The sequence below is a fragment of the Gallibacterium genomosp. 1 genome, from assembly GCF_000771875.1.
Lineage (GTDB): Bacteria > Pseudomonadota > Gammaproteobacteria > Enterobacterales > Pasteurellaceae > Gallibacterium.
The window spans coordinates 1-57,671 of the sequence record NZ_JPXX01000025.1 but is presented as its reverse complement, the minus strand read 5'-3'; the positions used below and the strand labels follow the sequence as shown (position 1 = coordinate 57,671).

General features: G+C 37.7%; 59 protein-coding genes and 1 pseudogene (1 of these 60 running past the window's edge). 49 read left to right on the top strand and 11 right to left on the bottom strand.

What is annotated here, in order from left to right:
• The 13 genes from nrdD to mog all read left to right on the top strand — a co-directional run.
• A protein-coding gene (gene nrdD / locus JP36_RS09210; RefSeq protein WP_234702180.1) for an anaerobic ribonucleoside-triphosphate reductase crosses the window boundary here: on the top strand, window positions 1–1,962 show its 3' portion. It extends 219 nt beyond the left edge of the window; 1,962 of the gene's 2,181 nt are visible here — the last part of the coding sequence; its start codon lies off the left edge, out of view; the stop codon is at window positions 1,960–1,962.
• 9 nt (window positions 1,963–1,971) lie between these two features.
• Complete coding sequence (nrdG, locus tag JP36_RS09205) at window positions 1,972–2,439, top strand: anaerobic ribonucleoside-triphosphate reductase-activating protein (protein WP_039174083.1); 468 nt, start codon at window positions 1,972–1,974, stop codon at window positions 2,437–2,439.
• A 173-nt stretch (window positions 2,440–2,612) separates the two neighbouring features.
• A complete protein-coding gene (locus JP36_RS09200; RefSeq protein WP_039174082.1) occupies window positions 2,613–4,109 on the top strand; it encodes a carbon starvation protein A in 1,497 nt (498 codons plus the stop codon).
• Between the two features lie 65 nt (window positions 4,110–4,174).
• The gene (locus tag JP36_RS09195; RefSeq protein ID WP_039136548.1) at window positions 4,175–4,516 is read left to right on the top strand and encodes a SirB2 family protein; all 342 of its coding nucleotides are present in this window, start codon (window positions 4,175–4,177) and stop codon (window positions 4,514–4,516) included.
• Between the two features lie 4 nt (window positions 4,517–4,520).
• A complete protein-coding gene (locus tag JP36_RS09190) occupies window positions 4,521–5,321 on the top strand; it encodes a TatD family hydrolase (RefSeq protein WP_039174078.1) in 801 nt (266 codons plus the stop codon).
• Between the two features lie 75 nt (window positions 5,322–5,396).
• A complete protein-coding gene (epmA, locus tag JP36_RS09185) occupies window positions 5,397–6,374 on the top strand; it encodes an elongation factor P--(R)-beta-lysine ligase (protein ID WP_039136442.1) in 978 nt (325 codons plus the stop codon).
• Between the two features lie 14 nt (window positions 6,375–6,388).
• Entirely contained in the window at window positions 6,389–6,748 is a 360-nt protein-coding gene (locus tag JP36_RS09180; RefSeq protein WP_039174075.1) for a YcfL family protein, read from the top strand.
• Between the two features lie 9 nt (window positions 6,749–6,757).
• Window positions 6,758–7,459 (top strand): phosphotransferase, encoded by a 702-nt coding sequence (locus tag JP36_RS09175; protein ID WP_234702179.1) that lies wholly within the window; start codon window positions 6,758–6,760, stop codon window positions 7,457–7,459.
• A 7-nt stretch (window positions 7,460–7,466) separates the two neighbouring features.
• Window positions 7,467–8,498 (top strand): beta-N-acetylhexosaminidase, encoded by a 1,032-nt coding sequence (gene nagZ, locus JP36_RS09170; protein ID WP_039174072.1) that lies wholly within the window; start codon window positions 7,467–7,469, stop codon window positions 8,496–8,498.
• Entirely contained in the window at window positions 8,498–9,661 is a 1,164-nt protein-coding gene (gene rlmC / locus JP36_RS09165; protein WP_081964371.1) for a 23S rRNA (uracil(747)-C(5))-methyltransferase RlmC, read from the top strand. Before nagZ ends, rlmC begins: the two co-directional genes overlap by 1 nt.
• 22 nt (window positions 9,662–9,683) lie before the next feature.
• Window positions 9,684–10,022, top strand: a complete 339-nt coding sequence (glnB, locus tag JP36_RS09160) for a nitrogen regulatory protein P-II (protein WP_013746768.1) — start codon at window positions 9,684–9,686, stop codon at window positions 10,020–10,022.
• Entirely contained in the window at window positions 10,022–10,492 is a 471-nt protein-coding gene (locus JP36_RS09155) for a DMT family transporter (RefSeq protein WP_039174067.1), read from the top strand. Before glnB ends, JP36_RS09155 begins: the two co-directional genes overlap by 1 nt.
• Before the next feature lie 3 nt (window positions 10,493–10,495).
• Complete coding sequence (gene mog / locus JP36_RS09150; protein ID WP_039174065.1) at window positions 10,496–11,065, top strand: molybdopterin adenylyltransferase; 570 nt, start codon at window positions 10,496–10,498, stop codon at window positions 11,063–11,065.
• A 71-nt stretch (window positions 11,066–11,136) separates the two neighbouring features.
• Here the strand turns inward: mog and fur are convergent, their stop codons facing one another.
• The 4 genes from fur to JP36_RS09130 all read right to left on the bottom strand — a co-directional run bounded on the left by fur (window position 11,137) and on the right by JP36_RS09130 (window position 13,456).
• Entirely contained in the window at window positions 11,137–11,580 is a 444-nt protein-coding gene (fur, locus tag JP36_RS09145) for a ferric iron uptake transcriptional regulator (protein WP_039094609.1), read from the bottom strand.
• A gap of 168 nt (window positions 11,581–11,748) precedes the next feature.
• Window positions 11,749–12,273, bottom strand: a complete 525-nt coding sequence (gene fldA, locus JP36_RS09140) for a flavodoxin FldA (protein WP_039136432.1) — start codon at window positions 12,271–12,273, stop codon at window positions 11,749–11,751.
• 1 nt (window position 12,274) lies between these two features.
• Window positions 12,275–12,556: a LexA regulated protein gene (gene ybfE / locus JP36_RS09135; protein ID WP_013746773.1), complete on the bottom strand. Its 282-nt coding sequence runs from the start codon at window positions 12,554–12,556 to the stop codon at window positions 12,275–12,277.
• Between the two features lie 111 nt (window positions 12,557–12,667).
• Window positions 12,668–13,456 carry an alpha/beta fold hydrolase gene (locus JP36_RS09130; RefSeq protein ID WP_039174063.1) on the bottom strand — a complete coding sequence of 263 codons (789 nt, stop codon included), beginning with the start codon at window positions 13,454–13,456 and terminating at the stop codon, window positions 12,668–12,670.
• Between the two features lie 172 nt (window positions 13,457–13,628).
• On the opposite strand from JP36_RS09130, the gene seqA reads away from it, so the two are divergent.
• From seqA to JP36_RS09055, 16 genes are all read left to right on the top strand, one after another.
• Window positions 13,629–14,285, top strand: a complete 657-nt coding sequence (seqA, locus tag JP36_RS09125) for a replication initiation negative regulator SeqA (RefSeq protein ID WP_234702178.1) — start codon at window positions 13,629–13,631, stop codon at window positions 14,283–14,285.
• Window positions 14,285–15,739: an o-succinylbenzoate--CoA ligase gene (gene menE / locus JP36_RS09120; RefSeq protein ID WP_039174057.1), complete on the top strand. Its 1,455-nt coding sequence runs from the start codon at window positions 14,285–14,287 to the stop codon at window positions 15,737–15,739. The genes seqA and menE overlap by 1 nt, the downstream gene beginning before the upstream one ends.
• 1 nt (window position 15,740) lies before the next feature.
• Window positions 15,741–19,076 carry a mechanosensitive channel MscK gene (gene mscK, locus JP36_RS09115; protein WP_039174055.1) on the top strand — a complete coding sequence of 1,112 codons (3,336 nt, stop codon included), beginning with the start codon at window positions 15,741–15,743 and terminating at the stop codon, window positions 19,074–19,076.
• A gap of 23 nt (window positions 19,077–19,099) precedes the next feature.
• Window positions 19,100–20,188, top strand: a complete 1,089-nt coding sequence (aroC, locus tag JP36_RS09110; RefSeq protein ID WP_039174054.1) for a chorismate synthase — start codon at window positions 19,100–19,102, stop codon at window positions 20,186–20,188.
• The gene (gene mepA, locus JP36_RS09105) at window positions 20,178–21,023 is read left to right on the top strand and encodes a penicillin-insensitive murein endopeptidase (protein ID WP_039174051.1); all 846 of its coding nucleotides are present in this window, start codon (window positions 20,178–20,180) and stop codon (window positions 21,021–21,023) included. The genes aroC and mepA overlap by 11 nt, the downstream gene beginning before the upstream one ends.
• Window positions 21,024–21,045: 22 nt before the next feature.
• On the top strand, window positions 21,046–21,810 hold the full coding sequence (locus JP36_RS09100) for a TSUP family transporter (protein WP_039174048.1): 765 nt from the start codon (window positions 21,046–21,048) through the stop codon (window positions 21,808–21,810).
• Window positions 21,811–21,820: 10 nt separating this feature from the next.
• Complete coding sequence (lpxM, locus tag JP36_RS09095) at window positions 21,821–22,771, top strand: lauroyl-Kdo(2)-lipid IV(A) myristoyltransferase (protein WP_039174046.1); 951 nt, start codon at window positions 21,821–21,823, stop codon at window positions 22,769–22,771.
• A 107-nt stretch (window positions 22,772–22,878) separates the two neighbouring features.
• A complete protein-coding gene (gene apt, locus JP36_RS09090; protein ID WP_039174043.1) occupies window positions 22,879–23,424 on the top strand; it encodes an adenine phosphoribosyltransferase in 546 nt (181 codons plus the stop codon).
• Window positions 23,425–23,445: 21 nt separating this feature from the next.
• Window positions 23,446–25,611 (top strand): DNA polymerase III subunit gamma/tau, encoded by a 2,166-nt coding sequence (gene dnaX / locus JP36_RS09085; RefSeq protein WP_039174042.1) that lies wholly within the window; start codon window positions 23,446–23,448, stop codon window positions 25,609–25,611.
• A 72-nt stretch (window positions 25,612–25,683) separates the two neighbouring features.
• Complete coding sequence (locus JP36_RS09080; protein WP_039174040.1) at window positions 25,684–26,013, top strand: YbaB/EbfC family nucleoid-associated protein; 330 nt, start codon at window positions 25,684–25,686, stop codon at window positions 26,011–26,013.
• 72 nt (window positions 26,014–26,085) lie between these two features.
• Window positions 26,086–26,688: a recombination mediator RecR gene (gene recR / locus JP36_RS09075; RefSeq protein WP_013746785.1), complete on the top strand. Its 603-nt coding sequence runs from the start codon at window positions 26,086–26,088 to the stop codon at window positions 26,686–26,688.
• Window positions 26,689–26,786: 98 nt separating this feature from the next.
• Window positions 26,787–27,224 carry a DNA polymerase III subunit chi gene (locus JP36_RS09070; protein ID WP_039174039.1) on the top strand — a complete coding sequence of 146 codons (438 nt, stop codon included), beginning with the start codon at window positions 26,787–26,789 and terminating at the stop codon, window positions 27,222–27,224.
• Complete coding sequence (locus tag JP36_RS09065; RefSeq protein ID WP_039174037.1) at window positions 27,224–27,658, top strand: GNAT family N-acetyltransferase; 435 nt, start codon at window positions 27,224–27,226, stop codon at window positions 27,656–27,658. Before JP36_RS09070 ends, JP36_RS09065 begins: the two co-directional genes overlap by 1 nt.
• A 17-nt stretch (window positions 27,659–27,675) precedes the next feature.
• The gene (locus JP36_RS11550) at window positions 27,676–27,852 is read left to right on the top strand and encodes a hypothetical protein (RefSeq protein ID WP_018347122.1); all 177 of its coding nucleotides are present in this window, start codon (window positions 27,676–27,678) and stop codon (window positions 27,850–27,852) included.
• On the top strand, window positions 27,842–28,438 hold the full coding sequence (locus JP36_RS09060; protein WP_039174034.1) for a zeta toxin family protein: 597 nt from the start codon (window positions 27,842–27,844) through the stop codon (window positions 28,436–28,438). Before JP36_RS11550 ends, JP36_RS09060 begins: the two co-directional genes overlap by 11 nt.
• Window positions 28,439–28,458: 20 nt before the next feature.
• Complete coding sequence (locus JP36_RS09055; RefSeq protein WP_039174029.1) at window positions 28,459–31,323, top strand: valine--tRNA ligase; 2,865 nt, start codon at window positions 28,459–28,461, stop codon at window positions 31,321–31,323.
• A gap of 93 nt (window positions 31,324–31,416) precedes the next feature.
• On the opposite strand, the gene JP36_RS09050 is transcribed toward JP36_RS09055, so the two are convergent.
• Genes JP36_RS09050 through rluD form a run of 3 tightly spaced genes read right to left on the bottom strand, consistent with a single transcriptional unit; the run spans window position 31,417 to window position 35,187 of the window.
• Window positions 31,417–33,444 (bottom strand): LTA synthase family protein, encoded by a 2,028-nt coding sequence (locus JP36_RS09050; protein ID WP_052119485.1) that lies wholly within the window; start codon window positions 33,442–33,444, stop codon window positions 31,417–31,419.
• Between the two features lie 22 nt (window positions 33,445–33,466).
• A complete protein-coding gene (pgeF, locus tag JP36_RS09045; protein ID WP_039174027.1) occupies window positions 33,467–34,213 on the bottom strand; it encodes a peptidoglycan editing factor PgeF in 747 nt (248 codons plus the stop codon).
• A complete protein-coding gene (rluD, locus tag JP36_RS09040) occupies window positions 34,213–35,187 on the bottom strand; it encodes a 23S rRNA pseudouridine(1911/1915/1917) synthase RluD (protein ID WP_039174026.1) in 975 nt (324 codons plus the stop codon). The genes pgeF and rluD overlap by 1 nt, the downstream gene beginning before the upstream one ends.
• A gap of 181 nt (window positions 35,188–35,368) precedes the next feature.
• On the opposite strand from rluD, the gene JP36_RS09035 reads away from it, so the two are divergent.
• Window positions 35,369–36,166 carry an outer membrane protein assembly factor BamD gene (locus tag JP36_RS09035; protein WP_039174126.1) on the top strand — a complete coding sequence of 266 codons (798 nt, stop codon included), beginning with the start codon at window positions 35,369–35,371 and terminating at the stop codon, window positions 36,164–36,166.
• Between the two features lie 305 nt (window positions 36,167–36,471).
• On the opposite strand, the pseudogene JP36_RS09030 reads toward JP36_RS09035, so the two are convergent.
• The 3 genes and pseudogenes from JP36_RS09030 to JP36_RS09020 form a co-directional block, all read right to left on the bottom strand.
• Window positions 36,472–37,701: pseudogene (locus tag JP36_RS09030) on the bottom strand (peptide ABC transporter substrate-binding protein); the annotation flags it as partial.
• On the bottom strand, window positions 37,701–38,348 hold the full coding sequence (locus JP36_RS09025; protein WP_039174124.1) for a YchE family NAAT transporter: 648 nt from the start codon (window positions 38,346–38,348) through the stop codon (window positions 37,701–37,703). The gene JP36_RS09025 and the pseudogene JP36_RS09030, both read right to left, overlap by 1 nt.
• A 61-nt stretch (window positions 38,349–38,409) precedes the next feature.
• On the bottom strand, window positions 38,410–38,763 hold the full coding sequence (locus JP36_RS09020) for a RidA family protein (RefSeq protein ID WP_039174022.1): 354 nt from the start codon (window positions 38,761–38,763) through the stop codon (window positions 38,410–38,412).
• A 182-nt stretch (window positions 38,764–38,945) separates the two neighbouring features.
• Here JP36_RS09020 and JP36_RS09015 point away from each other — a divergent pair, with 182 nt between their 5' ends.
• From JP36_RS09015 to JP36_RS08970, 11 genes are all read left to right on the top strand, one after another.
• Complete coding sequence (locus JP36_RS09015; RefSeq protein ID WP_039174021.1) at window positions 38,946–39,659, top strand: YwiC-like family protein; 714 nt, start codon at window positions 38,946–38,948, stop codon at window positions 39,657–39,659.
• 84 nt (window positions 39,660–39,743) lie between these two features.
• Entirely contained in the window at window positions 39,744–41,654 is a 1,911-nt protein-coding gene (parE, locus tag JP36_RS09010; protein ID WP_039174019.1) for a DNA topoisomerase IV subunit B, read from the top strand.
• Between the two features lie 15 nt (window positions 41,655–41,669).
• The gene (gene parC / locus JP36_RS09005; protein ID WP_039174017.1) at window positions 41,670–43,943 is read left to right on the top strand and encodes a DNA topoisomerase IV subunit A; all 2,274 of its coding nucleotides are present in this window, start codon (window positions 41,670–41,672) and stop codon (window positions 43,941–43,943) included.
• A gap of 127 nt (window positions 43,944–44,070) precedes the next feature.
• A complete protein-coding gene (gene rpsO, locus JP36_RS09000) occupies window positions 44,071–44,340 on the top strand; it encodes a 30S ribosomal protein S15 (protein ID WP_021461325.1) in 270 nt (89 codons plus the stop codon).
• A 425-nt stretch (window positions 44,341–44,765) separates the two neighbouring features.
• On the top strand, window positions 44,766–45,044 hold the full coding sequence (locus JP36_RS11810; protein ID WP_234702177.1) for a hypothetical protein: 279 nt from the start codon (window positions 44,766–44,768) through the stop codon (window positions 45,042–45,044).
• 135 nt (window positions 45,045–45,179) lie between these two features.
• Window positions 45,180–45,695: a COX aromatic rich motif-containing protein gene (locus JP36_RS11805; RefSeq protein WP_231924134.1), complete on the top strand. Its 516-nt coding sequence runs from the start codon at window positions 45,180–45,182 to the stop codon at window positions 45,693–45,695.
• 25 nt (window positions 45,696–45,720) lie between these two features.
• Window positions 45,721–47,703, top strand: coding sequence for a cytochrome o ubiquinol oxidase subunit I (gene cyoB, locus JP36_RS08990; protein WP_039174014.1), 1,983 nt, complete (start codon window positions 45,721–45,723; stop codon window positions 47,701–47,703).
• On the top strand, window positions 47,703–48,311 hold the full coding sequence (locus tag JP36_RS08985; protein WP_039174012.1) for a cytochrome o ubiquinol oxidase subunit III: 609 nt from the start codon (window positions 47,703–47,705) through the stop codon (window positions 48,309–48,311). Before cyoB ends, JP36_RS08985 begins: the two co-directional genes overlap by 1 nt.
• On the top strand, window positions 48,308–48,640 hold the full coding sequence (gene cyoD / locus JP36_RS08980; protein ID WP_039174010.1) for a cytochrome o ubiquinol oxidase subunit IV: 333 nt from the start codon (window positions 48,308–48,310) through the stop codon (window positions 48,638–48,640). The genes JP36_RS08985 and cyoD overlap by 4 nt, the downstream gene beginning before the upstream one ends.
• Window positions 48,641–48,651: 11 nt before the next feature.
• On the top strand, window positions 48,652–49,539 hold the full coding sequence (gene cyoE, locus JP36_RS08975; RefSeq protein WP_039174008.1) for a heme o synthase: 888 nt from the start codon (window positions 48,652–48,654) through the stop codon (window positions 49,537–49,539).
• Window positions 49,540–49,658: 119 nt separating this feature from the next.
• Complete coding sequence (locus JP36_RS08970) at window positions 49,659–51,023, top strand: MFS transporter (protein WP_039174006.1); 1,365 nt, start codon at window positions 49,659–49,661, stop codon at window positions 51,021–51,023.
• A 461-nt stretch (window positions 51,024–51,484) separates the two neighbouring features.
• On the opposite strand, the gene JP36_RS08965 is transcribed toward JP36_RS08970, so the two are convergent.
• Complete coding sequence (locus JP36_RS08965; protein ID WP_039174003.1) at window positions 51,485–51,775, bottom strand: DUF5339 domain-containing protein; 291 nt, start codon at window positions 51,773–51,775, stop codon at window positions 51,485–51,487.
• Between the two features lie 457 nt (window positions 51,776–52,232).
• Here JP36_RS08965 and JP36_RS08960 point away from each other — a divergent pair, with 457 nt between their 5' ends.
• From JP36_RS08960 to tolA, 8 genes are all read left to right on the top strand, one after another.
• Window positions 52,233–53,783, top strand: coding sequence for a cytochrome ubiquinol oxidase subunit I (locus JP36_RS08960; protein ID WP_039174002.1), 1,551 nt, complete (start codon window positions 52,233–52,235; stop codon window positions 53,781–53,783).
• 15 nt (window positions 53,784–53,798) lie between these two features.
• Complete coding sequence (cydB, locus tag JP36_RS08955; protein ID WP_039174001.1) at window positions 53,799–54,935, top strand: cytochrome d ubiquinol oxidase subunit II; 1,137 nt, start codon at window positions 53,799–53,801, stop codon at window positions 54,933–54,935.
• Window positions 54,936–54,945: 10 nt separating this feature from the next.
• Window positions 54,946–55,044 (top strand): cytochrome bd oxidase small subunit, CydX/CbdX family, encoded by a 99-nt coding sequence (locus JP36_RS11385; protein ID WP_018346408.1) that lies wholly within the window; start codon window positions 54,946–54,948, stop codon window positions 55,042–55,044.
• 9 nt (window positions 55,045–55,053) lie between these two features.
• On the top strand, window positions 55,054–55,341 hold the full coding sequence (ybgE, locus tag JP36_RS08950; protein WP_039173996.1) for a cyd operon protein YbgE: 288 nt from the start codon (window positions 55,054–55,056) through the stop codon (window positions 55,339–55,341).
• Window positions 55,342–55,451: 110 nt separating this feature from the next.
• On the top strand, window positions 55,452–55,862 hold the full coding sequence (gene ybgC, locus JP36_RS08945; protein ID WP_039173994.1) for a tol-pal system-associated acyl-CoA thioesterase: 411 nt from the start codon (window positions 55,452–55,454) through the stop codon (window positions 55,860–55,862).
• A gap of 22 nt (window positions 55,863–55,884) precedes the next feature.
• Window positions 55,885–56,574: a protein TolQ gene (gene tolQ, locus JP36_RS08940; RefSeq protein WP_039136389.1), complete on the top strand. Its 690-nt coding sequence runs from the start codon at window positions 55,885–55,887 to the stop codon at window positions 56,572–56,574.
• Window positions 56,575–56,600: 26 nt separating this feature from the next.
• Window positions 56,601–57,023: a colicin uptake protein TolR gene (gene tolR / locus JP36_RS08935; RefSeq protein ID WP_013746816.1), complete on the top strand. Its 423-nt coding sequence runs from the start codon at window positions 56,601–56,603 to the stop codon at window positions 57,021–57,023.
• A 16-nt stretch (window positions 57,024–57,039) separates the two neighbouring features.
• Window positions 57,040–57,671, top strand: a 632-nt coding sequence (gene tolA / locus JP36_RS08930) for a cell envelope integrity protein TolA (RefSeq protein WP_039173989.1), incomplete at its 3' end; no start/stop codon positions are given.

The following is a 57,671-nucleotide window of genomic DNA, read 5'->3' as shown; positions in this document are numbered from 1 at the left end:
AATCAACAGATTGATATTGCTGATATTCAACAGCGGGTTGAAAACCATTTAATGCAAAGCCGGTATCCGCAAGTGGCGCGTGCTTATATTGAATATCGTCACGATAGAGATAAAGAACGTGAAAAGAGAAGCCGATTAACGCAAGAAATTGAAGGGCTGATTGAACAAAATAATGTGTTGCTAATAAATGAAAATGCTAATAAAGATGCAAAAGTGATTCCGACACAACGAGATTTATTGGCTGGTATTGTTGCACGTCATTATGCAAAAAGTTATTTGTTGCCAAAAGAGGTAGTACAAGCTCACGAACGTGGTGAAATTCATTACCACGATTTGGATTATGCACCGTTTTTCCCAATGTTTAACTGTATGTTGGTTGATTTGCAAGGTATGTTAACTAAAGGTTTTAAAATGGGCAATGCTGAAATTGAACCGCCTAAATCAATTACGACTGCAACAGCAGTTACAGCTCAGATTATAGCTCAAGTGGCGAGCCATATTTACGGTGGAACAACCATCGATCGCTTGGATGAAGTGTTAGCGCCTTATGTTGAAAAAAGTTACCAAAAACATCTGCATAATGCGGAAGTGTGGCATATTCCTGATCGGGAGGGGTATGCAAAAGCTTTAATTGAAAAAGAGTGTTTTGATGCATTTCAATCTTTGGAGTATGAAGTCAACACGTTGCATACCGCTAATGGACAAACTCCGTTTGTTACCTTCGGTTTCGGGTTGGGGACAAGTTGGCAGGCAAAATTAATTCAACGTTCGATTTTGCAGAATCGTATTTTTGGTTTAGGAAAAAATCACAAAACTGCTGTATTTCCGAAATTGGTTTTTACGATTAAACGCGGTTTAAATCAACAACCACAAGATCCGAATTATGATATTAAACAATTGGCATTGGAATGTGCATCTAAAAGAATGTATCCAGATATTCTTAATTATGATCAAGTGGTAAAAGTTACCGGTTCATTCAAAGCGCCTATGGGATGTCGTAGTTTCTTAGGGCGTTATGTTGAGAACGGTAAGGAAATTCACGCCGGACGTAATAATCTTGGTGTGGTGAGCATTAATTTACCGCGTATTGCGTTGGAGGCTCAACACGATGAACAACGTTTTTATCATATTTTAGATCAGCGTTTAGCGATAGCTAAACAAGCGTTATTAACTCGAATTGCACGATTGGAACAAACTAAAGCAAGAGTTGCACCGATTCTCTATATGGAAGGCGCTTGTGGGGTGAGATTGAAAGCGGATGATAATGTAGCTGATATTTTTAAACAAGGAAGAGCTTCAATTTCACTTGGTTATATCGGTATTCACGAAACAATTAATGCATTATACGGACAAGGACATATTTTTGATTCTGAAGTGTTACAGGAAAAAGGTGTGGCGATTGTCAGTTATCTTAGTGAGGTAACAAAAAAATGGCAGGCGGAAACCGGTTATGCTTTCAGTTTATATTCAACACCAAGTGAGAGCTTGTGTGATCGTTTTTGTCGTTTGGATAGCAAGCGGTTCGGTGTTGTTGAAGGAGTAACTGACAAGGGGTATTACACCAATAGCTTCCATTTGGATGTAGAGAAAAAAGTCAATCCTTACGATAAATTGGATTTTGAAATGGTGTATCTACCTTTGGCGAGTGGCGGTTTTATCTGCTATGGAGAGTATCCTAATTTGCAGCATAATCTAAAAGCACTGGAGGATGTCTGGGATTATAGTTATGATCGAGTACCTTATTATGGTACTAACACACCTATTGATGAGTGTTATGAATGTGGGTTTACCGGTGAATTCGAGTGTACCAGTAAAGGCTTTGTTTGTCCGAAATGCGGTAATCACGATAGCACTAAAGTGTCGGTTATTCGTCGGGTATGCGGTTATTTGGGTAGCCCAGATGCTAGACCATTTAATCCTGGAAAACAGGAAGAGGTGAAAAGACGGGTTAAACATTTATAAGGCTTGAAAATGAATTATTTACAATATTATCCTGTTGATGTCGTTAATGGTGAAGGAACGCGTTGCACGCTGTTCGTTGCCGGTTGCACTCACCAGTGTCGTGGCTGTTATAACCAAAAAAGTTGGTCATTTGATGCCGGTGTGCCTTTTACTGATGCAATGGAAGAGCAGATTATTCGAGATTTACAGGATACACGTGTTCGTCGTCAAGGTTTATCGCTTTCCGGTGGTGATCCATTGCATCCGAAAAACGTTGAAAGATTATTACCGTTAGTGAAACGAATAAAAACGGAGTGTAAAGGGAAAGATATTTGGTGTTGGACAGGATATCGTTTAAACGAATTAAATCAACAACAGCGAGAAATGTTACATTATATTGATGTTTTGATTGATGGTAAATTTATACAAGAACAGGCAGACCCAAGTTTAGTTTGGCGAGGTTCAGCTAATCAGATTATCTATCGCTTTAACATTTAGATTACTTTTTAGACTAAAATTTATACCTATTTTTAGTTATAGATGATAAAAATTTCATCATATAAAGCAGATTGTTGTGATATTAATCACATCTTTACAGAAATTTTTAACAATAAGTTAAGGCTTTTGCTAGAATTTGTCCGTTTTGAACAACTATTGTTAAAGGTGAAATTATGTTGTGGTTCATTATTGCAGTTGCTTTATTAATAGCTGGCTATTTTATTTATGGATCTATCGTAGAGAAAGTTTTTAAGATTAATCCTAAACGTGAAACGCCAGCACATTTAATGGCAGATGGTGTTGACTATGTTCCTATGTCTAAAGGCAAAATTTGGTTAATTCAATTATTAAATATTGCAGGGACTGGGCCAATTTTTGGACCAATACTTGGTGCATTATACGGGCCAGTAGCAATGTTATGGATTGTTTTTGGTTGTATTTTTGCTGGAGCAGTACACGATTATTTTAGTGGTATGTTGAGTGTGCGTAATGGTGGTGCTTCCGTGCCTAATTTAGCCGGTAAGTATTTAGGACAACCAGCCAAGCATTTTATGAATATCTTGGCACTGCTGTTGTTGGTATTAGTAGGGGTGGTATTTGTTACTTCACCTGCTAATTTATTGACTAACCTTACAGTTAATGAATTACCACGTTTCTTTGATGTTTCTTTTGATAAAAGTTCAACTTTAGCTATTTGGACATTAATTATTTTTGCCTACTATATTGTAGCCACACTTGTGCCGGTAGATAAAATTATTGGTCGAATCTACCCATTATTCGGTGCTTTATTGTTATTTATGTCTGCAGGAATGTTCATTGCATTATTAGTTGAAGGCAAACCTTTGTTCCATTCCTTTGGCGGAGATATATCATTAACGGATTTCTTTAAAAATCTTAATCCATCAGGTTTACCACTTTGGCCATTATTATTTGTAACTATTGCTTGCGGTGCAGTTTCAGGTTTCCACGCTACACAATCACCATTAATGGCGCGTTGTATGGAAAACGAAAAAGAAGGAAGGTTTGTATTCTATGGTGCGATGATCGGTGAGGGTATTATTGCTCTTATTTGGTGTGCAGTAGGTTTAACTTTCTATGATAGCCCTGAATTAATGAATGAAGCGATTAAAGCTGGAACACCGGCACAAGTAGTTTATGAATCAGCAACAACTATGCTAGGTATGTTTGGTGGTTTCTTAGCAGTACTTGGTGTAGTAGTGTTGCCAATTACTTCTGGGGATACTTCTTTCCGTGCAGCTCGATTAATTATCGCTGAATTTTTCAAAATGGATCAGCGCCATTTAGTTAAACGATTAATTATTGCTATTCCATTATTCGTTATAGGATTCATTATCTCTAAAGTAGATTTCCAAGTGATTTGGCGTTATTTTGGTTGGGCAAACCAAACTACGGCAATGGTGATGTTATGGACAGCTGGGGCATATCTCTATCGTTATAAGAAATTTCATTGGATTTGTACTATACCGGCTATATTTATGACAATGGTTTCGGCAACTTATTTAGCATATGCGAAAATTGGCTTTGGCTTAGATTATACTGTGGCAGTATGGTTAGGTGTTGCTATGACAGTAATAGCTGTTGTTGCTTTCTTCTTGTTATTAAAACCAATTGCTAATGGAGATCCCGATTCAGAGGTTACCTCTGCTTAATTATTGATTTTAATTAATTGATTATGCAAAATAGCCATCTACTTTTATAGATGGCTATTTTTGTTATGAAAACATTCATTTACCTACATTTATTTAGTGCTTGGTTAAGTTTAATTCTGTTCGTGATTCGTGGTGGCTTGCAATTACAGACAAAAGATTGGCGTCAATATAAATTGTTACGTGTTTTACCGCATATTATTGATACTGTTTTGCTATTGAGTGGTCTTTCTTTTCTACTCTTTTTTCAATTTCCATTAATGAATTGGTTAATAATTAAATTTATTGCTTTGGTGTTATATATTATTTTGGCAGCAAAAGCATTTAAACGACAAAATCCACAAAATAAATTCATTTTACCTGCATTAATTAGTTTTATTGTCGCGATGTTATTAGGCTATTTCCATTAATATTATGCCGTTTTTTGATACCCACACCCATTTAGATTATTTGGCACAAGATCTGAATCAATCATTATCGCAACTGGTGGCAGAAGCAAATGCGCAACAAGTTGAGAAAATGTTGGTTGTCGGCATTAATCGACAAAGTATTGATTTTTTGCCGACTTGGCTCAGTGGGCAACCGAATCTCTACTATGGTGTGGGATTGCACCCTCTTTTTATTGCTACCCATCAGCGTCAAGATTTGGATTATCTGGAACAACATTTGGCACAGCAAAATAACCAATGTATTGCGGTGGCGGAAATTGGCTTGGATCGTTATCCGGCAGACATTATCACGGAGCAAATGTGGCAGAAACAGTGCGAATTTTTTGATGCACAATTAAGTTTGGCAAACCGTTACCATTTGCCGGTGAATCTACATTCTCGCCGCGCACACGATCAGCTCTATACCTTTTTAAAGCGACATCAATTGCCGAAAGCCGGTATTGTTCACGGTTTTTCCGGCAGCTATGAACAGGCGAAACGATGTGTTGATCTCGGCTATAAAATTGGTGTCGGCGGTACTATTACTTATCCACGTGCGAATAAAACTCGACAGGCAATTGCCCGTTTGCCGTTATCCGCTTTGGTGCTTGAAACGGATAGCCCGGATATGCCAATAATGGGCTGGCAAGGGCAGCCGAATCATCCGGCACGTTTGCCGCTTATTTTTGCAGAATTATGCCAATTAAGATCAGAAAATCAGGAGAATATTGCAGAACAGCTTTGGCAAAGCAGCGTACAGTTGCTGTTGTCGGAAAAGCATAGTTAAGTATTATGAGCTAAATTGTTATTTATAGCTGAAGTCATTACAATAAACGGATTTTCTATTGATTAAGGAATTACTATGTCAGATATTGAGCAATCATTAAATTGGAAATCCACTTCATCCATTCAGAACCTGTTAAAACGAGCCAAAATTATTGCTGATATTCGACAATTTTTTGTTGATCGTGGTTTATTGGAAGTTGAAACCCCTATTTTAAGCGAGTTTTCGGTGACGGATGTTCATCTTTCTACCTTCCAAACAGAATTTACACCGCCTTTTGATCAGAAAAAAACGCTGCATTTAATTACCAGTCCTGAATACCATATGAAACGTTTATTAGCAGAGGGGAGCGGTCCGATTTTCCAAATCTGCAAAGTGTTTAGGAATGAAGAGGCGGGAAAACGCCATAATCCAGAATTTACTATGCTAGAGTGGTATCGTCCTTTTTTTGATATGTATCGTTTAATCAATGAAGTGGATGATTTGTTGCAACAAATTTTAGATTGCCCACCTGCGGAATCTTTGAGCTATCAGTTTGTATTTCAGGAATATGTTGGTATTGATCCGTTATCTGCTACCAAAGCAGAGTTAGTAGAAAAGGCAAAAGCACAAGGATTGATCAACGCAGATATGGAAGGAAGAGATACGTTGCTGCAATATTTATTCAGTGAAGTAGTCGAAAAAAATATTGGACAGGAACGCCCTATTGCGGTTTATCATTTCCCTTCAGCACAGGCGGCATTGGCACAAATCAGTTCGGAAGATCATCGTGTAGCGGAGCGTTTTGAGTTCTATTATAAAGGTTTGGAGTTAGCGAATGGTTTTCACGAATTGACAGATGCAAACGAACAAATGCACCGTTTTGAACAAGATAATCTGTTGCGTGAAAAATTGCATTTGCCACCGCAACAAATGGATAGCCGTTTTCTGGCAGCATTGAAATCTGGAATGCCATCTTGTTCCGGTGTAGCATTGGGGGTAGATCGCTTATTAATGATTGCGTTATCGACAAACAATATTGAAGATGTCATCTCTTTTTCAATAAAAAATGCATAATAGATGGAGGCAAAATGAGAACACTTTTTTTAATGTTGAGTGTATTGCTGGGATTAAATGCTTGTTCTTCACAGATGAAGTCACCGTTGCGTAGCAATCAACCGGTGATTAATATTGAAGCTGTGTTGACACCTTCATTGCAGGTGTCAGCAAATTCATCACAGCTCGAGATAAAAAATAGAGCTGATGAGTTAATTAAAGCTGCTTTCTTGCTGACTTGGTATGACAAAAATGGTGTTACTCAGCGTGCTAACTGGCAGCAGGAAGAGCGGTGGAATGTGTTAACTTTAGCCGCACAACAACAAAAAACGATCCAGTTACAAAAGCCGAATGAAAACAGTGTGAATTACCGTGTCTATTTTAAAGCCAATTAGATAAGAAAAATGAATTTACAAACACAGGGAATGACACAAGGCAGTGAAATTGTCATCATTGATGGGATTCGTTATGTCGCTCGTTATCAAACTCCTGAATTGTTGCTGCTTGGTGTAGATCGTGAACGAGAGGCTGCCGTTTTAAACTATTTGGCTTCTGTTGATAATAAGGCAATTATTTCCCCCACAATCATAGAACAACATTCATATCAACTGGTTGTGAACTATATTTGGGGGAAAACGGCAAAAAAATGGACGAAGCCTTTGTTAAAAAAGGTCGCAGTGGCATTAAAACAGTTACAACAGCAAACGGTTTTTGCAGCGTTGGGTGAAATTAATGTTATTGAACGTTGTACAGAGTTAGCTAAATATGCACCGAATTTAATTGCTCCATCAATACGATCAGACTTAACAGGGGTGAAAACATTGTGCCATTTTGATTTACATCTCGGTAATATTGTAAGAAACGGTCAAAAGTTAGCTTTTATTGATTGGGAGTATGCCGGTTCTGCTCATCCGTTTTGGGAGCTGGCGTTATTTTTGCAAGCTAATCGTTTAACTACAAGGCAAGAAAATTATTTTTTAAAACATTATTTTATCAATCATCCATTGGTCTCATTTCAGCAGTGGCAAGCACAAAAAAAGGCTTGTTTGCAATGGGCAGATTATTTGATCTCACTGTGGCTTATTTGTCATCAACAATTGAATTGAGGGTGTTATGTCTAAATTAATCATTGATTTACAAGGTAAATCAGTAGATGCGGAAGAGATTGAAATTCTTAATCATCCGCTAATTGCTGGCATTATTCTGTTTTCGCGTAACTTTGAAGATATTCAGCAGTTGTTGCATTTAATTAAAACAGTTCGACAAAAAGTAAAACGTCCTCTTCTGATTACGGTTGATCAGGAAGGAGGCAGAGTGCAACGTTTTCGTAAGGGGTTTACGCAATTACCAGCAATGCAGGCATTTAGTGCATTATTACCGAACGATGAACAACAATATTGGATACAGGAAAGTGCGTGGTTGATGGCATCCGAAATGATCGCAATGGATATTGATTTAAGTTTTGCACCGGTTTTGGATGTTGGACATCAATGTAAAGCAATTGGTGATCGCAGTTTCCATCAAGATTGGCATCAGTTATTGCCGTTAGCGGAATCCTTTTGTGATGGTATGCTACAGGCTGGAATGGCAACAACAGGAAAACATTTTCCTGGTCACGGACACGTTATTGCCGATTCGCATCTGGAAACACCAAGGGATGAACGCTCTTTTGCTCAGATTCAACAACAAGATTTGCAACCGTTTCAACAATTAATTGAAAGACAGAAACTGAATGCAATTATGCCAGCACATGTGATTTATACGAAGGCTGATGCACGTCCGGCGAGTGGCTCAAGTTTCTGGTTAAAAAAGGTACTAAGGCAACAGCTTGGTTTTAATGGTATTATTTTTTCTGATGATTTAGGAATGAAAGGTGCTGGTGTAATGGGCGGTTTTGTAGAGCGTAGCCAACAGGCTTTAGAGGCAGGCTGTGATATTTTACTATTATGTAATGAGCGTGCTGGGGTGATTGAAGTGCTGGATCAATTGTCATATCAGCCAACAGAACAAGAAAAAACAGCTTATTTACAATTAACTAAGAAAAAAACGTTTTCTTTATCTCAGTTACAAGCAAGTGAACGTTGGCTTAAAGCACACCATTTTTTATCCTCATTACAACAAAAATGGTTAGAGGTAAAAGGTTGATGCAATGTCTTTATTATGCACAAGGGCAATGCTGCTCTTGCACTTGGCTAGAACAAACCTATCAACAACAAATTAAGCGTAAACAACAGCATTTACAACAATGCCTATCCGAATTAGTGAGCGAAGAAACAATCTATTTTCCTCCACAGCAATCGACACAACAGGCGATGCGTAATCGGGCAAAAATGGTAGTTAGTGGCGCAGTGGAGAAACCGATATTAGGTATTTTATCCAATCCTAAAGATATGAACAGTGCAACTGATCTCACTGGTTGCCCACTTTATCCCACTGAATTTAAACAGATTTTCGCTCAATTAAAAGATTTTATTGCTAGAGCAGGGCTTGTGCCTTATAACGTGGCGAAGCGTAAAGGTGAGTTAAAATATTTATTGTTGACACAGAGTCAATTCAATCAACAGTTTATGTTGCGTTTTGTATTGCGTAGTGAAACAAAATTGCCTTTGATTCGTAGAGAATTGCCTTCATTACAACAAAAATTGCCACAGTTAGCCGTGATTAGTGCCAATATTCAACCGCAACATGCGGCTATTTTAGAGGGTGAAACAGAAATTTACTTCACAGAACAACAGGTGTTGGAAGAGCAATTCAATCAGATTTCCCTTTTTATTCGCCCACAGGGCTTTTTTCAAACTAATCCGCAAGTTGCTGCTGCTTTATATCACACTGCTCAACAATGGACACAAGCATTGCCGATTAAACAGATTTGGGATTTGTTCTGTGGGGTAGGCGGTTTTGGTTTGCATTGTGCGTTAGCTAGAAAAAAGGTTGAACCGGAGGTGTCATTAGTCGGTATTGAGATTTCAGAATCGGCAATCCGCTCTGCACGTTTAGCAGCTGAAAAAGCTGGATTATATAATGCGATATTTCAGGATCTTGATGCGAGTAAATTTCAAGCACATCAAGGTGATAAACCAGATTTAGTAATTATAAATCCGCCAAGACGAGGTATTGGTGAAAAATTAATACAATATTTAAATGAACTACAACCTCGTTTTTTACTATATTCCAGTTGTAATGTAACGACAATGCAGCAGGATTTACAACGCTTATCTGGTTATCATTTAAACAAAGTACAGTTATTTGATATGTTCCCACATACGGCACACTATGAGGTATTAGTGTTGTTGGAATTAACTAAATAAAATTTCGCCACAGGAGGTCAATGTGAAAAAGATAGAGGCAATTATTAAACCATTTAAATTGGATGATGTGCGTGAAGCATTATCGGATCTCGGAATTACCGGTATGACAGTGAGCGAGGTAAAGGGATTTGGTCGACAAAAAGGTCATACCGAGCTTTATCGTGGAGCGGAATATATGGTAGATTTTCTGCCTAAAGTGAAATTGGAAATTGTTGTAGTTGATGAGCAGGTTGAACAGTGCGTTGAGGCGATTATTGATAACGCTCAATCTGGAAAAATCGGTGATGGCAAAATTTTTGTGTATGATGTCGAACGGGTAATTCGTATTCGTACCGGAGAAGAAAACGAGGATGCAATTTAGTGGGAATAATTTATGTTGTATTTGCTTTAGTTGCTGGTGTTGGGCTTGCTTCTCAGGCGGCAATTAATAGTCAGCTCAGTAAAGTGGTTGCCGGTCAGCCGTTAATTGCGGCATTAATTTCTTTTGCTACAGGAGCATTAGCGTTGTTGGTGGTATGTTTGCTTAAGACAAATTTATGGGAAGGCTTGCAAAATCTTGCTGGGCAACCGTTTTGGAAATTTATTGGCGGGCCATTAGGTGCGTTAGTGGTGTTTACTACGATTTTTCTTGCTCCGAAAGTAGGCATTACCAATATGCTATTTTTTATCATTATTGGGCAGCTGATTGCGGCGATGATTATTGATCATTTTGGCTTAATTTATATGCCGGTGCGAGAGGTTACTGTCTGGAAAATGGTAGGTATGTTGGTGGTAATGGGAGGATTATTGCTATTCTTTTTCGGTGATAAGTGGTTTTCAATAAAAGGATAAATAATGACTCAGTTTAAAGTTGGATTAGTTTCTATTTCAGATCGTGCCTCGCAAGGTATTTATGAAGATAAAGGATTGCCTTCTTTGCAACAGTGGCTAGAGCAGGCATTAATAGCGCCTTTTACGGTAGAAAAACGTTTGATTCCTGATGAACAGTCGTTAATTGAACAAACATTAAAAGAGTTGGTGGATGAGTGTGGTTGTCATTTAGTGTTGACTACTGGTGGAACAGGGCCAGCAAAGCGAGATGTAACGCCTGATGCAACATTAGCAGTGGCTGATCGAGAAATGCCGGGTTTTGGAGAACAAATGCGACAGATTAGTTTGCAATTTGTGCCAACCGCTATTCTTTCGCGTCAAGTGGGGGTGATCCGTAAAGAAAGTTTAATTCTTAACCTGCCAGGGCAGCCGAAAGCAATTAAAGAAACGTTGGAAGGATTGAAAGACGAAAACGGTAAAGTGATTGTGAAAGGTATTTTTGCTGCTGTACCTTATTGTTTGGAGTTATTAAGTGGTATTTATATTGATACTCATAAAACAATTGTTGATAGTTTTAGACCAAAGAAAAAGTAGAGCAAAAAGTCGAAAATGAAAATGGTTGCTGGTAAGTTAAAAAATAAACAGCAACCATTTATTTATACTAATTATTTATTTTGATTTTTTTCTTCACAATTTTTAATGTCGGCACATTTACCATAGAGATATAGACTGTGTGAAAGTAATTTTATTCCGTTCTGCTCACTGATCTCTTTTTGTCTTCTCTCAATAAGATCATCATTAAATTCAAACACTTTGCCACAATCCATACAAATAATATGATCGTGGTGTTCCTGCGGAGCAAGCTCAAATACAGATTTATTTCCTTCAAAATTATGGCGAATAAGAATGTTGGCTTCGTCGAATTGATTTAAAACGCGGTATACGGTTGCTAATCCAATTTCTTCATCTTCTTCAAGCAACCATTTATAAACATCTTCAGCTGAGAAATGTTGTACCGGAGTACGTTGCATTAATGAGAGGATTTTTAAACGTGGTTCAGTAATTTTTAATCCCACTTTTTTTAATAACTTAATGTTTTCGTCTACAATATTTGTTGTCATACTCGCCTCTAATTAAATCAATGTCATAAATTTTTGTATATCTTAACTTTATGAATGATAAATGGATAACTGAAAATTTCTATTAAGAAGATAGAAATAATCCATTTCAGAAGTATGGATTATTTCGTTTTTGAATGCAAATGATAATTAAAGGGGTTAAGCAAGTTGATCTAAACACATTTCGCTATAAAGTTGTTTACACCATTTTTCAACGCGTTCATTGCTTAATTCCGGTTGGCGATCTTCATCAATACATAATCCGACAAAAGTTTTTTCATCGATCAGTGCTTTTGATGATTCAAAGTGATAACCTTCCGTAGGCCAATAACCGACAATTGTCGCACCGTGAGGTTCGATAATATCACGGACTGTTCCCATTGCATCACAGAAATAATCAGCATAATCTTCCTGATCACCGCAACCGAAAATAGCAACTAATTTATCTGTAAAATCTATTTCTTCCAAGGTTGGAAAGAAGTCATCCCAGTCACACTGCGCTTCACCGTAATACCACGTCGGGATTCCGATCATAATAAAATCGTAAGCTTCAATATCTTCTTTTGTGCTTTTGGCTATATCGTGAATATCAACGAGTTCGCTACCTAACTGTTTTTGGATCATTTTGGCAATATTTTCTGTATTACCAGTATCGCTACCATAAAATAAACCAATAAGTGCCATATTAATTCCTATTTTTGTCTAAATATGTTTGTAATATTTGTTCGATCAATTGTTGACGACTCATATTTGCCGTTTCTGCTAATTGTTCAAGTTGATTTACCATTGTTGTGTGTAATTTTAGTTCAACTCGTTTTAGACCCACAGCTTTATCGCGACGTAACTGATTTCGTTTATTAATGCGGATTTGTTGTTCGCGACTAAGCGGATTTGTGCGAGGTCTTCCGACTTTAGCAACGTGAGCAAATAAGTCTAATGTTATGCAATCTGCTTCTTGTTTTGCCATTATTATACTCACTGAAAACCATCTTTCAGACTACTTGAGATTGATAAGCTGTTTTGTGGCGTGCAATATATCACAGTTTCCAGCAAACTGAAAATATCACGCCATTTAAATTTATGACTTTTGTTGTAGATGTCTTTCAATTGCTCGAATCACATATTGTGGTTTATCGGCGTGTACCCAATGTGCAGCACCATTAATAGTAAATGCATTAGCATTAGGAAAAAGCTGCATAATTTTATCTCTGTATTGAGGTAATACATAATTGGAATTTCCACCACGAATAAATAGCGTAGGCAACGTGCATACATTATCGTTTTCAGACCAATCCATAAGTTGTTGATAACGTTTAAACAACACGTTGGTATTAAAACGGAATCTTTGAGGCTGTTTTGCATCAAATGATTTTAAGACAAACTGTAAAATTGCCGAGTTTTCAATATACTGTTCCATAATAACTTTTGCTTGTTGGCGTGTTTCCGATTGAGCTTCAGCAACAGCAAACAATGCTTGGAAGATAGTGCTGTGTTCGTTATGGGTATAAGTAACCGGTGCAATATCGAGTACAATTAAACTTTTTACATATTCAGGGTAAGTCAATGCAAATTGCATAGCGGTTTTGCCCCCCATTGAATGTCCGATAATAATGACTTTCTTCAGGCCAAGATGTTGCAGAGCTCGTAATAAATCATCAGCCATTAATGGATAATTCATCTCATCGTGATGAAAGCTTCTGCCGTGGTTACGTAAATCGATTCTTAATAAAGAATATTGTTGATCAAAAGCTTTAGCAATGATGCCCAAATTGTTCATATCACCAAAAAGTCCGTGAATAAAAACAAGAGTATCTGCTTGAGCATTTGCAGAGGGTTGATAATCGAAATTAAGTAATGGAGTGATCATAATAAATTTTATCTAAGGAAATGATGGTTGAAGATAAAATATTTCTTAATAAGGATCAAGTTTTAATCAGTTATGAAAAAATGGTTGATAAATTAAACATAATGCGGATTTTATTTTCGGCTTTGTCTTGTTATGACGTATAATAATGGTCATTTAGCAGAACTTGGAGCAAATGATGAAAACAATTAGTATTGATGACGAACTTTACCAATATATTGCCAGTAACACGCAAGCAATCGGTGAAGATGCCTCAACAATTTTACGTAGATTATTAAATTTTCCTCAAGTTCAAACAAAAAAAGAGCATATTTCATCGAATGTTGTGGAGATGGGTAATCAGAGTAATAATAGCCGTTCGGAAGGCGAAGCCACTGCGGAGAGAGAATTCAGTCTGACGACTTCTGAACAAACGCCTGTATTACCGAAACAGCCGAGCAAAGAGGTAATTGAGCATACGAATCGACAAATTCAAAAACTCATCAGTTCCGCAGAATTTCTGCACGAAGATAAACAGGTTAATCGTTTTTTAATGATTTTAAGTATGCTTTACCGTGCTAATCCGGAAGGCTTTTCGAGTGCAACAGAAGTGAGCCAAGGTCGTTCAAGAGTTTATTTTTCTTTGGAAGTAGCTGAGATCGAAGCTTCCGGTAGTAGCGTTAACCCTAAACAAATTCCGAAATCACCGTTTTGGGTGGCAACAAATAATAATACAGCTAGAAAATTAAATATGTTAGAGTCTGTTATGCGAGCAATGTATGTGCCTGAGCATTTAGTACAATTAGTGGCATTTCAGTTTACATCGCCACATATTGAAGAGGAAACAATTTGATGTTATGGCAACAATATGCCGAGCTAAAACCAGCAGAAATTGCATTAAAATTTAAATTAAAACAGCAAATTAAAAGCGGGAATAAAACCCGCTTTTCTATTGTTGAACATTATTTGACGTGGCGTGATTTATATCAATTGATTGAGCAATGGGCGGAGAATTGGCAAACACAAGGTATCAGTTTAGGTAAAGGTGTTGCATTAATTGGACGCTATCAACCTGAATTAGTGATTGCCTATTTAGTTGCATTACGTATGAGATGTCGCGTGTTAGTGATTAATCCGATGCTTCCGGCAGAAAAAATTATACAAATTTGTGAACAGTGCAATATGGATTATTTGCTAGATTGCACGCAACTAAATGTAAATAGCTTGGAAGTAGGTAAGTTACAACAGCTTGATTTTGGTTTAGCGGATGATGTAATTCAACAAAGGTTGGCGACAAAATGCCCATTGACTTTTACTTTAACTTCCGGTTCAACTGGGCTGCCGAAAGCTGTAGTTCATACAATATCTCATCATTTATCCAGTGCTGAAGGTATTTCACCGTTATTACAGATTGATGCGAGCAGTGAATGGCTGCTGTCATTGCCATTGTTTCACGTTTCCGGACAAGGCGTAATTTGGCGTTGGTTACAGAACGGTTGTTGTTTACGTTGTGTCGGTGACAATATCTACCAAGATTTATTACAGGTTACTCACAGCTCTTTGGTACCGACACAATTACAGCAGTTTCTTCAGTTTCTACAGGACGATAAAATTTCATCCTTTCGTTTAACTCATATTTTGTTGGGTGGGACGCATATTCCGGTGGCGTTGACTCAACAAGCAATCAACGCTGGTATTCACTGTTATTCTGGTTATGGAATGACGGAAGCTGCATCGACTGTATTTGCGAAAAAAAGTGATTCCAGTGCTGGTGTCGGTTATCTTTTACCGTTGCGAGAGTATCAATTGGTTGAAGGGGAAATTTGGGTGAGAGGTAAAACACTGGCGTTAGGTTATTGGCAAAAAAATGGTGAGATAAAAACATTACTAAATAAAGAGGGTTGGTTTGCAACGCGAGATAAAGGTTATCTGGGAAAAAATACGCAAGAATTATTTATTCAGGGACGGATTGATAATATGTTTATCTCAGGTGGAGAAAATATCCAACCTGAAGAGATTGAGTCTTTTATTTTGCAACAACCTGATGTAAAACAGGTTGTTGTTTTGCCGGTTGAAGATCAAACATATGGGCAGCGTCCGGTTGCTGTTATTGATTTTGTGGGAGGCTTTAGTTTTGATAAAGTGAATGGAGTTCAAGCTATTTTGCGAAAAAAATTAGAAAAATTTAAGCAACCTATCGCCTATTATCCATTTGAAAGAGTTATGCCATCGGCTGTAGGTATTAAAGTTTCCCGACATTTTTTGTCTCAACAATTATCATTATTTTTACAAAATTCAGAGGAATAATATGTGCAAACGTATTTTTGTTTTCGTGCTGTTTTTGGCGGCTTTATTTGCCTGTATTAATGTGCAGGCTCAAATTCCTTCCGCGAACGATATCCAGACGCAAATTGCAGCACAAAAAGCAAATCCTAACAGTAATGAAGCCACGCAACAACAATTACTAACTGCATTGAATGACAGTTTGGATTTATTGAAACAGTTGGATGAGCAGAAAAAACAGACAAACGAGCTGAACAGTCAGATTAAAACGGCAACAATAGAAATTCCTAAATTACAGGCAGAGTTACAAAAACTTAAAACAAATTCTAATAATGCAATCAATACCGATGATTTAGCAAAATTGTCGGAAGATAATCTACAAAAGAGAATGGAGCTCTCTTTTCAAAAAGTGGATGAGTTGCAAACTACACTAAATGAAATTGCCTCTAAATTAGTAAGCCAACAGACGTTGCCAGATCGAATTCAATCGATATTAAGGGATAATTTGGCAAAAACACAGACGATTAATAAAGCGTTAGCGGATAGTCAGCTCGATCCGATTTTTGTGAATAAATATCAAATTGAGCTAGCATTGATTGAAGCGCAGAATGACTATAATCAAACTTTATTGAAAGAGAGTTCTACGTTTAACTCTTGGTATGAATTACAGCGTGATCAAAAAACTTACTATTTACAGCAGGCGAAAAGTGAACAACAAGCATTGCAATCTGTACTCAATAACAAACGTTTAGATGCCTCTAAAAAACAATTAGCGCAATTAGAGAAATCTCAACAGACAAAGGATGACAATGTTAATCCATTGATTCAGAATGAGTTAAATCAGAATACGCAATTAAGTCAGCAGTTATTGAGTGAAACTCAAACTTCCAATCAATTGTCGCAAGAGAGTTTACGCATTAAAAATGTGTTGGATAACTTAACACAAACACAGCGTAGTATTGATGAACAGATTAGTGCATTGCAGGGGACTTTAGTCTTATCCCGTATTATTAATCAGCAAAAACAGAATTTACCGACCGATCAAACGATAGAAGGTTTGGGAAAGCGTATTGCTGATCTGCGTGTACAGATTTTTGATTTAACGCAAGCAAGAGATGCTATTTACGCACCGGAAGAGTATATCACTAAGCTACCTAATTCTTCAGGATTGAGTGATGCTGAGAAAAGCACTTTAATTTCGGTATTATCTGAGCGGAAGAAAATTTATTCGGATATTCTTAAGTTATTAAATACACAGTTAAATTTAGCGATTACTATTGAGTTAAATCAGCAACAGGTCAGGTTAATTAGTGATGATTTGCAACAAAAATTACAACAGCAGAGTTTCTGGGTTAAGAGCAATAATCCAATTGATTGGGATTGGATAGTCTCATTTCCGAATTTGGCGTTGACACAGTTAAAGAATATAAGTAATGCGATTGACACGCGCCATTTCAGTCGTAATCTTATTCCGATGCTAGGCTTTGTTTTGTTCCTATCTTTAGTTGCAGCATTGATTTATTCACAAAAAGTGAAACTACAATCTTGGCTAGCAAAGATAAATTCTCAAGTTGGTTCATTAAATGCAGATAGTCAGTGGCATACGCCGTTAGCTATTTTGTTAACAGCAATATTAGTAGTGCCTTATCCATTGATGTTTTTAATCATTTTTGTGCTGGTGGGGCATTTCATCATTGCCGATCCTATTTTAGCATGGCCGTGGACATTAAAAATGGCAGGTTATTGGTGGCTATTTTCTTTCTTGATTGAATTATTGAAACCAAATGGTCTTGTTTATCGCCATTTTGGTTTGGCAAAAGAGAGTGGTAAGTTATTTTTAGCGGTATTAAAGCGTTCGATTTGGGCGATTATTTTCTTAATTAATACCACTCTGATTAGCGATATGAGTAATACGCCGTTGACTAATGATGTTATAGGCGAGGTTATTACTATCTCGGCGTTGATTTTCTGTGTCTTAATTATTGCCCCTCGTTTTGGATATGCGGTAAGAAAGTATGAAGCAACACAAGAAAATGATGGCGGTTCTCAACACGTTGGGCCTGTATTGTTGAAAGTTATTCGTGTATTGTTACTATTAATTCCGATAGCATTGATCGTGTTGATTGTCGTTGGTTATTACTATACTGCTTTAAATTTAATTACGCATTTTATTGCTAGTTATTTGGTTACTGTTTTATGGGTATTAATCAAACAGATTACAGATCGCACATTAGCGGTATCAGCAAGACGTTTAGCGTATAAACGCTTAAAAGAGCAGCGGGAGAAAAATCAAAATAAAAATGAAAATGGGCGTTCAGAGGAAATTGTAATTGATACTAAAGATTCCGAATTGGCATTGAGTCAGGTTAAACAACAGGTGGCGCGTATTGCTGAATGGGCATTATGGGCAGTATTAGTCTGTTTTTACTATATTGTATGGTCAGATTTATTAGCAGTGGCGTATCACTTGGAAAGCATCACTTTGTGGCAACAGACGGTTGCCACTGAAACAGGCACGGTAGTGGAATCTATCACCTTATTAAATATGTTATTGGCAATTTTTATTCTATTAGTCACTTATGTGTTAGTCAGAAATATTGCTGGTTTATTAGAGGTGTTTGTTTTTTCGAGAATTAAACTTTCACAAGGTGCGCCTTATACTATTACAACTTTATTAACCTATTTTATCGTAGCAATTGGCGCTGCTTGGGCATTTTCAACATTGGGAATGTCGTGGTCGAAATTGCAGTGGTTATTTGCGGCATTATCTGTTGGTCTTGGTTTCGGTTTGCAGGAAATTTTTGCAAATTTTGTTTCTGGTATTATTATCCTGTTTGAACGTCCGGTACGTATTGGTGATACCATTACTATCGGTGAATATTCGGGTACGGTTTCCAAAATTCGTATTCGTGCAACCACATTGGTTGATTATGATGGTAAGGAAGTGATTGTTCCGAATAAAGCATTTGTAACGGAACGTTTGACAAACTGGGCATTGTCTAACACGATCACGCGTTTGGTTATTACCGTCGGGGTTGCTTATGGTTCAGATTTGGATTTAACGAAAAGATTGTTGTTACAAGCAGCGAAGGATTGTGAAAAAGTGTTGAAAGAACCAGAGCCAAAAGCTTATTTTCTTACTTTTGGTGCTAGTACTTTGGATCACGAATTGCGTGTTTATGTAGGAGATTTGTCGGACAGATTGCCAACAACAGATTTTTTGAATCGCAGAATTAATCAATTATTTGCAGAAAATAATATTGAAATCGCCTTTAATCAGTTGGATGTTTTTATCAAAAATCAACAAAGCGGTGAAGAAATGAAAGTGGCGACATCGACAGAAAATAAATTAACACAATAAAGTATTAGAAAGAGGAAGCGAATATGGCAGGCAATAGTATTGGACAACTATTTAAAGTAACGACGTTTGGAGAGTCGCACGGTATTGCATTAGGTGGTATTGTTGATGGTGTTCCGCCAGGATTAGAATTGAGTGAAGCAGATCTTCAACCGGATTTGGATCGACGTAAACCGGGAACGTCTCGTTATACAACTCCTCGTCGGGAAGATGATGAAGTACAGATTTTATCAGGTGTGTTTGAAGGAAAAACAACGGGAACAAGTATTGGTTTATTGATTAAAAATAGCGATCAGCGTTCTAAAGATTATAGTGAGATCAAAGATCGTTTCCGTCCCGGACACGCTGATTATACCTATCAACAGAAATACGGCATTAGAGATTATCGTGGTGGCGGTCGTTCTTCCGCACGGGAAACCGCAATCCGTGTTGCAGCTGGAGGGATTGCTAAAAAATATCTTGCACAGCATTTCGGCATCAAAATTCGTGCATTTTTATCTCAAATTGGTGATATCCAAGTGCCGGCACAACAATTAGAGAAAATTGATTGGGATTTTGTTAACAGTAATCCATTTTTCTGTCCGGATGAGGCAACAATTGAAAAATTCGATGCATTAATCCGAGAATTAAAGAAAACCGGTGATTCTATTGGTGCAAAATTGACCGTGGTGGCGGAAAATGTTCCAGTTGGATTAGGTGAACCGGTTTTTGATCGTTTGGATGCCGATTTGGCACATGCTTTAATGGGAATTAATGCGGTTAAAGGTGTGGAAATAGGTGATGGATTTGCAGTGGTAACACAGCGTGGTAGTCAACATCGTGATGAAATGACACCGCAAGGTTTTTGTTCCAATCACGCCGGTGGAATTTTAGGAGGGATCAGTTCGGGGCAACCAATAGTAGCGACAATTGCATTAAAACCGACCTCTAGCATCACTATTCCGGGACGCAGCGTAAATTTGCACAATCAAGCAGTTGATGTGGTCACCAAAGGCAGACACGATCCTTGCGTCGGTATTCGTGCAGTGCCGATTGCAGAGGCAATGGTAGCGATCGTGTTAATGGATCATTTATTACGTTATCAAGGACAATGTGGATTAAAAAATGAAGCTTAGTCAGCGAATTGTTTTAGCGCTCTGTGTTATTTTTAGTTTGATGAATGTTGGTTTAGCGGAAACAGAATGGCAAAGAATTAAGCGACCGATTGCTGGTGATCCGTTGCCAATTGGCAGTTACAGCAATGGTTGTATTATTGGCGCACAGGCGTTGCCTTTACAAGGTGAAGGGTATCAGGTGATTCGCTCTCAAAAGCTGCGTTTTTTCGGGCATCCAGAGATGTTGAATTATTTGCAGCGTTTGGGACAAAAGGTTAAAAATGCAGGTTTGCCGACAATGTTAGTTGGCGATATTGCAATGCCCGCTGGTGGTCGTTTTGCTAGCGGGCACGCTAGCCATCAAATGGGATTGGATGCTGATATTTGGTTAAAAATGGGGGCAATGAGCGCAAAGCAGGCCTTAAACCCGACAGCTATTTTAATGGTGGATCGCAAAGCGCAACGGGTAGATGAGCGTGTTTGGACATCAAATCAGACAGAATTAATTCGTTTAGCGGCTCAGGATGATAAAGTGGCAAGAATCTTTGTCAATCCGGCGATTAAATTGAAACTGTGCCAAACGGTTAAAGGTGATCGTAGTTGGTTAAGAAAATTACGTCCGTGGTTTGGACACGATGCTCATTTTCACGTACGTTTACATTGCCCTAAGGGAGCTCAATATTGTGAAGAGCAGACACCGATTCCTGCTGGAGACGGTTGTGGTGAGGAGCTGATGTCGTGGTTTAAACCTCATTCTACAACTGTGCCGAGTTCACCGAAAAAAACACCACAATTGCCTTTTTTGTGTCAACAATTATTAGATTCCCCTGATAAACAGCAGTGGTTTGCACAATAACACAGCAAATAGAGGAGAAAAAATGGACATCGGCTTAGATATTTATGCGATTCTTTTTTTATTGGCTGGAGTAGCCGGTTTTATTGACGCTATTGCTGGAGGCGGTGGATTGATCACGATTCCTGCATTATTGGCAGCTGGATTACCGCCAGCAGCGGCATTAGCGACTAATAAATTACAGGCAAGTGGCGGTTCTTTTTCTGCAAGTCTTTATTTTGTGAGAAAAAAAGCGGTAGATTTGCGTACTGTTTGGAAGATGGTTATTGGTACTTTTACTGGTGCAATGATTGGTACGATTTCAGTGCAATTAATTGATGCATCTGTGATCAAATCGTTATTACCTATTTTGGTGTTGATTGTTGGCTTGTATTTTTTATTTTCCCCTAAATTAGGTGAGAAAGATTGTCATCAACGTTTAAGTTTTACTGCATTTGCATTAGCAGCGGCATTCCCGATTGGTTTTTATGATGGCTTTTTTGGTCCGGGAACAGGTTCTTTTTTGTGTGTCGCTTTTGTTACTTTATTAGGATTTAATTTAGCAAAAGCAACAGCTCACGCTAAAATTTTGAATTTCACTTCCAATTTTACCTCATTAGTCTTTTTTATCTTGGGTGGAGAAGTTTATTGGATGCTTGGATTTGTTATGATGATTGGTGGTTTTTTAGGAGCAAGATTAGGTGCCAAAATGGTATTAACTAAAGGGCAAAAATTAATTCGTCCAATGGTAGTCATAATGGCATTTATTATGACGGCAAAAATGATGTATGACTATGGTTGGTTTAACTGAATAGAATAAGATGTCTGACGAAAATAGAAGAATTACAGCACGAGCAGGGTATGAACCTCAGTTCCGTTGGAGTTATCTGCTTCCAAAATTTTGGGGTGTTTGGTTTGGTGTGTTTTTATTAGCTTTATTGGCTTTTGTGCCGTTTCGTTGCCGTGATGTTTTGGCAGCGAAAATTGGTTTATTGGTCGGGAAAATAGCAAAAAAACAACGAAAACGGGCACAAGTCAATTTACGTTACTGTTTTCCACATTGGAGTGAACAGCAGCGTGAGCAAGTGATCGACAAAATGTTTATTACAGTGGCACAAACAATGTTGGGAATTGGAGAAATAGCATTGCGTTCCACTAAGCATTTGCAAAAAAGGAGTCTGTTTTTAGGTATAGAGCATTTACGTCAGGCAAAACAGCAGGGTAAAAATATTATTTTGCTGGTTCCTCATACTTGGGCTATTGATGCTTCCGGTATCATTTTGCATACGCAAGGAATGCCAATGACCGCAATGTATAATCCACATCGAAATCCACTGGTAGATTGGCTTTGGAATACGGTTCGAGAACGTTTCGGCGGCAAAATGCACGCACGCCAAAATGGAATTAAGCCTTTTCTGAATGCAGTCCGCAAAGGGGAGATGGGCTATTATCTGCCGGATGAAGATTATGGCGAAGAATTAAGTGTTTATGCCGATTTTTTTGCAACTTACAAGGCGACATTACCCGGACTGAATAAAATGTGCAAAATCGCTAAAGCTGTGGTAATTCCAATGTTTGCCCGTTATAACGTACAACAAGGACGTTATGAAATTGAGATTGATGCACCATTAGCGTTGACAGACGATGAGCATCAAAGTGCAAGGTTAATGAATGAAGTAATCGAAAAATTTGTAACGGCAACACCAGAACAGTATGTTTGGATTTTACGATTACTGAGAACGCGTAAAGACGGCGTTGATATTTATCAATAGAAATTTTATTTTTTGATATAAAAGTGTATTTTTTCAGAAGTAGCACTGTTAGAATACGAAACTTTGAGAACAGCGGAAGCTGTATAATTTTTGTTAGGCAAATTATAATGAACCAACAGCAAAAAGAATTAATTAAATCATCAATTAAATCTATTCCAAATTATCCTGCGGAAGGCATTATTTTCCGTGATATTACCAGTTTAGTCGAAACTCCGATAGCATTTAAAGCAACTATCGATTTAATCACAGAGTACTTTAAAGATAAAAACATTACAAAAGTTGCCGGTACAGAATCAAGAGGATTTATTTTCGGTGCGCCGGTAGCGTTGGCTTTAAATGTGCCTTTTATTTTAGTGAGAAAACCAGGTAAATTGCCGCGTGAAGTGATTTCGCAATCTTATGAATTAGAGTATGGTCAGGATACTCTAGAAATGCATACCGATTCAGTCAATCAAAATGATAATGTGCTTATTATTGACGATTTGTTGGCGACCGGCGGCACAGTGGAGGCCACTATTAAATTGATTCAACGTTTAGGCGGTAAAGTTGAACACGCTGCATTTGTTATTAGTTTACCCGAATTAGGTGGTGAAGAGCGTTTGCGTAAATTGGGTGTAGAACCTTTTACATTGGTGGATTTTGCCGGACACTAACATAAGATAAAAAGGGAAAGTATGAGTTATCAGGTATTGGCGCGTAAATGGAGACCGGATCAGTTTTCTGATGTAGTAGGGCAGGAGCATATTATTGCTGCGTTGACCAATGCCTTAAATAATCAACGATTACACCATGCTTATCTGTTTTCCGGCACTCGCGGTGTTGGAAAAACATCTATTGCTCGTCTGTTTGCCAAAGGATTAAATTGTGAAAAAGGGATTACAGCTACTCCGTGCGGTGAATGTGAAAATTGTCGTGCGATTAAAGAAGGGAATTTTATTGATCTGATTGAAATCGATGCGGCTTCACGTACTAAAGTCGAAGATACTCGAGAGTTGCTGGATAATGTGCAATACAAACCGGTACGTGGTCGATTCAAGATTTATCTTATCGATGAAGTGCATATGTTATCTCGACATAGTTTTAATGCGTTGTTAAAAACATTGGAAGAGCCGCCCGAATATGTCAAATTCCTCTTGGCAACGACCGATCCGCAAAAATTGCCAATTACTGTTCTTTCCCGATGCATTCAATTTCATTTAAAAGCGTTGGATGCGGATGTGATTGCTGCACATTTGCAGAAATTATTGCAAAAAGAGCATATCGATTATCAACCACAAGCTTTGATGAAAATTGCGCGTGCGGCACAAGGCAGTGTGCGTGATGCTTTAAGTTTAACCGATCAAGCGATAGCCTTGAGTAATAGCAATATTAATGTCAATGATGTCAATATGATGCTTGGCTTGTTGGATAACGATAAATCAATCGCCTTATTAAAAGCGCTTTCTCAAGCAGATGGTGAGCAAGCAATGCAAGTGTTGTATGAGATTACACAACAAGGCGTTGATTGGGAAAGAGTATTGCAGGAGATGGCAGAAACGTTACATCAAATTGCTATGTTGCAGTTCCTACCGCCAAATCCTGAACAAGCGAATACGGCATTAACTTTATTAGCAAAAAATCTCTCGCCAGAGGATGTGCAGTTCTATTACGAATTAATGGTTAAAGGACGAGAAGAACTGTCTTATTCACCGGATCCCAAAATTGGTGTTGAGATGACGATGTTGCGTGCATTGGCGTTTCATCCAAAGCGTTTTTCCTTGCCTAATGAAACGGCAGTTGTTTCTCATACAGAAATTACCTCTGAAAAAATTGAGAAGTCACCTTTTTCTGTACAGCATTCGCTACAACAGAGTACGAGTAATGATGTACAAATAACCCCTGTGAATGGGGAAACTACAGGTAGTAGTTGGAAACAGGTCGTGCAGCCGCAAATTGACAGTAATGAAGCGACTATACCGGCGGATAGCAATCAACAACAGTCGATTAAGTCTTCAGCACAACAATCTTTGAGTATTCTGCAAGCGGTTTCTAATCTAGAACAAGGGCAGACGGCACATATGGTTCTGGATAATAAGAATGTTGTAGAGAGCGAAAAAAAAAAGTTTGATCTTGTAGAAGATCGAGCTATTCGGTCAGTAAATGAAGTACCTCCTTCAATTTCAAGAAAACAGAATTCTGAACCTGAAAATAGGGAGCTTATAACAAATGATTATGCTCATAATATAGATGTTGCAGAACCATCATCTTCGTTGTGGGAAAAAGCTAGTACTGAAGCCAACGATGAAGAAGAAAGCGAAAATGAAAGTATCAATGAGGATTATCACTGGTCTTGGAGCGATCCTTCATTGGCACTTCAGGGACAGGCAGTAAAGCCTTCGGAAATTAAACAAACTTTATTGAAACGATATACGCCTGAAGTATTGGAGCAGATTATTGCTTTAACTGCAAAACAGAGTGAGTGGAGCAGTGATATTGAAAAAATGGCAGTTAAGGGCAATAGCAAAGGTATTTTATTAAAATCGGTGATCCTTGAAAAAACAGATGATTTTTTGAAATTAGGTCTGCGTCCTGAAGCCTTTAATTTATTAAAAACTTTAGATTCGGCTTTTATTACACAAGCATTGAAAGATTTTTACGGGAATCAAATGCGGATTGAGCTTGATGTTTATCAAGGAGATCAAAAAACACCGTTTGAGATTCGCAACGAAATTTATCAGCAATTAGTGATTCAAGCACAACAAAATTTGCAACAAGATCCGGTGTTACAGGATTTTATGCAACAATTTGAGGCTAAGATTGCTTTAGATTCCGTTCGTCCGACAGGTAAATCGAATCATTGAGAATTGCACAAATATACTTTTCAGTTAAAATACAGCTTTTATTTTTCACTACACAATAGATAGGTAAACATTATGTTTGGAAAAGGTGGATTGGGAGGCTTGATGAAACAGGCCCAACAGATGCAGGAACGGATGCAGAAAATGCAAGAAGAGATTGCACAGATGGAAGTTACAGGAGAATCTGGTGCCGGCTTGGTTAAAGTAACAGTTAATGGTGCACATAGTTGCCGCCGTGTGGAGATCGATCCTTCTTTATTAGAAGATGATAAGGAAATGTTGGAGGATTTGGTTGCTGCTGCATTTAATGATGCAGTACGCCGTGCGGATGAATTACAAAAAGAGAAAATGGCTTCCGTTACAGCCGGAATGCAATTACCATCAGGTTTTAAAATGCCTTTCTAATAAAGATGGGGAGCAATAGGCTCCCTTATCTATGTTGTTAAATATAATTTCAATTAGGTCCTTTCTTTAATTATGCAAATTAGCCCTTTACTTGATGAATTGATGGATGCTTTACGTTGTTTGCCGGGAGTCGGTCCAAAATCTGCACAACGAATGGCATATTATTTATTACAGCGTGATCGTAGCGGTGCAATGAATTTGGCTAAAACGTTGACAGAAGCGATGGCTCATATCGGTCATTGTAGTCAATGTCGAACTTTTACAGAAGAGGAGGTGTGTAATATTTGCAATAATTATCGCCGCCAAGAGAACGGGCAGTTATGTATAGTGGAAATGCCTTCTGATATTCAGGCGATTGAACAGACAGGGCAATTTTCAGGTCGTTACTTTGTACTAATGGGACATTTATCGCCATTGGATGGTATCGGGCCAAAAGAGATTGGCTTGGACTTATTACAGAAAAGATTGCAGACAGAATCTTTTTCTGAAGTGATCTTAGCGACTAATCCAACAATTGAAGGCGATGCGACGGCGAATTATATTGCAGAAATGTGTCAACAGTATGGTGTAAAAGTGAGCCGTATTGCTCACGGTATTCCGGTTGGTGGTGAGCTGGAAATGGTGGACGGTACAACGTTATCACATTCGTTTATAGGAAGACGAGAATTAAAGTAGTAAAGCAAATTGGATTTTCATCATTTGTATGGGCGATTCTTTATCCTATTTTCCTTTTACGTTACAATAACTCAATTCTATGAATAAGCAGGATAATTATGGCAAAACAGGCTCTTTTTTATGTTTTTTCTGAGGTAACTATACAAGAAAATCCTTTAGAAAATAAAGCGTGTGATTTGGCAGCAGATGCGTGGCGATTAGGAAAGAAAGTACTGATTTCTTGCCAAAATGAAGAGCAGGCTTTGTTGATTGATGAACTGTTATGGCAACGAGAGCCACAACAGTTTGTCCCGCATAATTTATCCGGTGAGGTTAGCGGTTTTATGACGCCGGTAGAAATCTGTTGGCCGGGAAAGCGTAATTCACAACGGCGAGATCTATTAATTTCATTATCATTACAGGTTCCTGAATTTGCATTACTTTTCCCTCAAGTGATAGAATTTGTTCCGGCAGATGAACAACTGAAAGCGCTAGCCAGAGAACGCTATAAATATTATCGGCAGCTAGGGTGGCAGTTGAGTACGGAGCAAATTTAATGTCGTGGATTGCAAAATCTTTCGCCCAACTTAGCACAGAAGAATTGTTTGCCATTTATCAATTACGCACCGCCGTGTTTGTGGTGGAACAGCAATGTGCCTATCAAGAAGTGGATCACTGGGATAAAAGTGCGGTGCATTTTTGGCAAGAATTTGACGGCAAAATTTGTGCTTACTGCCGCATTATCCCACAAGATGACGGTGTGCATATAGGTAGAGTGCTAGTAGCACAACAGGCACGGGGCAAAGGCTTAGCCAAAGAATTAGTGCAACAAGCGTTGGCTTATTGCCAACAACATTGGACAACTCAACCCGTGCTAATCCAAGCTCAAACTTATTTACAGGATTTTTATCAATCTTTCGGCTTCCAAGCCATTTCAACGGAATATTTAGAAGATGGAATACCGCATTTGGATATGAAATTGGCGAGCTAAGGTTGGAGGAAGAAATAATGAAACCAATGACAAAAGAAGAAATCATTGAACAACAACGGCAGTTGCATATTCTTTTTAAAGCGTGGATGGAAGATAAGAAAAAGCGTGAGGTGCTGACATTTCAACGTCCTAATGGAAATATTGTTCAGCATTATCCAGATGGACACGAAGAAGTGATTAAATATGCAGAATAATTTAGCCATTTTCTATTGTGGGACAAATGGTGCTGGAAAAAGCACCTTACGTTCTTTTAATCAGGATTCTGTTCAAGTAGTGATTGATTCTGATCATATTGCGATGGAACTTAATCCACAAAATCCTCGACGCGCAGATATAGAGGCGGGGAGAAAAGCGGTTGAATTATTTAAGTATGCACTTAAAAATCAGGTTTCGTTTTCAATGGAATCGACTCTTGCAGGAAAGTCTATTTTGCATCGTATGCAACAAGCTAAATCAAAAGGGTTTTACGTAAGATTAAATTATATCGGGGTCAATGATCCTGACATTAATGTGAAAAGGGTGCAGGCGAGAGTAGCTAATGGTGGACATTTTATTGATGAAACTACCATTCGTAAACGTTATGATATTAGTCGGCAAAATTTAATTTTAGCATTACCTTTTTGTGATGAAGCATTTATTTATGATAATTCAGCGGAAATGCCGATACTTATTTTTCATCTTTCTAAATCGAAAAGGATTACTCAATTTGAAAAAGTATTACCTGATTGGTGTGAGGATTTATTAGCAGAATTATTACAGTTAGATTTTAATTTAGTTTAGTTAAAAACAGAGAAAAACCAATGACACAAAAATTTGAAATGGAAGATCGTTTTGATCCTTCTGCCGTAGAACAAGCACTTTATAAACACTGGGAAGAACAGGGCTATTTTAAGCCGAATGAAAATCCGAATGCACCGAGTTATTGTATTGCGATTCCGCCGCCGAATGTAACGGGATCGTTGCATATGGGGCACGCTTTCCAGCAAACCTTAATGGATACGCTTATCCGTTTTCATCGTATGGAGGGGGATAACACCCTTTGGCAGGCGGGGACTGACCACGCAGGGATCGCTACGCAAATGGTGGTGGAGCGTAAAATTGCGGCAGAAGAGGGTAAAACTCGCCACGATTACGGACGCGAAGCCTTTATCGAAAAAATCTGGGATTGGAAAGCTTATTCAGGTGGCACAATCAGCCAGCAAATGCGCCGTTTGGGTAACTCGATTGACTGGGATCGTGAGCGTTTCACGATGGACGATGGTCTTTCTGATGCGGTGAAAGAAGTCTTTGTGCGTTTGCACGAAGAGGGCTTGATTTATCGTGGGAAACGCCTTGTAAACTGGGATCCAAAACTACACACCGCGATTTCCGATCTCGAAGTGGAAAATAAGGAAAGCAAAGGCTCGCTCTGGCATTTCCGCTATCCATTGGCGAACGGTGAAAAAACAGCAGACGGTAAGGATTATTTAGTGGTGGCGACCACCCGTCCTGAAACAATGCTGGGCGATACCGCGGTGGCGGTACACCCTGAAGATGAACGCTATCAATCTCTTATCGGCAAAACCGTGATCTTACCGCTGGCGAATCGTGAAATCCCGATTATCGCTGATGATTATGTGGATCGTGAATTTGGAACGGGAGTAGTGAAAATCACACCTGCTCACGATTTCAACGACTACGAAGTGGGTAAGCGTCATCAGTTGCCAATGGTGAACGTGATGACTTTGAATGCGGATATTCGTGATGAAGCGGAAATCATCGGCGTAGATAATAAGCCGTTAGCGGATTATGTGGCGGAAATTCCTGAGAAATATCGTGGAATGGAGCGTTTTGCCGCACGTAAACAAATCGTGGCAGATTTTGAGGCTTTAGGTTTGTTGGAAGAAATTAAACCGCACGATCTTAAAGTTCCTTATGGCGATCGGGGTGGTGTGCCGATTGAGCCAATGCTGACCGATCAATGGTATGTGAGCGTAAAACCGTTGGCAGAAGTGGCGACCAAAGCGGTGGAAGATGGCGAAATCCAATTCGTGCCGAAACAATATGAAAACCTTTATTTCTCGTGGATGCGTGATATTCAAGACTGGTGTATTTCTCGCCAACTGTGGTGGGGACACCGAATTCCAGCTTGGTATGATGAAGAGGGTAATATTTATGTGGCTCGCAGTGAAGAAGAAGTGCGGTCAAAATATCACTTAAATTCTGACGTGAAACTCAAACAAGATGAAGATGTGCTAGACACGTGGTTCTCTTCTGCTTTATGGACGTTCTCCACGCTTGGCTGGCCGCAGCAAACAAAAGAACTGAAAATGTTCCACCCAACAGATGTGTTAATCACAGGTTTTGACATCATTTTCTTCTGGGTGGCACGAATGATTATGTTCACAATGCACTTCATCAAAGATGAAAATGGCAAGCCGCAAGTGCCGTTCAAAACCGTGTATGTAACGGGCTTGATCCGTGATGAAAACGGGCAAAAAATGTCGAAATCAAAAGGCAACGTGCTTGATCCGATTGATATGATTGACGGCATCAGCCTTGAAGATTTGTTAGAAAAACGCACCGGCAATATGATGCAACCGCAATTAGCGGAAAAAATCGCTAAAGCCACCCGCAAAGAGTTTGCCGATGGCATTGCTGCTCACGGTACTGATGCCTTGCGTTTCACCCTCGCCGCCCTTGCCAGCAATGGACGTGACATTAACTGGGATATGAAACGTTTGGAGGGTTACCGCAATTTCTGTAATAAGTTATGGAATGCGAGCCGTTTCGTTCTAACCAATGAGAAGCTAGATTTGTCTGAGGGCGAGGTGGAATATAGCCTTGCGGATCGTTGGATTCAATCGATGTTTAACCGTACAACCCAAGCTGTCCGCACCGCATTTGGGCAATATCGTTTTGATTTAGCCGCCAACGCGATTTATGAATTTACTTGGGATCAGTTCTGCGACTGGTATTTGGAACTCACCAAGCCTGTGTTCGCTCAAGGCTCAGAAGCTCAAAAACGTGGGGCGAGCCGTACGCTAGTGAATGTGTTGGAAAAATTGTTGCGTTTAGCTCACCCGATTATTCCATTCATCACGGAAGAAATTTGGCAAAAAGTGAAAGGCTTTGCGGGCGTGAATGGCGACACCATTATGCTTCAGCCTTATCCGCAATGTGAGCCAAGTCAGCTTGATGAGCAAGCCGAACAGCAAATCAACTGGCTGAAAGAGATTATCATCGCGGTGCGTAATATCCGTGCGGAACGTAATATTGCTCCAAGTAAAGGCTTAGAGGCATTATTACGCCATTTAACGCCAGAACAGCAACAAATTCTTGCCGATAATTGCACATTATTAGCAAGTATGGCGAAATTAGATAGCATTGAAGTGTTAAACGATGGAGTAGAAGCACCATTCTCAGTAACCAAATTGATTGGCAACACGGAACTTCTTATTCCAATGGCTGGCTTTATTGATAAAGCCACTGAATTAGCACGCCTAACCAAAGAACTAGAGAAACTCAATGGTGAAATTGCGCGCATTGAAAACAAATTGAGCAATGAAGCTTTTGTGGCGAAAGCCCCTGAGCAAGTCATTGCTAAAGAACGCGAAAAAATGCAAGGCTATTTGGATGGTCTTGATAAATTAAAAGCACAATATGCTGCTATTGAAGCGTTATAAGTAGAAATAAAAGGCATATCTTTTTGAAGATATGCCTTAAAAATATAAGTAAAAACCTACGATAGCTCGTAGGTTTGTTATTAATAAATAATGTTATTCTTTTATGCCTTCAACTTGATAGTTAATTTGCCAATATAATAGCTGGGAATAAGATCTTATTTCTTTTGCTTCCTCTTCACCTATCTCAAGTTGCTTTTCAGTTTCACCATTCTGTTTATTCCACTGATATTTGACAATATTTTCAGAATGGAGATCGTAAACTGCATCAGGGGTAATAAATACGGTTTCATTAAAAGCAAAATTGAATTTATTCTCTGCTTGATTCGATAATAAATTTCTTCCAGCCAAATGCCAATATTCGCAATCAGATAGACTCAATGCAAATAACGTAGGCATAATATCTTTATGTGAACCCAATCTATAAGGATTAAAGTCTATTGCTAAATTTGCTTTTATAGTTGATGGGATATGAATAAAAAATGGTACTGTTTTATCTAAAAACAGATCAAGCGGAAAACGATTTTCCATTGCACGCATATAATGATCACCTGTTGCGGCAATAATTGTTTTTTCTGCAATAGCACTCTTTTCTATATTTTCAATAAATTCGCCTAATGCATTTGCTGCATATTGGAATGCCTGCAAAATATTTTTCTGTTCAGTTTTATCCTTAGCTAAAATCTTCCCAGTCAATATATCCGGATTGACCACAAAAGGATGATAGTGATCCGGTGCTTTGAACGGTGGATGATTTGTCATTGTTAGAATATTAATAAAAAGTGGCTGGTTACTTTCTTGCAATAATTTTTCTGCCAATTTAAAAGCATATTCATCAGCAACACCCCAATAGGAGAGGGTAGTTTTTGATTCGGGAAATGTATCTATAATCGAGTTTTGATCGTAAAGTTCATCAATACCTTGCAGCGGCATATAGTTGGCTAAATTACGCCACATAATATTTCCTGCAGTAATAAAAACGGTTTTATAACCTTTATTTTTATAAATAAAAAACGGAGTTTGTAACAAACTTTTATTTTGTGCGATCGATTGGCTAATATTTTGAATCGGACTATAAAAATAGAGAGAAGATAGTGATGGTGCTGTGCCATTATAGTCGGAAGTAAAAAACTTAAAATAATAATCCTGCTGAAAATATTTGCGCAATTTCCCCAACAAATCATTTGTTTCAGTGTTATCAAGTTGTAAAAAATTATTGCCAAAACTTTCCATTAAAGCCATAACAATATGTGGTGGGTTTTGTTGCAAAAAAGTATTTTTTTCAGTTTTATCAATAAAAAATTGTTGAGGATTTTCGTACTCGAAACATTGGGTTGTCGGAATAATTTTTGTAAATTGTTTGATTAATTTTGAACCCTGTTTTTTATCAACGGCTGAGAATTGAATGTCACGTTTTCGATCTTCAAAGGCCCATTTCATTGCAATAATGCCATTCGGCACCATTTGATTAATAATACTTAATGAGGAAACTTGGGCGTGCATTTTTGCTAATGGATGAGTGAAAAAATACCCTCTAGCAGCATAAGCAAGATAGATAAAAATGATTAAGCTAAAAATAGTAGTAATGAATGTACTATAATTTTTTATTGCTAAGGGTTGTTGATTTAGAATACAAATAAAAACAAATGTAGGGAAAACAGCAGCTATAATGGTGAGGAATATTAGTTTAAGAATAGGATAATCTTCCCAAATATTATTTAAGACGGCTTTAGTATCATCTTCGACAATACCAAACATAAAAATATTGTAATAGCTTTTATAGGTTTTAAAGTAAAAATAGTTACCGATATTAATACCGGTAAAGAGTAATGAAATTAGAAAAATATAGAAACTGAAGAAGCTAATTGTCGCTTGATAAAGCGAAAATGCGATTAAAACTGAACCAATAATAAAAGGAACAGCAATAATTATTGCACTGATTTTGGCATCATAGCGATACCCCATTCTCCACATACGAGAAAATGAACGGTAATTTTGAGGATCTTGCAATAAATCCGTATCGATGAAACTTTTTACCATATATTTTCTAATCAATGTGGTTTGAAAAACAAAATAAAAAAATAAAATGGTGAGAATAAAGAGAAAGTTTAAATAAAAAGTCATTTATGAATTCCCCAAACGAGAGTTATTTATCTTCAAACCAAATTAATGTCGCCATTCTTCCTGTAATTTTATCTCGACGATAAGAATAAAATTTTTCCGGCTCGGAGTAAGTGCAATATTCGCCACCACTAATATTTTTAGATAGCACGCCTGCTTGTTGTAGACGAATTCTTGCTAATTGATAAATATCTGCAAAATATTTACCTTGATTTTGGTCATCAATCTTAAACGCCTGTTTTGCCGTTTCATTATTTAAACAAAAGGCATCATAAACATCCTGCCCGACTTGAAATGCTTTGGCACTGATAGCCGGAGCAAGCCAGACTTTAATTTTATCTGCCGGCGCGTTAAAGCAGTGCAGGGTATTTTCTAATATACTGTTGGCTAACCCTCGCCAACCGGCGTGGGCAGCGGCAACTTCTTGACCATTTTCGGCAGCAAAAATAACCGGTAAGCAATCTGCTGTCATAATGAGGCAGACTTGATTAGGTTGGTTGCTGTAACAGGCATCTGCGGTTTTATCTTCGCTGTTAAGAGGCAATCTTTTAACAAGATTGCTGTGTATTTGCGTGAGAAAAGTTGGTGATTGCGGCAATTGAAATTGTTCTACCAACAATTGTCGATTTTTAGCAACGATTTCTGCGGTATCGCCAACGTGATCGCCTAAATTCATACCGGCATAAGCACCGCAGCTATAACCGCCGCTACGTAGAGTACTTAAGGCGTGAATATTATTCGGCACTTGCCAATTTGGGTAAATTGCGTCCATCAATAATCTAACTCATCTTTGTGTAGTTCGTAATCTGCTTTTAGTGCATTGACTAATGTGACAAAGTCATCCGGCAATGGTGCATACCACTCCCTTAATTCACCGCTAATCGGATGTTCTAAACGTAACATAATAGCGTGCAGTGCTTGACGTTGGAATTGTCGTAATACGGTTAATAATGCTTCACTTGCCTCTTTTGGTGGTTTAGGGCGTCCGCCATAAGTTTGATCGCCAAGTAACGGATGCGCGATATATGCCATATGTACGCGAATTTGGTGCGTACGTCCGGTTTCAAGTCGCAATCTTAAGCGAGTGTAATTACGAAAACGCTCCATAATGCGATAGTGAGTGACCGCCGGTTTGCCTAATGGATGTACCGCCATATGTGTGCGCTTGGTAGGATGGCGCGCCATTGGCTGATCAATCGTTCCTCCTTTCGTCATAATACCGCTGGCAATGGCTTCGTATTCGCGAGTAATTTGCCGTTTTTGTAATGCACGAACCAGTTTGGTTTGTGCCTCTATTGTTTTGGCAACCACCATTAAACCGGTGGTGTCTTTGTCTAAACGATGTACAATCCCAGCACGCGGCACTTCCGCAATCGGCGGATAATGATATAAAAGAGCGTTTAATACGGTATTATCGGGGTTACCTGCCCCCGGATGGACAACGAGATCTTTGCTTTTATTAATTACAAGGATATGTTCATCTTCGTATACAATATTAAGCGGAATATTTTGTGGTGTAAAACGAGTATCTTCTTCTATTTCTGCCTGCATAATGATTTGTTCCGTGCCGAACACTTTTTCTTTAGGTACGGTAACAATCCTATTATCTACCTGCACTAAACCAGCTTCGATCCAAGTTTTGATGCGAGAACGAGAATATTCCGGAAACAATTCTGCTAAAGTTTGGTCTAAACGTTGACCTAATTGATGAGGTTGAACCTCTGCTGTTAGTTTTTTGTGTTCCATCGTGTTTTTAATTCCAGTAATATAAACATTTAATTATTTGCTGATACACTATACAATAACAGCAACCAATAGAGTTAAAGTCGTGATTTTACCTTAACTGTTCACGAGTTTATAGAGCAAATCAAGAATTGTGTAATTGTTGTGCAATTCACCTAATAAAAATTTAAGGATTTAGATGCATATGAAGAAGATAAAAGTAATTGTTGTGACCGCTTTATCCGCTTTGGTATTATCAGCTTGTTCCAATTCTTCTAAAGAGCAAGTGGAGCAGGCTCCAGTGAGTGAATTATATCAAAAAGCTCAAGAATATTTGCAGGATGAGAATTATCGTCAAGCAATTCGTTATCTTGAAGCTACGGATGATCGTTTTCCATATGGCGAATATGCACAACAGGCAGATTTAAATTTAATTTATGCCTATTACCGCAATGAAGATTATGTGAATACTTTGTCGACAGCGGAGCGTTATTTGCAAAAATATCCACAAGGTCCTCATTTGGATTATGTGCTATATATTGCTGGTTTAACCAATATGGCATTGGGGGATAATTTATTCCAGGACTTCTTTGGAGTAGAGCGTTCTTCACGCGAAACTAAGCCGAGAGAAGATGCTTATCATAATTTTGAAACCTTAGTTCGTTATTTCCCGAACAGTGAATATACTCCAGATGCAAAACAACGAATGAACTATATTCGTGAAAGTTTGGCAAAACATCAATATGAAATTGCGGAATTTTATCTGAAACGTGACGCTTACGTTGCGGTGGTGAATCGAATTCAAGATAATTTGCTCCGTTTATATCCGGATACAAGTTATGCTTATAAAGCATTGCCAATGTTGCAACAGGCTTATGCCGCATTACATTTAGATAAACAGGCGCAAGAAATTGCGCAGGTTTTAGCAAACAACAAACAAAAACAATTTTCTGAATTAGACAAACCAGAAGCACGTCCGGACGTTAAACCACCGTTGAAGTAAACTTGTTATCAAGAGAAAATGCGATCAATGTGATCGCATTTTTATTGTACGGAACGATAGAGATCTTTGCTATAAAAAATTTGTGTTGGATTATTTAAGTCATAACCGGTAAGGTCGGCAGAGATTTTTATCGGTAAATAATAGTGATAGATTGGTAAAATAATGGCATCAGTTGTTAGCGTGTCAAGAACCTGCTGATAAATTTGTTGTCGTTTTTCATTTGCTGTTTCTAGCATTGCCTGTTCTAACCATTGATCCACTTTTTCGTTATGATAACGCATTAGGTTATCCGGACTTCTAGAGTGAAAATTATTTAAAAATGCTGAAATATCATTGTAATCGGCACACCAACCACTGCGAATAAGTTGAAATTGCTGTTGACTATGCAACAAAGACCATTCTTGCTGGGTTTTCGCCTGAATACTTGCTCTGATTAAATCTGATTGAGAAAACTGACGAATTAAATTTTGTGCAATAGCAATATTTGTCGAGTTGTTATCAACGATTAAACTTAACTGTAATGGATGTTGAATAGTGATCCCTGCCTGTTGTAATAATTGTTCTGGTGGTGCTGAATTGAAATAGGCGCTTAATAACATTGATGAAGGTAATAAATTAGTACTGGCTTTACCGTTAATATTCACGCCATTAATTGCACTTTTACTGGAAATTAGGCTCACTAATGCTTGTCTTACCGCACTATTTTTTAAAGTGTGGTGATTAGGGTTTAACTCATAATAATAGCTACATAATTTCGGTACGGTTTGTTGCGTATCATTATTAGTATTTAAGCGTAGATCAATTTCTTTTGACATAAGATTTGTCCTCCAGTATTCAACTTTTTGGAAAGAAACGTGCAATTTTTGCCAATAAAAGGGATTACGCGTTAATATTACTTTGTTTTCATCAATGTTATTTAAAGTATAAGCACCGTTATATAGAGAGTTTTTTATTGGCAATAAGGAAATATGTGCCAACATTAAGGGAAAATTAGCATTTGCTTTATCCAGTTCAATTTGCAAATGGTGCTCATCTAAAGCAGTTACTCCCAATGTAGTCGGTTCAGCCTGTTTCTGTAGAATAGCTTTGGCATTTTTAGTTGCAATAAAAGCTAAATATTGTGCTGATGGTGAATTTTCTATAAATAAATTTTGCCAACTTTTCACAAAATCGGTAGCGGTAACGCTAGAACCATCTGACCATTTAGCATCATTTCGTAAAGAAAATAGCCAAACTTTGTTATCTTTTGTTTGCCAAGATTGAGCAATAGCCGGAATAATATTGCCGTGAAGATCGTAACTTACCAACCCTTCATAAAGATCATAAATAATCGCACTATTTTGCAGATCTGTCACTTGTTGGGGATTGAGTTGAAAATGTGAAAACTCGCCTCCGCGGATAAGTGTTTGTCGAGATGGTGTTTTATTTTCTGTGATTGCAGTTGTTGTTTGTGAAGAAGGCTGTTGATCACAACTTGCTATTGCCAATAATGCACAAATAATAAAACTTTTTTTACTTAAAAATTTATGCCACATCAGTGTAATAACCCCGGGAATAAATTAGAGATACCGGCAACGCAGATCTCAATACCGAGCGCCATTAGAATTAATCCCATAATACGTGTGACCACATTGCTACCAGTTTTACCGAGATATTTCATAATCATTGGACCGGAGCGGAAAATGGCATAACACATTACCGAAAAAATTAAAATAGCCATCGCGAAACCGAGCCAATCTATCCAGCTGTTATAACGTGAAGCCCAGACAATAGTTGAACTGATAGCACCTGGTCCTGCGATTAACGGCATTGCAAGTGGAACAACAGCAATGCTTTCACTTTCAGAAAAATTGGTTGCCCGTTCTTCTTTATTTTGTTTTTCTTCCCCTAATTTACCGCTGATCATTGTCATTGCAATCGAAATAACGAGCAGACCACCGGCGATACGGAAGGAGTTAATAGAAATACTGAAAAAATTAAGCAATGCTTGACCAACAAACAGGCTGGTAAGTAAAACTACACCAATTGCGGTGGATGTAACTAACATTGTTTTTTGGCGTTCGGTTTCATATTGGTTACTCGTCATACTCATAAAAATAGGTAATGACCCTAATGGGTTAGTGACTGCAAATAATCCAATAAAAAACTGCATATAAATAGGGAAGTTTTCAATAAATGTCATAAGCATTAATAATTTCAGTATTGAATAAATTAGAAAGCGTTTATTATGGCATAAGAAGCTGTTATTTACACGCCGCAGTAATTACAATCTCTACTTTCCAGTTTGGATCGGCAAGTTTTGCTTCAACGGTAGATCGTGCAGGTGCTTTACCTGCAACGACCCATTGATCCCAAGCACGATTCATTTCAGCATAGTCATTTATATTAGCTAAGAAGATTTCTGCGCGTAAAATACGAGATTTATCTGAACCGCTTTTTTCCAATAAAATATCGATAAGTTGCAAAATTTGTCGAGTTTGCTCATAGGTGTTCAATGATGAGTCTTCTGCAACTTGTCCTGCTAAATAGACAATTCCTGCATAAATAGTGGCTTCTGATAGGCGGTTATTAGAATCAATATGTTTAATTTCGCTCATAAAGCACTCCTTTAAGTTATAGCTGATGAATTATTTTAAGGGTAAAATGAGTTTCAATTAATAGAACAATCGATAAAGTGTTGCTCTATGAATTTTACACTGATTTGGAAAGGGAGCTTCCCGAAAATGGACCACATTCTACAGCCCTGCATAGCGATGTTTCAACTATTAAGGAGTTTTTGATGAAACCGTTAATTTCTAATCAACACGGAGCGATTGTGATGGCATTATTGCCTTTTTTATATGGAATGCTGCTTTCTAAACCGATCTGGTTACATTTTCTTCTTCTATTATCTTGGTTTTCACTCTATCTGATGACCTATCCGTTTTTAGCACTATTTAAAGGGAGGAATTTAGCACTGTATCGACGTTGGACCTTTATTTATGGAGGGGCGAGTTTGATGTTTGCTATTTTGCCTTTATGGTATAACCCTCGTATTCTTTGCTTTTTAGGTGCAATGCTACCATTTGTTTTAATCAATATTTACTATACAAGGCAGAAAAATGAGCGAGCATTATTGAATGATATTGCTGCTATTTTGATTTTTGCGATTGCTGGAATGGCGGCTTATTTCTTTTCGCAACAAAAATGGGATCAAAATATGATTTCAATTGCGTTCTATCCTACACTCTTTTTTGTTGGCACGACTTTATATGTGAAAAGCGTAATGCGAGAACGGAAAAATCCGTATTATTATTATCTTTCTTGTTTATTTCATATACTGTGTGTCGTTATTGGCTTGTTTGTTAATATTGGTGTTGTCTTGGCTTATCTGTTACCAATGATACGCGCAATTTTTTTACCAAAATACAAATTATCAGTAAAACAGATTGGTTTAATCGAGTTTGTTATTTCCCTCTATTTTTTGATCGTGCTTTATTTAGCAACGGCATAACTAAATACGGAAAGGTGATGCCTTTGTTCGCTATTAAAAAAATGCTAGAATTTGCGCTTTGTAATCAACAGCGACAGAAAAAAGATGAGTGAAAATATTTATAATGCGAATGATATAACTGTTCTGAAGGATCTTGAACCGGTGCAATTACGTCCCGGAATGTATACCGATACCACCCGTCCTAATCATCTTGGTCAAGAAGTTATTGATAATAGTGTTGATGAAGCTTTAGCTGGATATGCGACTAAAATTGAGGTTATTCTCTATCCGGATCAATCTTTAGAAGTGATTGATAATGGGAGAGGAATGCCGGTGGATATTCACCCTGTAGAAAAAATTTCTGGTATTGAGTTGATCTTAACTAAACTGCATGCTGGTGGAAAATTCTCGAATAAAAACTATCAGTTTGCTGGTGGTTTGCACGGTGTTGGGATCTCGGTTGTAAATGCTCTCTCTGCACGCGTTGATGTTTCTGTTAAACGTAATGGTGAAATTTATCATATCGCTTTTTCCGATGGTAAAAAAATAGAAGAATTGGAAGTCGTTGGCTCTTGCGGAAGACGTACAACCGGTACGACTGTAAGGTTTTGGCCGAATGCTAAATATTTTGATTCTGCAAAATTTTCTGTTTCACGTCTTCGTCATTTGTTACGTGCTAAAGCGGTGCTTTGTCCGGGATTGGAAATAAAATTTATTGATAAAGTTAATCAAACGGAAGAGCGCTGGTGTTATCAGGATGGTCTTTCTGATTATTTATTGGAAGCTGTAGATGGAGTAACCACTTTGCCAGAACAACCGTTTATCGGTGAATTTAAAAGTGATACCGAAGCTGTTAATTGGGCTTTATTCTGGTTACCTGAGGGCGGTAATATCATTGGCGAGAGTTATGTCAATTTGATTCCGACTCCATTAGGGGGAACGCACGTTAATGGCTTGCGTCAAGGTTTGTTGGATGCGATGCGAGAATTTTGTGAGTTTCGTAATTTATTGCCACGTGGTGTTAAGTTAACGGCGGATGATATTTGGGAACGTTGTGCTTATATTTTGTCATTAAAAATGCAGGATCCGCAATTTGCTGGACAGACAAAAGAGCGTTTATCTTCTCGTCAGAGTGCCGTATTTGTTAGCGGTGTAGTTAAGGATAGTTTTAGTTTATGGCTTAATCAACATATCCAACAAGCAGAGCAGTTGGCTGAAATGGCGATTGCTTCGGCACAACGTCGCTTACGCAATGCGAAAAAAGTGGTGCGTAAAAAATTGGTGAGCGGTCCGGCATTGCCTGGAAAATTAGCAGACTGCACACAACAGGATTTGAGTCGTACAGAGTTGTTTTTAGTGGAGGGTGATTCTGCCGGAGGTTCAGCAAAACAAGCCCGAGATCGTGAATATCAGGCGATTTTGCCATTACGTGGAAAAATTCTTAATACTTGGGAAGTGGCTGGTGATCAAGTGCTAGGTTCACAAGAAATTCACGATATTGCCGTGGCATTAGGAATTGATCCTGATACTGATGATTTATCTCAATTACGCTATGGGAAAGTGTGTATTTTAGCTGATGCGGATTCCGACGGTTTGCATATTGCTACCTTATTATGTGCATTGTTTTTGCGTCATTTCCCTAAATTAGTGGAAGAAGGGCACGTTTATGTTGCGATGCCACCATTATACCGTATTGATTTAGGTAAAGAGGTGCATTACGCCTTAGATGAAAATGAAAAAGAGGCAATTTTGGAACGTCTAAAATCCAGAAAGGGTAAAATTAATGTTCAGCGTTTTAAAGGATTAGGCGAAATGAATCCTTTGCAATTACGTGAAACGACGATGGATCCAAATACACGACGTTTGGTTCAGCTAGTTTATCAACCGAATCAAAGTAGTGATAACAAAATGGATCATACATTAGAAATGTTAGATATGCTTTTGGCGAAAAAACGTGCGGATGATCGTAAAAACTGGTTACAAGAAAAAGGTGATCACGCAGAGTTAAACGTTTAAGTTTGGTAAAGAGAGATGAGTACAATTAATTACGAAGGCGTTGAGCAGATGCCAATAGGGCATTTTACGGAGAATGCATACCTCAATTATTCAATGTATGTGATTATGGATCGTGCGTTGCCGTTTATCGGAGATGGTTTAAAACCGGTGCAACGGCGTATTATTTATGCGATGTCCGAATTAGGTTTGAATGCGAGTACGAAGTATAAAAAATCGGCGCGTACGGTCGGTGACGTACTGGGTAAATTCCATCCGCACGGCGATAGCGCTTGTTATGAAGCAATGGTATTGATGGCTCAGCCGTTTTCTTATCGCTATCCGCTGGTTGATGGGCAAGGAAACTGGGGGGCACCGGATGACCCGAAATCTTTTGCGGCAATGCGTTATACCGAATCTCGTTTATCAAAAATTTCAGAATTATTGCTTTCGGAATTGGGGCAAGGAACGGTCGATTATCAGCCAAATTTTGACGGTACCCTTGATGAGCCACAATATTTGCCGGCAAGATTACCACATATTTTATTGAACGGTACTACCGGAATTGCTGTTGGAATGGCGACCGATATTCCTCCACATAATATTAATGAGATTGCTCAAGCATTAATTTTATTGTTGGATAATCCAGATGTCTCAATGGATGAATTATTAAATATTGTTAAAGCTCCAGATTTTCCAACAGAGGCAGAAATTATTACGCCTAAAGAGGATTTGCGAAAAATCTATTTAAATGGTAAAGGTTCGCTAAAAATGCGTGCAGTATGGAGCAAAGAGGACGGTGAAATTGTAATTACTGCACTGCCTTATCAGGCTTCAGGTGCAAAAATTATTGAGCAGATTGCTACTCAAATGCGTAATAAAAAATTGCCAATGGTGGATGATGTTAAAGATGAATCAGATCACGAAAATCCAACCAGATTGGTGATTGTTCCTCGTTCTAATCGAGTCGATGAAAATGAATTAATGGCGCATCTTTTTGCTACAACGGATTTAGAAAAAAGTTATCGTGTCAATATGAATATGATTGGTTTGGATCGCAAACCAGCAGTGAAAAATTTATATACGGTTTTAACTGAGTGGCTTAGTTTTCGTCGTCAAACTGTTACTCGTCGATTGCAATATCGTTTGGATAAGGTTTTATCACGATTGCATATTTTAGAAGGGTTGTTAATTGCATTCTTAAATATTGATGAAGTTATTCATATTATTCGCAATGAAGATGAACCTAAACTGGAGTTAATGTCGAGATTTGCATTATCAGAAGCTCAGGCTGAAGCGATTTTGAATTTACGTTTGCGCCATTTGGCAAAATTGGAAGAAACTGAATTAAAAGCGGAACAACAACAATTAGAACAGGAACGTAAACAACTGGAAAAAATATTATCTTCAGATAAAAGTTTGAATCAATTAATCAAAAAAGAGATTGAGCAAGATGCTAAAACATATGCCAGCCCGAGATTATCGAAAATTGTTGAGCGCGAGGAGGCAAAAGCGATTTCTGAAAGCGCTTTAGTACCGGTAGAGCCAGTAACGGTGATTCTCTCTGAAATGGGATGGGTTCGTTGTGCCAAAGGACACGATATTGATCCAAAAAGTTTAAGTTATAAGGCGGGAGATAATTATTTGTCCCACGTTTGTGGTCGTTCTAATCAACAGGTTATTTTCCTTGATAACACAGGACGGAGTTATAGTTTGGATCCCCTTTCTTTACCTTCTGCTCGTTCACAAGGAGAACCGATAACCGGTAAATTAACATTGCCGACAGGCGCAATGATAGAACAGCTATTGATGCCGAAAGCAGAACAAGCACTATTAATGGCATCTGATGCCGGTTATGGTTTTGTCTGCAATACGGAAGATTTAATCACTCGTAATAAAGCAGGTAAAGCGGCGATTTCATTACCTGAAAATGCAAAAGTGTTGCCTCCTGTAGTGATTGAAAACAAATCGGTTTTATTGGTGGCAATTACTTCAGCGAACAAAATGTTACTCTTCCCACTCAGTGAATTGCCGGAGTTATCAAAAGGAAAAGGAAATAAAATTATCAATATTCCTGCTGCGAAAGCAAAAGCAAGAGAGGAGTTGTTGGTGAGATTATTTGTAATTGAAGAGGGCAGTTCTTTGATATTCCGTTCCGGTAAGCGTAAAGTGACTTTGGATGCGAAAGAAATCAGACATTATTACGGTGAACGTGGTCGTAAAGGCACTCCATTACCACGCGGTATACAGAATAGTGCGGAAATAGAGATTATTCCACCGGAAAAACCGGAAGAATTTGTATTAACAAATTAAGCACAGAAATATGAAGGTAAATATTTGCTATTGCAATAGTAAAAAGGTAGAATATGCGACTCTTATCGTGGCTGGATTAGAGATCGGCTACGATGTGTTTTAATTTAACTTTATTAGGAGTTTATTTATGTCTCTAAGTACTGAAGCAAAAGCGAAAATCGTCGCCGAATACGGTCGTGATGCAAAAGATACTGGTTCGCCAGAAGTTCAGATTGCATTATTAACTGCACAAATTAACCATTTGCAAGAACATTTCTCAGTTCACAAAAAAGATCACCATGGTCGTCGTGGTTTACTAGGGATGGTTTCTCGTCGTCGTAAATTGTTAGATTATTTAAGACGTTCTAACTTAGACAGTTATACTAAATTAATCGCAAGTTTAGGTTTACGTCGATAATTTTTTTACGTTTTTGTATAGCTCGAAAACACCTGTTTTCGAGCTTTTTTGTTTTTATCAATTATACATTTTGTCAACCTCTTTGCACATAATGTGTGCGGATGAGTATAACCATATGTATTCTTAGTATTTACTATCAATTGTACAGCTGTACAAATCCTTAAATCTCTTCTACCTCCTCGTTTATCAAACTATGTTAAATTAATATGTATAAAGTTAAAAAATACATTTAAATTATAAAAATTAATAAAAAAGATGACAAAAATATTAATGAAATGTTGATATATTGCTCCATTTTTATATCATCCTAAGAAGCAGAGTCATGATTACATATGTAAAAGTGCTGTTATTTTATCTGCCAGCATAAACATTTTGTGCTTCATTCTCTAAAACTTTAGTTTGTTTCTGTATTGAGGTTATTTTTTATGAAACTGAGTAGTAAACAGACCAAATGGAGCTTGGTACTTATCTGTGCCACTTTTTTATTAAGTGGTTGTGAGAATGCTGTATTGCTCAATCCTAAAGGTCAAATCGGGATGGCGGAGCGTGATCTCATCCTGATTGCAACCGGTTTAATGTTGCTTGTCGTGATTCCGGTAATCATAATGGCAATCGTATTTGCCAGAAAATATCGGGAAAGCAATGTAAAAGAGAAATACTCTCCAAACTGGGTGCATTCCAATAAGATCGAAATGGTGGTTTGAGGAATTCCTGTCATCATTATCCTTATTTTAGGAACCATCACTTGGAAAACCACCCATTCACTTGATCCATACCGCCCATTAGAACATGAGAATAAACCAATCACTATTCAAGTCGTTTCTCTAGATTGGAAATGGTTGTTTATTTATCCTGAGCAAGGCATTGCGACGGTGAATGAAATTGCCTTCCCACAAAATACCCCTATAGAATTCAAAATCACTTCAGATACTGTGATGAATTCTTTCTTCATTCCACAATTGGGTAGCCAAGTTTATGCGATGGCTGGTATGCAGACTAAACTACATTTGATCGCTGATGAACCCGGTACTTATAAAGGTATTTCTGCGAGTTATAGTGGTTCAGGATTTTCGGGTATGAAATTCAACGCGATTGCTACTCCGGATGAAGCCTCTTTTGCAGATTGGGTCGCTAAAGTGAAACAGTCACCAGATTCTTTGAACACTATGGATGCATATAATCAAGTCGCTATCCCGAGTAAATATGATAAGCCGAAATATTTCTCCAGTGTAGTTCCGAATCTCTTTTATGACATTATGGCAAAATTTGGTAGTCCGCATATGCATAAGCTGGATATGCAAGGGCATAGCACACATATTTCACATAATGAGTCATCAGTCGCAATTACTGAATAGTTAAATAAGCATCGAAGGAATAACTATGTTAGGAAAATTATCATTAGACGCGATACCGTTTCATGAACCTATTGTGATGGTAACGGTTAGCGGTATTATTTTGGGCGGTATTGCTGTCATTATCGCTTTAACTTATTTTAAATTGTGGGGGCCGTTATGGCGTGACTGGATTACGACTGTTGACCATAAACGTATTGGTATTATGTATATCTTTTTAGCTATCATTATGTTAATACGTGGTTTTGCCGATGCAATTATGATGCGTAGTCAGCAGTTTTTAGCATCAGGGGGCTACGCAGGCTTTTTGCCACCGGAACACTATGACCAAATCTTTACGGCTCACGGTGTTATTATGATTTTCTTCGTAGCTATGCCGTTTGTGATCGGTTTAATGAATATTGTTATTCCATTGCAAATTGGTGCTCGCGACGTTGCATATCCGTTTTTAAACAATTTAGGCTTTTGGTTTACCGCTGTTAGTGTGGTTTTGATTAACCTCTCTTTGGGGATTGGTGAGTTCGCTAAAACCGGTTGGTTGGCTTATCCGCCATTGTCGGAATTGCAATATAGTCCTGATGTGGGCGTCGATTATTGGATTTGGACGTTACAGATATCGGGTATAGGAACGACATTAAGTGCGATTAACTTTATTGCCACTATCCTCAAAATGCGTGCACCGGGGATGAGCTTGATGAAAATGCCAATTTTCTGTTGGGCTTCTTTCTGTTCTAACGTGTTGATTTTAACTTCATTCCCGATTTTAACCGCAAGCGTTGCTTTACTTACATTAGATCGTTATTTGGGTACCCATTTCTTCACCAATGATTTGGGTGGCAATATGATGATGTATATCAACTTAATCTGGGCGTGGGGCCATCCGGAAGTATATATTCTGGTGTTACCTATGTTTGGGGTTTATGCGGAAGTTACAGCTACTTTCTCTCGTAAGAAAATGTTTGGTTATACCTCAATGGTGTGGGCGACAGTATGTATTACTATCTTGTCTTTCATCGTTTGGTTACACCATTTCTTTACTATGGGATCAGGCGCAAATGTTAATGCTTTCTTTGGTATAGCAACAATGATTATTTCCATTCCAACAGGGGTGAAAATTTTCAATTGGCTGTTCACGATGTATCAAGGGCGTATCAAACTTAGTGTACCGATGTTATGGACTATTGGTTTTATTGTGACCTTTGCTATTGGTGGAATGACAGGTGTGCTATTGGCAGTACCGGCTGCTGACTTTGTGTTACACGGCAGCGTATTCTTAATTGCTCACTTTCATAACACTATTATTGGTGGTGTGGTGTTCGGGCTCTTTGCTGGATTGAACTACTGGTTCCCTAAAGCATTCGGTTTTACTTTAAACGAAAAATGGGGTAAACGTGCATTTTGGTGTTGGCAAATCGGTTTCATTGTTGCGTTTTTACCGCTATATGCATTAGGTTTTATGGGAATGACTCGCCGATTAAGCCAACAAATTGATCCTGAATATCATACATTACTCGGCGTAGCAGCACTTGGTGCAGTGATTATTGCTTTGGGTATTGCTTGTCAGTTTATTCAACTTGGTGTATCTATCCGTGATCGAAATAAAAACAGAGATACCACCGGCGACCCTTGGGGTGGACGTACTCTTGAATGGGCAACTTCTTCACCACCACCTTTCTATAATTTTGCGGTGACTCCTAGAGTAGAAGAGCGTGATGCTTTTTGGGATAACAAAGAAAAAGGTGTGGCTTATGCTAAACCAACAACTTATGCCCCTATTCATATGCCGAAAAATACCGCTGCGGGTGTCATCATTGCTGTATTTACTATGATTTTCGGTTTCGTAATGATATGGCATATCTGGTGGTTAGCAATCGTGAGTTTCGTCGGTATGGTTGTTACTTGGATTGCTAAAAGTTTCGATCAAGATGTGGATTATTATGTTCCTGTCGATCAAATTGAAACGATTGAAAATAAACACTTTAAAGAATTATCTCAAGCAGGGCTGCAATAATGTCAACAAATACTGTAATACATAACGGTGTCCATCAAGGACACCACGATACTGGGCCGATTAAAGTTTTCGGGTTTTGGATTTATTTAATGAGCGACTTGATTCTCTTTTCTTGTCTGTTCGCAACCTATATCGTGTTGTTACCAGGTACAGCAGGGGCACCGAGCGGCAAAGATATTTTTGAGTTACCTTATGTATTAGTGGAAACCTTCCTATTGTTATTCAGTTCCATTACTTATGGGTTTGCTGTTTTAGCAATGAATCGCAATAATGTTAGGCAGGTTTTATTATGGTTAGTAGTAACTTTCCTATTTGGTGCTGCTTTCGTTGGTATGGAAATCAATGAGTTCCACCATTTAATTGCACAAGGTGTAGGGCCTGATCGTAGTGGTTTCCTTTCCGGATTCTTTACCTTGGTCGGTACACACGGTTTACATGTTACTGCCGGATTGATTTGGATGGTGGTGATGATGATTCAGGTGGTTACACGCGGTTTATCTGCGGTTAACCGTACTCGTCTAATGTGTTTAAGTTTATTCTGGCACTTCCTTGACATTGTTTGGATTTGTGTCTTTTCCGTTGTTTATTTAATGGGGGGCTTGCTATGAGTTACGATAACCACGATTATGCCACTACTGAACACGGTAGTGTTAAAAGCTATCTTATTGGTTTTGGTTTATCTGTTATTTTGACATTAATTCCATTCCTGATGGTGATGAATGGCAGTGCATCCAAAATATCATTATTGGTAATTATTGCTGTCACTGCTGTGATACAGCTAATTGTTCAGCTTGTCTGTTTCTTGCATATGGGAACTTCTGAAGATGGACGCTGGAATCTCATATCATTTATTTTTACCGCAATTGTGATTCTATTATTGGTGGCATTATCCATCTGGATTATGTGGAGTTTGAATGCCAATATGATGGCAGGCTAATAGGGTTTACTATGATTAAATCTTACCTACAAGTTACCAAACCGGGAATTATCATCGGCAATCTTATTTCGGTTGTCGGTGGGTTTCTGTTAGCGGCCAAAGGGCATATGGATCATACGCTGTTTTCTTATACGATTCTTGGTGTGTCATTAGTAGTCGCATCAGGTTGTGCATTTAATAATCTGATTGATCGTGATATTGATCGCAAAATGGAACGTACTAAAAATCGTGTATTAGTTAAAGGTTTAGTATCAGTACATACTACGTTTACCTTAGCCATAGTATTAGGCGTTTTAGGATTTGCTATCCTTTATTTTGGCGCCAATCCTCTAGCTATGTGGCTGGCTGTTATGGGTTTTGTGGTATATGTGTTTGTGTATAGCCTTTATATGAAGCGCCATTCTGTTTATGGTACGCTCATAGGTAGTTTGTCTGGTGCCGCTCCACCTGTTATTGGTTATTGTGCTGTAAGTAATGAATTTGATACGGGTGCATTGATTTTATTAGCTATTTTTAATTTGTGGCAAATGCCACATTCTTATGCTATTGCGATTTTCCGTTTCAAGGACTATCAAGCAGCCAATATTCCTGTGTTGCCAGTGGTAAAAGGTATTGCTGTTGCTAAGCATCATATTTTGCTGTATATCATAGCCTTTATGTTTGCTGCACTTATGTTATCAATAGGTGGTTATGCCGGTTATAAATACCTTGTGGTAGCCACTGCTGTAAGTGTGTGGTGGTTATGTATGGCATTATCGGGTTATAAATCAGAGAATAATGATTATGTTTGGGCAAGAAAATTGTTTGTCTTTTCTATCATTGCTATTTGTACCCTAAATATTATGATGTCTATTGATTTTATGGTTCCGGCACATTCAATTGTTAGTTTGACCAATTAATTGTTTGATAAACTTACTCAGCATCATATAAAAAATCTGTCCTTTGGGCAGATTTTTTATATTTTCCTAATTTTGTTAAAAATAGTATGAATAAAACAGTGCTTAATAATGATAATTGTATGACCGTTGAAGAGCGTAAAGCTACTTGGGGACTTGGTACAATTTTTTCCTTACGTATGTTTGGAATGTTTATGGTATTACCAGTATTAACTACTTATGGAATGCATTTGCAGGGAGCGAATCAGATTCTTATCGGTATAGCTATTGGTATATATGGTTTTATGCAAGCGATCTTTCAAATCCCTTTTGGTTTATGGTCTGATAAGATAGAACGTAAAACTTTAATTATTTTAGGGTTATCCATTTTTGTGATTGGTAGCATCATTGCTGCTTTGTCTAGCTCAATTTGGGGAGTGATTATTGGGCGAGCCTTACAAGGTAGTGGTGCAATTTCTGCGGCGGTAATGGCATTATTATCCGATTTGACACGTGAACAGATTCGTACTAAAGCAATGGCATTTATAGGTGTATCTTTTGGTATTACTTTTGCGGTTGCTATGGTGACAGGACCTATCATTACCTACCAGATTGGTTTACAAGGGTTATTTTGGTTTATAGCGGTATTGGCTATAGGCGGGATTTTCTTAACCATAACAGTGATTCCAAAAAGTCAATATCACATACGTAACAGTGAATCGGCAGTGATTAAAGGTTGTTTGAAAGAGGTATTAAAACAACCACAGATAATGAAACTTAACATTGGTATTTTCTGTATGCATTGTTTGTTGATGACAACTTTTATTGCTTTACCTCTTTGTTTTGAGCAGACCGGTTTTCCAGCTTATCGTCATTGGCAGATTTATCTTGTCACAATGTTGATTGCTTTTGTAAGTGTAGTTCCGGGGATTATTATTGCTGAAACTAAACGCAAAATGAAGGTTGTTTTCTTGCTCTGTATTATGATCTTGATTGCTGCTGAAGCAACTTTATGGTGTGCAGATAATCAGTTGTGGGTGCTTATTCTTGGAACTTTATTGTTTTTTATCGGCTTTAATCTTATGGAAGCATTGCTTCCTTCCCTTATTAGTAAAGAAGCACCTGCAGGAAGCAAAGGCACAGCGTTAGGAATTTATTCGACATTCCAGTTTTTTGGTGCTGCCGCCGGAGGAAGTATCGGCGGTTGGATTGTTGGGCATTTTGGCACAGAGGTATTGTTTCTAACAGCAATGCTGTTGGCTATTTTATGGCTTGCACTTGCTTTTACGATGAATGAACCTCCATATTTGGCTAATTTGCGTATTCGTCTTACTGAATGTAGAAATTCTACTGTGTGGAAAGATTTTTTCTTACAACAAATTGGAGTGTGTGAGGCTATTATTATTCCTGAAGAGCAAAGTGCTTATATTAAAATTGATAGTACGATGACTAATCGTCAAATTTTAGAAGCAGCAGTCGCTAGACAAGAAAAAATAGGTTTATTTTAATTCGTTAATAGTTTCATTAAAAAATTTCTAAATAGTTCTAGTTCTCGATGTTCACGATGATGAATATATTTTAGAGGCGTAACCTCTTTTAAATCAGGGGTATTCATAGAGAAAAATTTTATATGTTGTTTGGTGAATAGAAATATTAAATGACTTTAATGATACGAGATGGGAATGTAGCCTGATGTCTTATAGTATCAGCCTTTAAGTCGCTTTTTAGTAGACATTCTGTTTACTATATTATTTGGTTTCTATAGATAAAAAATTGGGGTAATTATAAGGAATAATTACCCCAATTTTTGTTTATTATGTAGTATTCAAATAATGAAAATAATATAGTTAAAAGTATAAATAATTTTGATAATTAAACATTATTAAATTTATTTTTATGGTAAAAGTTTATCTATTTTCTTTTTTTAAGAAAAAGATTCTATTGGCTATAATAGAATCTTTTTGATTAATTATTCTTCTTTCCCTTTCATATTATTTAATGCAAGTAATCCTTTATCACAACTTTTAATTTGGTGTTCAACGCTCATTTGTAAGATTTTTTGTTTGCTTTCGGATAGTTTATTTTTGATGTTTGCAATCTGTAGATGAGTTCCGGGTTGTTTTTCTGCTTCTGAAATGAGTTCTTCTGTCTGTTGGAATAATTGTTGACATTGGCTAGGGATTTGAGGTTTTTTGTTTGCAAAACTATTAGAAGTTAAAGCACAAAAAAACAGCGCTACTAAGAAACTAAATTTAAACATATACTGACCGTAAGATTTTAAAAAATCCGTTGAAAAAATGTGCAATAAAAATAACAAAAAAAGAAGGTATTGTCTATAAAAAATGACTTCATCAAAGGAATAAAAAGTTGTTTTTGTCGGTAAATCAAAAAATAATTTTTTAATAAAATGTTACAAAAAATATAAAAATTGATATGTATCAAATAATATTCTGTTATTGAAATTTATTTTTTTGATTTTAATGCGATTTTGTGATCAATCTAAAACTTTTTGGGTTTCCTCTACCCCATTTTTAGGAGTAAAATAAAAGATGTATTAAACGGTTAGAGTTATCCTTTATTTCAATGTGAAATAAATCATATCTTTACCTGAGTTTGATATTTAAGCTAATTAATTGATATTGATTAATGGCTAATGGGGTGATTACAGGATTTGTAATCTTTTTTAAACTTGTATTGAGTACAAGAGGTTGATTGAGATGTTAGACATTGTTGAACTCTCGAGATTGCAGTTTGCATTGACTGCACTATACCACTTCCTATTCGTACCTGTAACATTGGGTTTGTCCTTTATTCTTGTAATAATGGAAACCATCTATGTAACGACAGGGAAAGAGGTATATAAAGATATGACTAAGTTCTGGGGCAAATTGTTTGGTATTAACTTTGCTCTAGGAGTGACAACTGGTATCACAATGGAATTCCAATTTGGTACTAACTGGTCTTATTATTCACACTATGTAGGTGATATCTTCGGTGCACCATTAGCAATTGAAGCGTTACTTGCATTCTTCTTAGAATCTACTTTCGTGGGTTTATTCTTCTTTGGTTGGGATAGACTTTCAAAAGCGAAACACTTGTTATCAACTTACTGCGTTGCATTCGGTTCGAACTTATCTGCCATGTGGATTTTGGTTGCAAACGGCTGGATGCAAGATCCTGTAGGCGCAGAATTCAATTTTGATACTATGCGTATGGAAATGAGTAGTTTCCTAGAACTATGGTTAAATCCTCAAGCACAAACTAAATTCTTGCATACTTTGTCTTCTGGGTATGTTTGTGGTGCAATTTTCGTATTAGCAGTCAGTTCTTATTATTTGCTTAAAGGGCGTGATATCGGTTTTGCAAAACGTTCTTTCTCAATTGGGGCAACATTTGGCTTCATTGCAATATTATCTGTTTTAATTATGGGAGATGAAGCAGGTTATGAAGTCGGTCAGGCTCAACCAACTAAACTTGCCGCTATGGAAGGAGAGTGGGATACTGAACCGGCTCCGGCTGCGTGGAATATTGCTATTGTTCCGAATTCACAAGAAGGTCGTAATGAATTTGCATTACAAATTCCTTACGCTGCAGGTATCATTGCAACCCGTTCTTTAGATAAAGAAATTACCGGTTTGAATGATTTACGAGTTCAAAATGAAGAACGTGTACGTAATGGTATGGTTGCATACGGTTTATTGGAAAAACTTCGTTCAGGTCAAAAAGATGCAGATACTATTGCTCAATTTAAAGCAGTGGAAAAAGATCTTGGGTATGGTTTATTGTTAAAACGTTATACCGATAATGTTGTTGATGCAACTGACGAACAAGTAAAACAGGCAGCAGCCGATACTATTCCTGATGTTGGACCTACTTTCTGGTCATTCCGTATTATGATATTTGCAGGCGGTTTATTACTACTTCTCATTATCGGTGCATTTATTGCAAATATCAGAAAAACTGTTGGTGAAAACAAGTTTTTACTTAAAGCTTTGCTTTATGGGCTTCCTTTACCGTGGATTGCAATTGAATCAGGTTGGTTCTTAGCTGAATATGGAAGACAACCTTGGGCAATCTTTGAGGTATTACCGGTAGGCGTAGCGAACTCTGCATTGACAACTGGAGATCTCTGGTTCTCAATTGGTCTAGTTTGTGCGTTATATACTATCTTCTTAGTTGCAGAAGTATATCTAATGGTTAAATATAGTCGACTTGGCCCAAGTTCATTAAAAACAGGTCGTTACTATTTTGAACAATCAACTAAATAAGCAGGAGCCTAAATCATGATTGATTATGAATTTCTACGATTTGTATGGTGGATCCTCTTAGGTGTGTTGCTTATTGGCTTTGCAGTTACTGACGGATTCGATATGGGGGTTTTAACACTTCTTCCTTTTGCAGGTAAAAAAGAAGTGGAAAAGCGTATTATGCTTAACTCTATCGCTCCTCACTGGGATGGTAACCAAGTTTGGTTATTAACTGCCGGTGGTGCAATGTTTGCTGCATTCCCACTTATTTATGCAACATCCTTCTCAGGATTTTATATTGCAATGATCCTTGTTTTAGCTGCATTATTCTTCCGTCCTGTTGGATTAGAATATCGTGCTAAAGTGGAAAATCCAACTTGGCGTAAAGCGTGGGACTTAGGATTGTTTATCGGTGGTTTTGTTCCTTCACTTGTTTTTGGGGTAGCTTTTGGTAATTTATTACAAGGCGTACCTTTTGAATTTAGTTCTATTGTTCAAGTGAAATATACAGGATCATTCTTTGAATTATTAAATCCATTTGCACTTCTTTGTGGAGTTATTAGTTTAGCAATGTTAACAACACAAGGTGCAGCTTGGTTACAAATGAAAACAACTGCTGATTTACGTAATCGTGCAAGAGTGATTTCTCAAGTCGGTGCGTTAATCACTTTAGTTGCATTTGTATTAGCTGGAGTATGGTTATTATTCAAAGACGGTTTCGTTGTAACTAGTGCGATCGATCACAGTGCTCCTACATCACCGTTTGGTAAAGAAGTGATTATGCAGGAAGGTGCTTGGTTCAATAATTACAAAGAAATGCCTATTCTTTGGATTTTCCCAGCATTGGCGGTTGTTTCTGCATTATTGAATATAGTGTTCTCTAAAGCGGATCGTTCCGGATTTGCCTTCTTATTCTCATCATTGACAATGGCGGGCATCATTTTAACTTGTGGTGTTTCAATGTTCCCATTCTTAATGCCATCAATTACTCATCCGGAAATGAGCTTATTATTATGGGATTCAAGCTCAAGCCAATTAACATTGACATTAATGTTAATCTTAGCTGTGATTTTTGTAGTTATCCTATTAAGCTATACAATTTGGTCATATATTAAGATGTTTGGTCGTATCGATGAAAACTTCATCGAAAATAACAAACACTCATTATACTAAGGAGAAATTTATGTTTTATGTAACTTGGGTTTTGGGCGTGTTATTTGCAGTTTGCTTAACAGCAGTGATCAATATCAGTATTGAAAAAACTGGTAAGTTTGATGAGTAATAATACGATATGATTCAAACACTGTATCAATTAACAAATAAGGGCTCAATTCGAGCCCTTTCATTCGTTCTCGCATTTATTCTAACAGCAACAATTTTTTTGCATACGGAACGCTTTGCATTGGATTATGGTGGTATTTCGCCGCTTTATACGTTGATTATTTTTTGGAGCGTAGCGACACTATGGATTCACGGCTTTGGTTTGGAAATTTATAAAACAATATGGAAATTATTGTTTTTACCGATTTTTTCTTATATTGTTGCGATTATTGCACTCATATTTATTTATTTTATGTGATGGCAAAGAAAAAATTTTTACGTTTAAGTCATCAAGCCTATTGCAGTTAATTTGCACGTTCATTAGAATAGCGAAACTTTTTTGTTATAGAGAAACAGATAGCAGTAGCAATGAAAAATAACTCTACATATCCGGTTCGCATCTATTATGAAGATACTGATGCAGGGGGTGTTGTTTATCATTCTCGCTATCTTCATTTTTTTGAACGAGCGAGAACAGAATTCTTGAGAGAAAAAGGGTTCTCTCAAAATGAAATTATACAACAGCAAGGTATTGCTTTTGTTGTTAAACAGATGGAAATTGATTTCCGCTACCCAGCTTGCCTAGACGATTTATTAATTGTCGAAACGACTTTAGTTGAAGTTAAAAATGCCAGTTTGGTTTTCACACAGAAGTTAATTCAAGAGAACAAACTTTATTGTTCTGCAATAGTGAAAGTAGCTTGCGTAAATATAAATCTCATGAAACCCACCTCACTTCCTCAAGAAATCAGAAGATTACTCAAAGATGAAAAACCGTGATAGGCAATTTATGGAGCATTAAATGTCTGAATTGAATTTTTTCGACTTATTTCTTAAAGCCAGTGTAGTTGTACAAATAGTGATTTCGATTTTGATCCTATTTTCAATTATTTCTTGGGCAATTATTATTCAACGCAGTAAGATTCTTTCTAAAGCATTAAAACAATCAATGGCTTTTGAAGAACGCTTTTGGTCAGGTGAAGATTTAACTAAACTTTATGAAGGATTATCCAATCGTCGTGACGGACTTTCTGGTAGTGAGCAAATCTTTTTCGTTGGCTTTAAAGAATTTTCTCGCCTTAAACAGGCTAATCCTAACGCATCAGAATCTATTATCCAAGGAAGTTCGCGTGCAATGCATTTAGCGATGAATCGTGAGATTGAAGATGTAGAAAATACAGTGCCTTTCTTAGCGACAGTGGCCTCAGTTAGCCCTTATATCGGGTTATTCGGTACAGTATGGGGAATTATGCACGCATTTATGGCATTAAGTAATGTTAAGCAGGCAACCTTGCAAATGGTGGCACCTGGTATTGCTGAAGCCCTAATTGCAACTGCAATTGGGCTTTTTGCGGCAATTCCTGCGGTAATGGCTTATAACCGTTTGAGTTTAAGAGTGAATAAGCTTGAACAGAATTATGCAAATTTTATTGATGAATTTACGACAATTTTGCACCGCAAAGTATTTGGTCAAAGTAATTTTCATAACTAATTTTTATTAATGTTGAAGAGGACATTATGCAATCTCGTCGTCAGGGTCGATCAATAAAGTCTGAAATTAATATCGTCCCGTTTTTGGATGTATTGTTAGTTTTATTATTAATATTTATGGCTACTGCACCGATTATTAGCCAAAGTGTGCAAGTTGATTTGCCGGACTCTACTGACAGTCAAACCGTTTCTAATGAAGATAAAACACCTGTTATTTTGGAAGTTGACGGTACAAATCAATATACGCTTTCTATTGATGGTGTAAGAAATGAAAATCTAACCGAAGAAATGGTTGTTCAAATGTCAAAAGAAGCATTTGAAAAGGATAATACAACACTGTTTCTTGTTGGTGGGGCAAAAGATGCACCTTATGAAGAAATTATCAAAGGGTTAAATTTACTGCATACCGCAGGGATAAAAAGCGTGGGTTTAATGACGGATCCGCTATAAAGATTAGGATAGTATTGTGCAATATAATCAACAACAGAAATTCAAAAAAGCAGTTTTGATTTCAATTCTTTTGCACATTCTGCTTTTTGGTTTACTTTTTATCGGTTCAAGACTGGAAGAAGTAAGACCAATGGGGGGCGGTGAGGGCAATGGCGAAGTTTTGGGTGCCATTATGGTTGATACTGGGGCTGCCGCTCAAGAATGGGGCAGATTACAGCAAGAGAAGAAAGGTAATCCGCTATCAAAACGAGAAATAGCTGATAAAGAAAGAGAACAGCAAAGTAAAGAACAGGCTGAAAAAGAACGCCAAGAACAGCAAAAGATCAAAGAAGCAAAAGAAAAAGCAGAACAGGCGGCAAGAGAAAAGGCGGAACAAGAAGCTAAAGAGAAAGCTGAACAATTAGCGAAAGAACAAGCGGAAAAAGCAGCAAAAGAGAAAGCAGAAAAATTAGCGAAGGAACAAGCGGAAAAGGCAGCTTTAGCTGAAGCACAAGCAAAAAAAGAGGCAAAAGAAAAAGAGGCTAAAGCAGCTGCTGATGCTAAAGCGAAAGCTGAAAAAGTAGCGGCTGAAGCTAAAGCTAAAGCTAAAGCGGAAAAAGAAGCTAAGGAAAAAGCTGAAAAGGCAGCAGCTGAAGCTAAAGCTAAAGC

Excerpts from the sequence above, each read along its gene's own strand:
- nrdG (WP_039174083.1), top strand. The coding sequence starts at position 1,972 with ATGAATTATTTACAATATTATCCTGTTGATGTCGTTAATGGTGAAGGA.
- JP36_RS09200 (WP_039174082.1), top strand. The coding sequence starts at position 2,613 with ATGTTGTGGTTCATTATTGCAGTTGCTTTATTAATAGCTGGCTATTTT.
- JP36_RS09195 (WP_039136548.1), top strand. The coding sequence starts at position 4,175 with ATGAAAACATTCATTTACCTACATTTATTTAGTGCTTGGTTAAGTTTA.
- JP36_RS09190 (WP_039174078.1), top strand. The coding sequence starts at position 4,521 with ATGCCGTTTTTTGATACCCACACCCATTTAGATTATTTGGCACAAGAT.
- epmA (WP_039136442.1), top strand. The coding sequence starts at position 5,397 with ATGTCAGATATTGAGCAATCATTAAATTGGAAATCCACTTCATCCATT.
- JP36_RS09180 (WP_039174075.1), top strand. The coding sequence starts at position 6,389 with ATGAGAACACTTTTTTTAATGTTGAGTGTATTGCTGGGATTAAATGCT.
- JP36_RS09175 (WP_234702179.1), top strand. The coding sequence starts at position 6,758 with ATGAATTTACAAACACAGGGAATGACACAAGGCAGTGAAATTGTCATC.
- nagZ (WP_039174072.1), top strand. The coding sequence starts at position 7,467 with ATGTCTAAATTAATCATTGATTTACAAGGTAAATCAGTAGATGCGGAA.
- rlmC (WP_081964371.1), top strand. The coding sequence starts at position 8,498 with ATGCAATGTCTTTATTATGCACAAGGGCAATGCTGCTCTTGCACTTGG.
- mog (WP_039174065.1), top strand. The coding sequence starts at position 10,496 with ATGACTCAGTTTAAAGTTGGATTAGTTTCTATTTCAGATCGTGCCTCG.
- fldA (WP_039136432.1), bottom strand. The coding sequence starts at position 12,273 with ATGGCACTTATTGGTTTATTTTATGGTAGCGATACTGGTAATACAGAA.
- ybfE (WP_013746773.1), bottom strand. The coding sequence starts at position 12,556 with ATGGCAAAACAAGAAGCAGATTGCATAACATTAGACTTATTTGCTCAC.
- JP36_RS09130 (WP_039174063.1), bottom strand. The coding sequence starts at position 13,456 with ATGATCACTCCATTACTTAATTTCGATTATCAACCCTCTGCAAATGCT.
- seqA (WP_234702178.1), top strand. The coding sequence starts at position 13,629 with ATGATGAAAACAATTAGTATTGATGACGAACTTTACCAATATATTGCC.
- menE (WP_039174057.1), top strand. The coding sequence starts at position 14,285 with ATGTTATGGCAACAATATGCCGAGCTAAAACCAGCAGAAATTGCATTA.
- mscK (WP_039174055.1), top strand. The coding sequence starts at position 15,741 with ATGTGCAAACGTATTTTTGTTTTCGTGCTGTTTTTGGCGGCTTTATTT.
- aroC (WP_039174054.1), top strand. The coding sequence starts at position 19,100 with ATGGCAGGCAATAGTATTGGACAACTATTTAAAGTAACGACGTTTGGA.
- mepA (WP_039174051.1), top strand. The coding sequence starts at position 20,178 with ATGAAGCTTAGTCAGCGAATTGTTTTAGCGCTCTGTGTTATTTTTAGT.
- JP36_RS09100 (WP_039174048.1), top strand. The coding sequence starts at position 21,046 with ATGGACATCGGCTTAGATATTTATGCGATTCTTTTTTTATTGGCTGGA.
- lpxM (WP_039174046.1), top strand. The coding sequence starts at position 21,821 with ATGTCTGACGAAAATAGAAGAATTACAGCACGAGCAGGGTATGAACCT.
- apt (WP_039174043.1), top strand. The coding sequence starts at position 22,879 with ATGAACCAACAGCAAAAAGAATTAATTAAATCATCAATTAAATCTATT.
- dnaX (WP_039174042.1), top strand. The coding sequence starts at position 23,446 with ATGAGTTATCAGGTATTGGCGCGTAAATGGAGACCGGATCAGTTTTCT.
- JP36_RS09080 (WP_039174040.1), top strand. The coding sequence starts at position 25,684 with ATGTTTGGAAAAGGTGGATTGGGAGGCTTGATGAAACAGGCCCAACAG.
- recR (WP_013746785.1), top strand. The coding sequence starts at position 26,086 with ATGCAAATTAGCCCTTTACTTGATGAATTGATGGATGCTTTACGTTGT.
- JP36_RS09070 (WP_039174039.1), top strand. The coding sequence starts at position 26,787 with ATGGCAAAACAGGCTCTTTTTTATGTTTTTTCTGAGGTAACTATACAA.
- JP36_RS09065 (WP_039174037.1), top strand. The coding sequence starts at position 27,224 with ATGTCGTGGATTGCAAAATCTTTCGCCCAACTTAGCACAGAAGAATTG.
- JP36_RS11550 (WP_018347122.1), top strand. The coding sequence starts at position 27,676 with ATGAAACCAATGACAAAAGAAGAAATCATTGAACAACAACGGCAGTTG.
- JP36_RS09060 (WP_039174034.1), top strand. The coding sequence starts at position 27,842 with ATGCAGAATAATTTAGCCATTTTCTATTGTGGGACAAATGGTGCTGGA.
- JP36_RS09055 (WP_039174029.1), top strand. The coding sequence starts at position 28,459 with ATGACACAAAAATTTGAAATGGAAGATCGTTTTGATCCTTCTGCCGTA.
- JP36_RS09050 (WP_052119485.1), bottom strand. The coding sequence starts at position 33,444 with ATGACTTTTTATTTAAACTTTCTCTTTATTCTCACCATTTTATTTTTT.
- pgeF (WP_039174027.1), bottom strand. The coding sequence starts at position 34,213 with ATGGACGCAATTTACCCAAATTGGCAAGTGCCGAATAATATTCACGCC.
- rluD (WP_039174026.1), bottom strand. The coding sequence starts at position 35,187 with ATGGAACACAAAAAACTAACAGCAGAGGTTCAACCTCATCAATTAGGT.
- JP36_RS09035 (WP_039174126.1), top strand. The coding sequence starts at position 35,369 with ATGAAGAAGATAAAAGTAATTGTTGTGACCGCTTTATCCGCTTTGGTA.
- JP36_RS09025 (WP_039174124.1), bottom strand. The coding sequence starts at position 38,348 with ATGACATTTATTGAAAACTTCCCTATTTATATGCAGTTTTTTATTGGA.
- JP36_RS09020 (WP_039174022.1), bottom strand. The coding sequence starts at position 38,763 with ATGAGCGAAATTAAACATATTGATTCTAATAACCGCCTATCAGAAGCC.
- JP36_RS09015 (WP_039174021.1), top strand. The coding sequence starts at position 38,946 with ATGAAACCGTTAATTTCTAATCAACACGGAGCGATTGTGATGGCATTA.
- parE (WP_039174019.1), top strand. The coding sequence starts at position 39,744 with ATGAGTGAAAATATTTATAATGCGAATGATATAACTGTTCTGAAGGAT.
- parC (WP_039174017.1), top strand. The coding sequence starts at position 41,670 with ATGAGTACAATTAATTACGAAGGCGTTGAGCAGATGCCAATAGGGCAT.
- rpsO (WP_021461325.1), top strand. The coding sequence starts at position 44,071 with ATGTCTCTAAGTACTGAAGCAAAAGCGAAAATCGTCGCCGAATACGGT.
- JP36_RS11810 (WP_234702177.1), top strand. The coding sequence starts at position 44,766 with ATGAAACTGAGTAGTAAACAGACCAAATGGAGCTTGGTACTTATCTGT.
- cyoB (WP_039174014.1), top strand. The coding sequence starts at position 45,721 with ATGTTAGGAAAATTATCATTAGACGCGATACCGTTTCATGAACCTATT.
- JP36_RS08985 (WP_039174012.1), top strand. The coding sequence starts at position 47,703 with ATGTCAACAAATACTGTAATACATAACGGTGTCCATCAAGGACACCAC.
- cyoD (WP_039174010.1), top strand. The coding sequence starts at position 48,308 with ATGAGTTACGATAACCACGATTATGCCACTACTGAACACGGTAGTGTT.
- cyoE (WP_039174008.1), top strand. The coding sequence starts at position 48,652 with ATGATTAAATCTTACCTACAAGTTACCAAACCGGGAATTATCATCGGC.
- JP36_RS08970 (WP_039174006.1), top strand. The coding sequence starts at position 49,659 with ATGACCGTTGAAGAGCGTAAAGCTACTTGGGGACTTGGTACAATTTTT.
- JP36_RS08965 (WP_039174003.1), bottom strand. The coding sequence starts at position 51,775 with ATGTTTAAATTTAGTTTCTTAGTAGCGCTGTTTTTTTGTGCTTTAACT.
- JP36_RS08960 (WP_039174002.1), top strand. The coding sequence starts at position 52,233 with ATGTTAGACATTGTTGAACTCTCGAGATTGCAGTTTGCATTGACTGCA.
- cydB (WP_039174001.1), top strand. The coding sequence starts at position 53,799 with ATGATTGATTATGAATTTCTACGATTTGTATGGTGGATCCTCTTAGGT.
- JP36_RS11385 (WP_018346408.1), top strand. The coding sequence starts at position 54,946 with ATGTTTTATGTAACTTGGGTTTTGGGCGTGTTATTTGCAGTTTGCTTA.
- ybgE (WP_039173996.1), top strand. The coding sequence starts at position 55,054 with ATGATTCAAACACTGTATCAATTAACAAATAAGGGCTCAATTCGAGCC.
- ybgC (WP_039173994.1), top strand. The coding sequence starts at position 55,452 with ATGAAAAATAACTCTACATATCCGGTTCGCATCTATTATGAAGATACT.
- tolQ (WP_039136389.1), top strand. The coding sequence starts at position 55,885 with ATGTCTGAATTGAATTTTTTCGACTTATTTCTTAAAGCCAGTGTAGTT.
- tolR (WP_013746816.1), top strand. The coding sequence starts at position 56,601 with ATGCAATCTCGTCGTCAGGGTCGATCAATAAAGTCTGAAATTAATATC.